Annotated in this window: 55 protein-coding genes and 1 riboswitch (2 of these 56 only partly in view); of the genes, 22 read left to right on the forward strand and 33 right to left on the reverse strand. The window is 71.4% G+C overall.

Annotated elements, in window-relative coordinates; all coding sequences use genetic code 11:
* Positions 1-159: the final stretch of a bifunctional albaflavenone monooxygenase/terpene synthase gene (locus CNQ36_RS23790; protein WP_121547470.1), read on the forward strand. It extends 1,212 nt beyond the left edge of the window; the window shows 159 of its 1,371 coding nt (coding positions 1,213-1,371); its start codon lies beyond the left edge, outside the window; it ends in the stop codon at positions 157-159.
* Between the two features lie 19 nt (positions 160-178).
* Here CNQ36_RS23790 and CNQ36_RS23795 read toward each other — a convergent pair whose 3' ends face one another.
* Positions 179-1,141, reverse strand: a complete 963-nt coding sequence (locus CNQ36_RS23795; RefSeq protein ID WP_121547471.1) for a helix-turn-helix domain-containing protein — start codon at positions 1,139-1,141, stop codon at positions 179-181.
* A gap of 93 nt (positions 1,142-1,234) precedes the next feature.
* On the opposite strand from CNQ36_RS23795, the gene CNQ36_RS23800 reads away from it, so the two are divergent.
* Positions 1,235-1,474 (forward strand): hypothetical protein, encoded by a 240-nt coding sequence (locus CNQ36_RS23800; RefSeq protein WP_121547472.1) that lies wholly within the window; start codon positions 1,235-1,237, stop codon positions 1,472-1,474.
* Positions 1,475-1,504: 30 nt separating this feature from the next.
* On the opposite strand, the gene CNQ36_RS23805 is transcribed toward CNQ36_RS23800, so the two are convergent.
* From CNQ36_RS23805 to nagB, 7 genes are all read right to left on the reverse strand, one after another.
* Positions 1,505-2,461, reverse strand: a complete 957-nt coding sequence (locus CNQ36_RS23805) for a ribonucleotide-diphosphate reductase subunit beta (RefSeq protein WP_228313150.1) — start codon at positions 2,459-2,461, stop codon at positions 1,505-1,507.
* Between the two features lie 50 nt (positions 2,462-2,511).
* Positions 2,512-4,878, reverse strand: coding sequence for a ribonucleoside-diphosphate reductase subunit alpha (locus CNQ36_RS23810; RefSeq protein WP_121547473.1), 2,367 nt, complete (start codon positions 4,876-4,878; stop codon positions 2,512-2,514).
* Positions 4,879-5,000: 122 nt separating this feature from the next.
* Positions 5,001-5,160: riboswitch (cobalamin riboswitch) on the reverse strand.
* Between the two features lie 15 nt (positions 5,161-5,175).
* Positions 5,176-5,682: a GNAT family N-acetyltransferase gene (locus CNQ36_RS23815; RefSeq protein WP_121547474.1), complete on the reverse strand. Its 507-nt coding sequence runs from the start codon at positions 5,680-5,682 to the stop codon at positions 5,176-5,178.
* Between the two features lie 77 nt (positions 5,683-5,759).
* On the reverse strand, positions 5,760-7,388 hold the full coding sequence (mctP, locus tag CNQ36_RS23820; protein ID WP_040906157.1) for a monocarboxylate uptake permease MctP: 1,629 nt from the start codon (positions 7,386-7,388) through the stop codon (positions 5,760-5,762).
* On the reverse strand, positions 7,385-7,651 hold the full coding sequence (locus tag CNQ36_RS23825; RefSeq protein WP_004925869.1) for a DUF3311 domain-containing protein: 267 nt from the start codon (positions 7,649-7,651) through the stop codon (positions 7,385-7,387). The genes mctP and CNQ36_RS23825 overlap by 4 nt, the downstream gene beginning before the upstream one ends.
* A gap of 209 nt (positions 7,652-7,860) precedes the next feature.
* A complete protein-coding gene (locus CNQ36_RS23830) occupies positions 7,861-8,625 on the reverse strand; it encodes a GntR family transcriptional regulator (protein ID WP_004925868.1) in 765 nt (254 codons plus the stop codon).
* A 189-nt stretch (positions 8,626-8,814) separates the two neighbouring features.
* The gene (gene nagB / locus CNQ36_RS23835; RefSeq protein WP_121547475.1) at positions 8,815-9,600 is read right to left on the reverse strand and encodes a glucosamine-6-phosphate deaminase; all 786 of its coding nucleotides are present in this window, start codon (positions 9,598-9,600) and stop codon (positions 8,815-8,817) included.
* Between the two features lie 524 nt (positions 9,601-10,124).
* On the opposite strand from nagB, the gene CNQ36_RS23840 reads away from it, so the two are divergent.
* Positions 10,125-11,600 carry a sensor histidine kinase gene (locus CNQ36_RS23840; protein ID WP_004925859.1) on the forward strand — a complete coding sequence of 492 codons (1,476 nt, stop codon included), beginning with the start codon at positions 10,125-10,127 and terminating at the stop codon, positions 11,598-11,600.
* Positions 11,601-11,803: 203 nt separating this feature from the next.
* Here the strand turns inward: CNQ36_RS23840 and CNQ36_RS23845 are convergent, their stop codons facing one another.
* Entirely contained in the window at positions 11,804-12,061 is a 258-nt protein-coding gene (locus CNQ36_RS23845; RefSeq protein WP_003992873.1) for a WhiB family transcriptional regulator, read from the reverse strand.
* A gap of 318 nt (positions 12,062-12,379) precedes the next feature.
* Complete coding sequence (locus tag CNQ36_RS23850; protein ID WP_040906154.1) at positions 12,380-13,348, reverse strand: diacylglycerol/lipid kinase family protein; 969 nt, start codon at positions 13,346-13,348, stop codon at positions 12,380-12,382.
* A gap of 118 nt (positions 13,349-13,466) precedes the next feature.
* Here CNQ36_RS23850 and CNQ36_RS23855 point away from each other — a divergent pair, with 118 nt between their 5' ends.
* Positions 13,467-13,916, forward strand: coding sequence for a hypothetical protein (locus CNQ36_RS23855; RefSeq protein WP_004925835.1), 450 nt, complete (start codon positions 13,467-13,469; stop codon positions 13,914-13,916).
* 12 nt (positions 13,917-13,928) lie between these two features.
* Here the strand turns inward: CNQ36_RS23855 and CNQ36_RS23860 are convergent, their stop codons facing one another.
* From CNQ36_RS23860 to CNQ36_RS23870, 3 genes are all read right to left on the reverse strand, one after another.
* Positions 13,929-15,068, reverse strand: coding sequence for an RNA polymerase sigma factor SigF (locus CNQ36_RS23860; protein WP_163013434.1), 1,140 nt, complete (start codon positions 15,066-15,068; stop codon positions 13,929-13,931).
* A gap of 17 nt (positions 15,069-15,085) precedes the next feature.
* Positions 15,086-15,499 (reverse strand): ATP-binding protein, encoded by a 414-nt coding sequence (locus CNQ36_RS23865; RefSeq protein WP_004925829.1) that lies wholly within the window; start codon positions 15,497-15,499, stop codon positions 15,086-15,088.
* A 256-nt stretch (positions 15,500-15,755) separates the two neighbouring features.
* Positions 15,756-16,016 carry a UBP-type zinc finger domain-containing protein gene (locus CNQ36_RS23870; protein WP_004925823.1) on the reverse strand — a complete coding sequence of 87 codons (261 nt, stop codon included), beginning with the start codon at positions 16,014-16,016 and terminating at the stop codon, positions 15,756-15,758.
* A gap of 60 nt (positions 16,017-16,076) precedes the next feature.
* Between CNQ36_RS23870 and CNQ36_RS23875 the strand changes: the two genes are divergently transcribed.
* Positions 16,077-17,669, forward strand: coding sequence for a Na+/H+ antiporter (locus CNQ36_RS23875; RefSeq protein WP_121547477.1), 1,593 nt, complete (start codon positions 16,077-16,079; stop codon positions 17,667-17,669).
* 12 nt (positions 17,670-17,681) lie between these two features.
* Here the strand turns inward: CNQ36_RS23875 and CNQ36_RS23880 are convergent, their stop codons facing one another.
* From CNQ36_RS23880 to CNQ36_RS23890, 3 genes are all read right to left on the reverse strand, one after another.
* Positions 17,682-18,599: a 1-aminocyclopropane-1-carboxylate deaminase/D-cysteine desulfhydrase gene (locus tag CNQ36_RS23880; protein ID WP_121547478.1), complete on the reverse strand. Its 918-nt coding sequence runs from the start codon at positions 18,597-18,599 to the stop codon at positions 17,682-17,684.
* Complete coding sequence (locus tag CNQ36_RS23885; protein ID WP_121547479.1) at positions 18,596-19,039, reverse strand: DUF6010 family protein; 444 nt, start codon at positions 19,037-19,039, stop codon at positions 18,596-18,598. Before CNQ36_RS23885 ends, CNQ36_RS23880 begins: the two co-directional genes overlap by 4 nt.
* A 131-nt stretch (positions 19,040-19,170) precedes the next feature.
* Entirely contained in the window at positions 19,171-19,764 is a 594-nt protein-coding gene (locus CNQ36_RS23890) for an N-acetylmuramoyl-L-alanine amidase (protein ID WP_206278498.1), read from the reverse strand.
* 295 nt (positions 19,765-20,059) lie between these two features.
* Between CNQ36_RS23890 and CNQ36_RS23895 the strand changes: the two genes are divergently transcribed.
* The 8 genes from CNQ36_RS23895 (at position 20,060) to CNQ36_RS23930 (ending at position 27,627) form a co-directional block, all read left to right on the forward strand.
* The gene (locus CNQ36_RS23895; RefSeq protein ID WP_121547481.1) at positions 20,060-21,466 is read left to right on the forward strand and encodes a family 2B encapsulin nanocompartment shell protein; all 1,407 of its coding nucleotides are present in this window, start codon (positions 20,060-20,062) and stop codon (positions 21,464-21,466) included.
* Between the two features lie 133 nt (positions 21,467-21,599).
* Entirely contained in the window at positions 21,600-22,715 is a 1,116-nt protein-coding gene (locus tag CNQ36_RS23900; protein ID WP_121547482.1) for a family 2 encapsulin nanocompartment cargo protein polyprenyl transferase, read from the forward strand.
* Between the two features lie 193 nt (positions 22,716-22,908).
* Entirely contained in the window at positions 22,909-23,544 is a 636-nt protein-coding gene (locus CNQ36_RS23905; protein WP_121547483.1) for a GNAT family N-acetyltransferase, read from the forward strand.
* A gap of 185 nt (positions 23,545-23,729) precedes the next feature.
* A complete protein-coding gene (locus CNQ36_RS23910) occupies positions 23,730-24,266 on the forward strand; it encodes a hypothetical protein (protein WP_121547484.1) in 537 nt (178 codons plus the stop codon).
* Positions 24,267-24,389: 123 nt separating this feature from the next.
* Positions 24,390-26,090 (forward strand): aa3-type cytochrome oxidase subunit I, encoded by a 1,701-nt coding sequence (gene ctaD / locus CNQ36_RS23915; RefSeq protein ID WP_040906149.1) that lies wholly within the window; start codon positions 24,390-24,392, stop codon positions 26,088-26,090.
* Between the two features lie 3 nt (positions 26,091-26,093).
* Complete coding sequence (locus CNQ36_RS23920) at positions 26,094-26,621, forward strand: hypothetical protein (protein WP_121547485.1); 528 nt, start codon at positions 26,094-26,096, stop codon at positions 26,619-26,621.
* A gap of 146 nt (positions 26,622-26,767) precedes the next feature.
* The gene (locus tag CNQ36_RS23925; protein WP_121547486.1) at positions 26,768-27,352 is read left to right on the forward strand and encodes a dihydrofolate reductase family protein; all 585 of its coding nucleotides are present in this window, start codon (positions 26,768-26,770) and stop codon (positions 27,350-27,352) included.
* Positions 27,353-27,378: 26 nt separating this feature from the next.
* A complete protein-coding gene (locus CNQ36_RS23930) occupies positions 27,379-27,627 on the forward strand; it encodes a hypothetical protein (protein ID WP_121547487.1) in 249 nt (82 codons plus the stop codon).
* A 62-nt stretch (positions 27,628-27,689) separates the two neighbouring features.
* Here the strand turns inward: CNQ36_RS23930 and CNQ36_RS23935 are convergent, their stop codons facing one another.
* The 4 genes from CNQ36_RS23935 to sodN form a co-directional block, all read right to left on the reverse strand.
* Positions 27,690-28,442 carry a VOC family protein gene (locus tag CNQ36_RS23935; RefSeq protein ID WP_121547488.1) on the reverse strand — a complete coding sequence of 251 codons (753 nt, stop codon included), beginning with the start codon at positions 28,440-28,442 and terminating at the stop codon, positions 27,690-27,692.
* Entirely contained in the window at positions 28,439-28,867 is a 429-nt protein-coding gene (locus CNQ36_RS23940; RefSeq protein WP_004925788.1) for a VOC family protein, read from the reverse strand. The genes CNQ36_RS23935 and CNQ36_RS23940 overlap by 4 nt, the downstream gene beginning before the upstream one ends.
* Positions 28,868-28,876: 9 nt before the next feature.
* The gene (locus CNQ36_RS23945) at positions 28,877-29,299 is read right to left on the reverse strand and encodes a helix-turn-helix domain-containing protein (protein WP_004925786.1); all 423 of its coding nucleotides are present in this window, start codon (positions 29,297-29,299) and stop codon (positions 28,877-28,879) included.
* Between the two features lie 145 nt (positions 29,300-29,444).
* Positions 29,445-29,840 carry a superoxide dismutase, Ni gene (gene sodN / locus CNQ36_RS23950; RefSeq protein WP_121547489.1) on the reverse strand — a complete coding sequence of 132 codons (396 nt, stop codon included), beginning with the start codon at positions 29,838-29,840 and terminating at the stop codon, positions 29,445-29,447.
* 147 nt (positions 29,841-29,987) lie between these two features.
* Here sodN and sodX point away from each other — a divergent pair, with 147 nt between their 5' ends.
* On the forward strand, positions 29,988-30,422 hold the full coding sequence (gene sodX, locus CNQ36_RS23955; RefSeq protein WP_004925778.1) for a nickel-type superoxide dismutase maturation protease: 435 nt from the start codon (positions 29,988-29,990) through the stop codon (positions 30,420-30,422).
* Here the strand turns inward: sodX and CNQ36_RS23960 are convergent.
* Positions 30,305-30,955, reverse strand: coding sequence for a CGNR zinc finger domain-containing protein (locus CNQ36_RS23960; protein ID WP_004925775.1), 651 nt, complete (start codon positions 30,953-30,955; stop codon positions 30,305-30,307). The genes sodX and CNQ36_RS23960 overlap by 118 nt on opposite strands.
* Positions 30,956-31,055: 100 nt before the next feature.
* Between CNQ36_RS23960 and CNQ36_RS23965 the strand changes: the two genes are divergently transcribed.
* Positions 31,056-31,826, forward strand: a complete 771-nt coding sequence (locus tag CNQ36_RS23965) for a class I SAM-dependent methyltransferase (RefSeq protein ID WP_004925773.1) — start codon at positions 31,056-31,058, stop codon at positions 31,824-31,826.
* A 79-nt stretch (positions 31,827-31,905) separates the two neighbouring features.
* Here the strand turns inward: CNQ36_RS23965 and CNQ36_RS23970 are convergent, their stop codons facing one another.
* From CNQ36_RS23970 to CNQ36_RS23980, 3 genes are read right to left on the reverse strand one after another with little or no spacing between them, the layout of a single operon-like run.
* Positions 31,906-32,682 carry an amino acid ABC transporter ATP-binding protein gene (locus CNQ36_RS23970; RefSeq protein WP_040906148.1) on the reverse strand — a complete coding sequence of 259 codons (777 nt, stop codon included), beginning with the start codon at positions 32,680-32,682 and terminating at the stop codon, positions 31,906-31,908.
* Positions 32,679-33,617 carry an amino acid ABC transporter permease gene (locus CNQ36_RS23975; protein ID WP_121547490.1) on the reverse strand — a complete coding sequence of 313 codons (939 nt, stop codon included), beginning with the start codon at positions 33,615-33,617 and terminating at the stop codon, positions 32,679-32,681. The genes CNQ36_RS23970 and CNQ36_RS23975 overlap by 4 nt, the downstream gene beginning before the upstream one ends.
* Positions 33,618-33,655: 38 nt before the next feature.
* On the reverse strand, positions 33,656-34,618 hold the full coding sequence (locus CNQ36_RS23980) for an ABC transporter substrate-binding protein (protein WP_121547491.1): 963 nt from the start codon (positions 34,616-34,618) through the stop codon (positions 33,656-33,658).
* Between the two features lie 584 nt (positions 34,619-35,202).
* Here CNQ36_RS23980 and CNQ36_RS23990 point away from each other — a divergent pair.
* From CNQ36_RS23990 to CNQ36_RS24005, 4 genes are all read left to right on the forward strand, one after another.
* On the forward strand, positions 35,203-36,441 hold the full coding sequence (locus CNQ36_RS23990) for an NAD(P)-dependent malic enzyme (RefSeq protein ID WP_121547492.1): 1,239 nt from the start codon (positions 35,203-35,205) through the stop codon (positions 36,439-36,441).
* A 163-nt stretch (positions 36,442-36,604) separates the two neighbouring features.
* Positions 36,605-37,570, forward strand: coding sequence for a zinc-binding dehydrogenase (locus tag CNQ36_RS23995; RefSeq protein ID WP_121547493.1), 966 nt, complete (start codon positions 36,605-36,607; stop codon positions 37,568-37,570).
* A 103-nt stretch (positions 37,571-37,673) separates the two neighbouring features.
* Positions 37,674-37,883 carry an HTH domain-containing protein gene (locus tag CNQ36_RS24000; RefSeq protein WP_004925761.1) on the forward strand — a complete coding sequence of 70 codons (210 nt, stop codon included), beginning with the start codon at positions 37,674-37,676 and terminating at the stop codon, positions 37,881-37,883.
* Positions 37,883-38,446 carry a Clp protease N-terminal domain-containing protein gene (locus CNQ36_RS24005; protein WP_121547494.1) on the forward strand — a complete coding sequence of 188 codons (564 nt, stop codon included), beginning with the start codon at positions 37,883-37,885 and terminating at the stop codon, positions 38,444-38,446. The genes CNQ36_RS24000 and CNQ36_RS24005 overlap by 1 nt, the downstream gene beginning before the upstream one ends.
* Before the next feature lie 61 nt (positions 38,447-38,507).
* On the opposite strand, the gene CNQ36_RS24010 is transcribed toward CNQ36_RS24005, so the two are convergent.
* The 7 genes from CNQ36_RS24010 to CNQ36_RS24040 all read right to left on the reverse strand — a co-directional run bounded on the left by CNQ36_RS24010 (position 38,508) and on the right by CNQ36_RS24040 (position 47,886).
* On the reverse strand, positions 38,508-39,551 hold the full coding sequence (locus CNQ36_RS24010) for a PadR family transcriptional regulator (protein WP_004925757.1): 1,044 nt from the start codon (positions 39,549-39,551) through the stop codon (positions 38,508-38,510).
* A 1-nt stretch (position 39,552) separates the two neighbouring features.
* Positions 39,553-40,425 carry a DUF4097 family beta strand repeat-containing protein gene (locus CNQ36_RS24015; RefSeq protein ID WP_121547495.1) on the reverse strand — a complete coding sequence of 291 codons (873 nt, stop codon included), beginning with the start codon at positions 40,423-40,425 and terminating at the stop codon, positions 39,553-39,555.
* A gap of 439 nt (positions 40,426-40,864) precedes the next feature.
* Positions 40,865-41,044 (reverse strand): DUF6104 family protein, encoded by a 180-nt coding sequence (locus CNQ36_RS24020; RefSeq protein WP_040906144.1) that lies wholly within the window; start codon positions 41,042-41,044, stop codon positions 40,865-40,867.
* Between the two features lie 80 nt (positions 41,045-41,124).
* Positions 41,125-44,928 (reverse strand): multifunctional oxoglutarate decarboxylase/oxoglutarate dehydrogenase thiamine pyrophosphate-binding subunit/dihydrolipoyllysine-residue succinyltransferase subunit, encoded by a 3,804-nt coding sequence (locus CNQ36_RS24025; protein WP_004925752.1) that lies wholly within the window; start codon positions 44,926-44,928, stop codon positions 41,125-41,127.
* Between the two features lie 291 nt (positions 44,929-45,219).
* Positions 45,220-46,332, reverse strand: a complete 1,113-nt coding sequence (locus CNQ36_RS24030) for a HAMP domain-containing sensor histidine kinase (RefSeq protein WP_004925751.1) — start codon at positions 46,330-46,332, stop codon at positions 45,220-45,222.
* Positions 46,329-47,069, reverse strand: a complete 741-nt coding sequence (locus tag CNQ36_RS24035) for a response regulator transcription factor (RefSeq protein WP_004925748.1) — start codon at positions 47,067-47,069, stop codon at positions 46,329-46,331. The genes CNQ36_RS24030 and CNQ36_RS24035 overlap by 4 nt, the downstream gene beginning before the upstream one ends.
* Positions 47,070-47,193: 124 nt before the next feature.
* Positions 47,194-47,886: a spermidine synthase family protein gene (locus CNQ36_RS24040; protein WP_121547496.1), complete on the reverse strand. Its 693-nt coding sequence runs from the start codon at positions 47,884-47,886 to the stop codon at positions 47,194-47,196.
* Positions 47,887-48,038: 152 nt separating this feature from the next.
* Here CNQ36_RS24040 and lon point away from each other — a divergent pair, with 152 nt between their 5' ends.
* Entirely contained in the window at positions 48,039-50,462 is a 2,424-nt protein-coding gene (gene lon, locus CNQ36_RS24045) for an endopeptidase La (RefSeq protein ID WP_121547497.1), read from the forward strand.
* Positions 50,463-50,545: 83 nt separating this feature from the next.
* Here lon and CNQ36_RS24050 read toward each other — a convergent pair whose 3' ends face one another.
* Positions 50,546-51,370: a lysozyme gene (locus CNQ36_RS24050; RefSeq protein ID WP_121547498.1), complete on the reverse strand. Its 825-nt coding sequence runs from the start codon at positions 51,368-51,370 to the stop codon at positions 50,546-50,548.
* A gap of 228 nt (positions 51,371-51,598) precedes the next feature.
* Between CNQ36_RS24050 and CNQ36_RS24055 the strand changes: the two genes are divergently transcribed.
* Entirely contained in the window at positions 51,599-52,093 is a 495-nt protein-coding gene (locus CNQ36_RS24055; RefSeq protein WP_121547499.1) for a MarR family winged helix-turn-helix transcriptional regulator, read from the forward strand.
* A 10-nt stretch (positions 52,094-52,103) separates the two neighbouring features.
* On the opposite strand, the gene CNQ36_RS24060 is transcribed toward CNQ36_RS24055, so the two are convergent.
* A complete protein-coding gene (locus CNQ36_RS24060) occupies positions 52,104-52,898 on the reverse strand; it encodes a protein phosphatase 2C domain-containing protein (RefSeq protein ID WP_121547500.1) in 795 nt (264 codons plus the stop codon).
* Positions 52,899-53,295: 397 nt separating this feature from the next.
* Between CNQ36_RS24060 and CNQ36_RS24065 the strand changes: the two genes are divergently transcribed.
* On the forward strand, positions 53,296-55,175 hold the 5' portion of the coding sequence (locus CNQ36_RS24065; RefSeq protein ID WP_228313053.1) for a sensor histidine kinase. 1,417 nt of this gene lie beyond the right edge of the window; only the first 1,880 of its 3,297 coding nucleotides appear in the window; the start codon lies at positions 53,296-53,298; its stop codon lies beyond the right edge, outside the window.

Consider the following 55,175-nt stretch of genomic DNA (forward strand, 5'->3'; position numbering starts at 1 on the left):
TGCCCCAGCGACCACTTCTCGATGGCCGAGCTCACCCTGCTCACCGCCGTGGTCGCCTCCGCCTACCGCTTCGAGCAGGTGTCCGGTTCCGATGCCCGCCCCCGGATCGGCATCACGCTCCGGCCGCGCCGGCTGATGCTGCGGGCGCTGCCCCGCTGACCCTCCGCGCGGCGCGCGTTCAGGCGGCCTGGGGGCCCCTGAACGTGCGCCGGTAGGCGTGCGGGGTCGTGCCGACGGCACGCACGAAGTGGTGGCGCAGCGCCGCCGCGTTGCCGAAGCCGGTGCGGCCCGCGACCGCGTCCACCGTCTCGTCCGTCGCCTCCAGCAGGTGCTGGGCCAGCAGCACCCGCTGACGCAGGATCCAGCGGTAGGGAGTGGTGCCGGTCTCCTGCTGGAAGCGGCGGGCGAAGGTGCGCGGGGACATGTGGGCGCGGGCGGCGAGCTGTTCGACGGTGGTCTCCTCGTCGAGGTGCCGCTCCATCCACACCAGCACCCCGGAGACGGTGTCGCCCCCGGACACCGGCAGCGGGCGCTCGATGTACTGGGCCTGCCCGCCGTCGCGGTGCGGGGGCACCACCATGCGGCGGGCGATCCTGTTGGCCACCTCCGGGCCCTGCTCCTTGCGCACCAGGTGCAGACAGGCGTCGATGCCGGCGGCGGTGCCCGCGGAGGTGATCACCGGGTCCTCGTCGACGTACAGCACATCGGGTTCCACGGTCAGATGGGGGTACTGCCTGGTCAGCTCCTCCGCGTGCTTCCAGTGGGCGGCGGCGCGCCGCCCGTCGAGAAGTCCGGCGGCGGCCAGCACGAACACCCCGGAGCAGACGCTGAGCACCCGCGCGCCCCGGTCCACGCCCCGGCGCAGGGCGTCCAGCATCCCGGGCGGGAACTCCCGGGAGGTGTAGGCGGCGCCGGCGGGCACGGCGATGAGGTCCGCCGTCTCCAGACGCTCCAGACCGTGGGCGACCTGGAGGGAGAAGCCGTTGATGGTGCGCACCGCGGGGCCGTCGGCCGAGGCGACGGCGAAGTCGTAGACCGGCAGCCCGTCGTCGCTGCGGTCGACGCCGAACACCTCGCAGACGACGCCGAGTTCGAAGGGGTTCACACCGTCGAGGAGGACGGCGGCCACATTCCGGAGCATGGCCCCAGTCTGCCGTGCGGTTGGCAGTAAGTCGAGGGTGTGCGGCAGTACTGCCACTCCCGGTAAGGGGTGTAGAGCGGGACAGTGGTGTCCATGGATACGACGCAGAGTGAAGCACTGACCGCGATGGTGGCCGTGATCGGCCTGTTCCTGTTCATGACCCTGCCGGCCCTGATCGGCATCGCCCACGAGCGGCGGACCGACCGGCAGATCCGGCGGGCCGAGGCGGCGAACGCCGCCGCCGAACGCGGCGACGCGCCGGCCGCGACGCGTCCGGCCGGCGGCCGTCCGGCGAAGGGGGCCGCCCCGCGTCGCACCGCTCGCGCGGCGTGACGGCGGGGCGGCCCCCGGGACCGTCCCGGCCTAGAAGTCCTCGTCCAGGTCGACCGTGCCCTCCACGGCGACCTGGTACGCGGACGGCCGGCGCTCGAAGAAGTTGGTCAGCTCCTGGACGCCCTGGAGCTCCATGAAGGAGAACGGGTTCTCCGAGCCGTACACCGGAGCGAAGCCCAGCCGCACCAGCCGCTGGTCGGCGACGCACTCCAGGTACTGGCGCATCGACTCGGTGTTCATCCCCGGCAGCCCGTCACCGCACAGGTCCCGCGCGAACTGCAGCTCCGCCTCGACGGCCTCCCGCAGCATGGCGGTGACCTGCTGCCCGAGCTGCTCGTCGAACAGCTCCGGCTCCTCCTTGCGCACGGTGTCGACCACGTCGAAGGCGAAGGACATGTGCATCGTCTCGTCGCGGAACACCCAGTTGGTGCCGGTCGCCAGACCGTGCAGCAGGCCCCGGCCGCGGAACCAGTAGACGTAGGCGAAGGCGCCGTAGAAGAACAGCCCCTCGATGCACGCCGCGAAGCAGATCAGGTTGAGCAGGAAGCGGCGGCGGTCGGCCTGGGTCTCCAGCCGGTCGAGCTTCTCCACCGAGTCCATCCACCGGAAGCAGAACTCGGCCTTCTCCCGGATGGACGGGATGTTCTCCACGGCCGCGAAGGCCGCCGCCCGGTCGTCCGGGTCGGGCAGATAGGTGTCGAGGAGCGTCAGATAGAACTGGACGTGCACGGCCTCCTCGAACAGCTGCCGCGACAGGTACAGCCGCGCCTCGGGGGAGTTGATGTGCTTGTAGAGCGTCAGCACCAGGTTGTTCGCCACGATCGAGTCGCCCGTCGCGAAGAACGCGACCAGCCGCCCGATCAGGTGCTGCTCCTCCGGGCTGAGCTTCGCGAGGTCGGCGACGTCCGAGTGAAGGTCGACCTCCTCCACGTGCCAGGTGTTCTTGATCGCGTCCCGGTAGCGCTCGTAGAAGTCGGGGTAGCGCATGGGGCGGAGAGTCAGCTCGAAGCCGGGGTCGAGCAGGTTCTTCGTGGTCTTCACTGGCAGGCCTCGCAGGACTCGGGGTTTTCCAGGGAGCAGGCGACCGCTTCGGGGTCCGGGCCGGCCTGCACGGGGACGGTGGTGCGGGCCGCGGCCCGGGCGATCCGCGTCGCCGGGCGGGAACGCAGGTAGTACGTGGTCTTCAGGCCCTGCTTCCAGGCATGGACGTACATCGAGGAGAGCTTCCCGATGGTCGGCGTCTCCAGGAACAGGTTCAGCGACTGGGCCTGGTCGAGGAACGGGGTGCGGGCGGCGGCCATGTCGATCAGACCGCGCTGCGGGATCTCCCACGCCGTGCGGTACAGCCGCCGCACGTCCTCGGGGATCCACGCGAAGTCCTGCACCGAGCCGCCCGCCTCGCGCAGCGCCTCACGGGTGCGCGCGTCCCACACGCCCAGCCGCTTCAGGTCCTCCACCAGATACGAGTTGACCTGGAGGAACTCCCCGGACAGCGTCTCGCGCTTGAACAGGTTGGACACCTGCGGCTCGATGCACTCGTACACGCCGGCGATGGACGCGATGGTGGCGGTGGGCGCGATCGCGAGGAGCAGCGAGTTGCGCATCCCGACGGCCGCGATCCGCGCCCGCAGCGCCGCCCAGCGCTCCGGCCAGGTGAGCTCCGTGTCGTAGTGGTCGGGGTGCAGCACGCCCCGGGCCGTACGGGTCTTCTCCCAGGCGGGCAGCGGACCGCTTCGCTCGGCGAGGTCCGCGGAGGTCTCGTACGCGGCGAGCATGATCCGCTCCGCGATCCGGGTGGACAGGGCCTTCGCCTCGGGCGAGTCGAAGGGCAGCCGCAGCCGGAAGAGGACGTCCTGCAGGCCCATCGCGCCCAGACCCACCGGGCGCCAGCGGGCGTTGGAGCGGCCCGCCTGCTCGGTCGGGTAGTAGTTGATGTCCACGACCCGGTCGAGGAAGGTGACGGCCGTGCGGACGGTCTCGTCCAGCCGCTCCCAGTCGAGGTCGCCGGCGGCCTGGTCGACGAACGCGCCGAGGTTGACCGACCCCAGGTTGCAGACCGCGGTCTCCCCGTCGTCGGTGACCTCGAGGATCTCCGTGCACAGGTTGGACGAGTGGACGACGTGGCCCGGCTCGGCGGTCTGGTTGGCGGTGCGGTTGGCGGTGTCCTTGAAGGTCATCCAGCCGTTGCCGGTCTGCGCCAGGGTGCGCATCATCCGGCCGTACAGCTCGCGGGCCGGAAGCGTCCTGCGGGCCAGGCCCTGCGCCTCCGCGGCCCGGTACGCCGCGTCGAACTCCTCGCCCCACAGGTCGACCAGGCCGGGCACGTCGGCCGGGGAGAACAGCGACCACGGCGCGTCGGCGTCCACCCGGCGCATGAACTCGTCCGGCACCCAGTGCGCGAGGTTCAGGTTGTGCGTACGGCGGGCGTCCTCGCCGGTGTTGTCGCGCAGCTCCAGGAACTCCTCGATGTCGGCGTGCCAGGTCTCCAGGTAGACCGCCGCCGCGCCCTTGCGCCGGCCGCCCTGGTTCACGGCGGCGACCGAGGCGTCCAGCGTCTTCAGGAACGGGACGATGCCGTTGGAGTGCCCGTTGGTGCCGCGGATCAGCGAACCCCGGGCGCGGATCCGGGAGTAGGACAGGCCGATGCCGCCGGCGTGCTTCGAGAGGCGGGCGACCTGGTGGTAGCGGTCGTAGATCGAGTCCAGTTCGTCCAGGGGGGAGTCCAGGAGGTAGCAGGACGACATCTGCGGGTGCCGGGTGCCGGAGTTGAACAGGGCGGGGGAGGAGGGCAGGTAGTCCAGGCGGCTCATCAGCCCGTACAGCGCGGCGACCTCGTCCACCGACCGCGCGCCGTCGTCCTCCGCGAGACCGGCGGCGACCCGCAGCAGGAAGTGCTGGGGCGTCTCCACCACCTTGCGGGTGACCGGGTGGCGCAGCAGGTAGCGGCTGTGCAGGGTCCGCAGGCCGAAGTAGCCGAAGCGGTCGTCGGCCCGGGTGTCGACCAGCGCGTCGAGACGCTCGGCGTGCAGCCGGACGAACGCGGCGGTCCGGTCGGCGATCAGACCCTCGCGGTGTCCGGTCGCCACGGAGCCGGTGAACGAGGTGACGCCCTGCGAGGCGGCCTCGGCGCGGATGCCGATGGTCAGCAGCCGGGCGGCGAGCCGGGAGTAGGCCGGGTCCTCGGAGATGAGACCGGCCGCGGCCTCGGTGGCGAGTTCCCGCAGCTCCGCCTCGTCGGCACGGGCCGACCGCCCGCGCAGCGCCGCGGCGGCGACCCGGCCGGGGTCGGCGTCGGGCAGGTCGGCGGTCAGCTCGGTCAGGGTCCGCAGCAGCGCGGCACCGGGGCCGTCGCTCTCCGGGGTCACGTCGACCGCTGAAGCCGGATCGGCTGGCGCGATGGTCACGTGGGGCTCTCCCTCGCTCGGCACGGGGCCTCGAAGAGCGCAGGGGGCAGTACACGAGCGCACACGGCCTCGCGTCCACCGGCCCATTCCGCGAGGCCCGGACGTCAGACACCCGGACCGGACGGCCGGGCGCACTGTCGGCAGGTCCTCGGACTGACGCCCATGCACGCGGGCATGGGTACACCGTTGCGGGACAGTTCCGGACTCACACCGGATTCCCCTGCGGCGACAGCGAGCATGAGCATACATCTTGTGCCGGGTGCCGCCAGCAACCCCATATGTTGTGTCGCGGACGTGTCAGAGCGTCAACTCATAAGTGAGCAGAGTGATGTCGTCCAGCTCCGGCAGGGGGTTCCAGTCGCGCTCCGGGCTGCGGGTGAAACCCAGCCGTTCGTAGAGGCGGTGGGCCGAGCGCATGGTGCGCTGCGTCGACAGCACGACCCGGACACAGCCCTCGACGGACCGCGCCCGGCCGAGGCAGGCGCGCACCAGGGCCTCCCCGGCACCGCGGCCCCGGGCCGCGCGGGCCACCGCGAGCATCCGGATCTCCGCCTCACCCGGCCCCGCTATGTCGGCCATCGGCCCGCCGGCCGGCACGAAGGTGACGCCGCCCAGCAGCGCGCCGTTCTCCACGGCGACCAGCACCTCGGCGGCGGCCGCCCGTTTCGCCACGTCCCTCAGCTCACCGAGGTACGCGTCGCTCTCCCCGAAGTCGAGGAGGCCGTCCCGCAGGTAGGCCCCCGCGGTGATCTCACCGAGTTCCCCGTGCTCGCCGGGTTCCACCGGCCGGATGACGATGTCCATGAGGGGGAGTGTGCCGGACGGGGACGGCAGCGGGCCGCCGGATTTCTCCGGCGGCCCGCTGCTTGGTGCGTACGGCGTCAGTGCGAGCTGCCCGCCGTGGCCGGCGGGAGCTCCACCTGGACACCGGGGTCGCCCGCGTCCGCCGTGTAGTCCTGCGGCTTGGTCTCGTCGACGCCGTCGGGCGCCTTCACGGCCCGCATCACGAAGGTCAGCACGACCGTGACCAGGACGTTGATCACGAAGGCGGTGAGACCGATGTAGCCGATCTCGCCGATGCCCGGGATCTCCTTCGACGACCCGCCGAAGTGCTTCTGGGTGGGCGAGGCCACCCCGTACGCGGCGACCGTGCCGTAGACCATGCCGACCGCCCAGCCGCCGATCAGCGCCCAGCGGTGGAACCAGCGGGTGAACAGGCCGCCCACCAGCGCCGGGAACGTCTGCAGGATCCAGATGCCGCCCAGCAGCTGGAAGTTGATCGCGACCGTCTTGTCCATGGTCAGGACGAAGACCAGCGCGCCCACCTTCACCAGCAGGGACACGATCTTGGAGACCTGGGTCTCCTGCTTCGGTGTCGCGTCCGGCTTGAGGAAGTCCTTGTAGATGTTGCGGGTGAACAGGTTCGCCGCCGCGATCGACATGATCGCCGCCGGCACCAGCGCGCCGATGCCGATCGCCGCGAAGGCCACGCCCGCGAACCAGTCGGGGAACATGTTCTCGAACAGCTGGGGGATCGCCAGCTGACCGTTGCTGACCTTGACCCCGGCCGCGATCGCCATGAAGCCGAGCAGCGCCAGCAGGCCCAGCATCAGCGAGTACAGCGGCAGGATCGTGGTGTTGCGGCGGATCACCTCACGGCTGCGCGAGGACAGCGTCGCGGTGATCGAGTGCGGGTACATGAACAGCGCGAGCGCCGAGCCGAGCGCCAGCGTGGCGTACGTCCACTGGCCAGCCTCGCCCGGCACCGTCGCGCCGCGCGGCGCGCCCGTGGCCGGGTTGGTCTCGCTGTACGCCTCGCTCGCCCTGGCGAAGATCTCGTCGAAGCCGCCCAGCTTGATCGGGATGTAGATGATCGCCACCGCGATCACCAGGTAGATCAGCGTGTCCTTGACGAATGCGATCAGCGCGGGGGCCCGCAGACCGGACGAGTACGTGTACGCCGCCAGCACACCGAAGGCGATCAGCAGCGGCAGGTCCTTGATGAACCAGTTGGTGTCCTCGCCGCCGCCGACGCCCATCACGTCCAGCACCGCCTGGATGCCGACCAGCTGGAGCGCGATGTACGGCATCGTAGCCAGGATGCCGGTGACCGCGACGGCCAGCGACAGCCCCTTCGAGCCGAACCGGCCGCGCACGAAGTCCGACGTCGTCACATAGCCGTGCTTGTGCGACACCGACCAGAGCCGGGGCAGGAAGGTGAAGATCAGCGGGTACACCAGGATCGTGTACGGCACCGCGAAGAAGCCCGCCGCGCCCGCCGCGTAGATCGCCGCCGGCACGGCCACGAAGGTGTACGCGGTGTACAGGTCGCCGCCCAGCAGGAACCAGGTGACCCAGGTCCCGAAGGACCGCCCGCCCAGACCCCACTCGTCGAGGCTGTGCTCGTTCTCGGCCTTGCGCCACCGCGAGGCCATGAAGCCCATCGCCGTGACCAGCAGGAAGAAGAAGATGAAGACGGCGAGTGCCACGCCGTTCACGCCGTCGTTCACTGCGACGCACCGCCCTTCGCGGCGGAGCGGGCGCGCTGGTCACGCTGCCACAGCTTGTACGCGATCATGGTCAGCGCGGTGGACAGCAGCACCCACAGCATCTGGTACCAGTAGAAGAACGGGATGCCGATGAACACCGGGTCGGTCTTGGCGTAGGACCCGACCCACAGCATGGCCACGAACGGTGCGACGAGACAGAGGGCGATGACGACGCGCACGGGCGTCACCACCGGCCCTTCTCTGGTTTCTGGGGCTTGTGACATCTGACGGCTCCCGTCCCCTCACTGATCACCGGCGGTAATGCGCAGGAAATCTAGGTCAGGGCGCGGCGCGGTCGTAACCCCTCGTCCGGACAGCGGTACCCAGGCGCCGCCCAACCGAGAGGCAACAGCAACGAAATTCCTGTCAACCGCCCGCTTCGTCGGGTTTTGCGGGCCGGGTCCGGGCGCGGACCGGCCGTGCCGGGCCCGGTTCAGTCCTGGGGGCGCTTCAGACGCGCGACGAACTTGTACCGGTCACCGCGGTACACCGACCGCACCCACTCCACCGGCTGTCCGTCACGGTCCCGCGAGTGCCGGGACAGCATCAGCATCGGCAGACCGACGTCGGTGCCGAGCAGGCCGGCCTCGCGCGGGGTCGCCAGGGACGTCTCGATGGTCTCCTCGGCCTCCGCGAGACGGACGTCGTACACCTCGGCGAGGGCGGTGTAGAGGGAGGTGTACTTCGTCAGGCTGCGGCGCAGCGCGGGGAAGCGCTTCGCGCTCAGATGGGTGGTCTCGATGGCCATCGGCTCACCGTTGGCCATGCGGAGCCGCTCGATGCGCAGCACCCGTCCGCCGGGGGTGATGTCCAGCAGCCCGGCGAGCCGGTCGTCGGCGGTGATGTACCCGAGGTCCAGCAGCTGGGAGGTCGGCTCCAGCCCCTGGGCGCGCATGTCCTCGGTGTACGAGGTGAGCTGGAGCGCCTGGGACACCTTGGGCTTGGCGACGAAGGTGCCCTTGCCCTGGATGCGCTCCAGACGCCCCTCGACCACCAGCTCCTGGAGCGCCTGGCGCACGGTGGTGCGCGAGGTGTCGAACTCGGCGGCCAGGGTGCGTTCGGGCGGGACCGGGGTGCCGGGCGGCGCCGTCTCGGTCATGTCGAGCAGGTGCTTCTTCAGCCGGTAGTACTTGGGCACACGCGCCGTACGGACCGCGGTACCGCCCTCGTTCGCCGCACTGCTGACGTCGGTGCTCATGCTCTGCCTTCCCGGCTCCGGGTGACGAACGACCGACATCCCCATCGGCCACGGCTGACATCGTGGCACGGCTCGGGGCGGGGGTGTGCCCCGCACGCTCCGTGATCCCCTTTGTATACCCCTGCGACCGAGGCTGGTCTAGTCCACGGCAGGTCGGCCGTCACCGCCGCCCGCCCCCGGAACGCGTGCTCAGATGCCCTGCCAGTCCGGCTTGTTCGCGTAGGTGTGCCGGAAGTAGTCGGCGAGCTTCAGCTTGGAGGCGGCGGCCTCGTCGACGACCACCGTGGCGTGCGGGTGCAGCTGGAGCGCGGAGGCCGGGCACACCGCCGCCACCGGTCCCTCGACGGTCGCGGCGACCGCGTCCGCCTTGCCCTCGCCGGTGGCGAGCAGCACCAGGTGGCGTGCCTCCAGGATGGTGCCGATGCCCTGGGTGATGACGTGGTGCGGGACCTGGCCGATGTCGCCGTCGAAGAAGCGCGCGTTGTCCACCCGGGTCTGCTCGGTCAGGGTCTTGATGCGGGTGCGCGAGGCGAGCGAGGAGCACGGCTCGTTGAACCCGATGTGCCCGTCCGTGCCGATGCCGAGCAGCTGGAGGTCCACGCCGCCGGCCTCGGCGAGCTCCCGGTCGTACGCCTCGCAGGCGCCCTGCACGTCCTCGGCGGTGCCGTCCGGGCCCATGAAGGCGTCCATCCCGATGCCGAGCGGCTCCAGCACCTCGCGCCGGAGCACGGAACTGTAGGACTCGGGGTGGTCGGCGGGCAGTCCCACGTACTCGTCGAGCTGGGCGATCCGGGCCTTGGAGGCGTCCACCGCTCCGGAGCTCACCCCGGCCGCCAGTGCCTGGTAGACGGGCAGCGGGGTCGAACCGGTCGCCACCCCCAGCAGCGCGTCGGGCTTGCGCCGCAGGAGCGCGGCCATGGCATCGGCGATGAGCTCGCCGCCCGCCTTGGCGTCCGCAACGATGACAACTTCCACGGTGGGCCTGCCGATCTTCAGGGAACTCGACTGGGACGGGGACCCGAGGGACGCGGGTCCGGGTGTGGCGCAATGTGGTTTAGACCAATCTCAATCTAACAGAGCGGGCGCCGGGGCCGCTCCCCGAAATTGCCGCGCACGACCGGCCCCGCACGGGAAGCGGGCGGGTTAGGCTGCCTGACGGAACGCCCGCGCGCGCCCGCACGGGCGGCGGTGCGACGGCGGACCGCGAAGCGACAGAAACCAACGGTGTTCCACGCATTTACACGGACAGTGGTCTAGTCCACAATGGCGTAGCAGGACACGACACAAGCCTGCCTTCCCCGCACAGGAAGGCGGAACCGAGGAACCGGAGCTCTCTGCCCTGACTGCCCCGGCTCCTCGTCCCTCGGCCGACCGGGACCGCACACCCCACGGCCGATATTGCTCCGGGCTGCGGTGCCGGGAGGGTTGAGGGTCCCTCTCAGGCGCCGCGGCCCGCGGGTGTTTCGGGGCCCCGCGGACCGCCGGGTACGCTCGCTGACGTGCCCTCCATGAACGAACTCGTACGCCAGCACACCGCCCTCGACGACACCGATCTCGAGTGGCTCCACCTGCTGGTCTCGGAGTGGCAGCTGCTCTCCGACCTGTCCTTCGCCGACCTGGTCCTGTGGGTCCCCACCCGTGACGGCACCCGCTATGTCTCCGTCGCCCAGATGCGGCCGAACACCGGCCCGACCTCGTACCAGGACGACATGGTCGGCCACCTCGTCCCGCGCGGGCGCCGGCCCATGCTCGACGCCGCCCTGGACGAGGGCCGGATCGTGCGCGAGGGGGACCCGGAGTGGCGCGAGGAGGTCCCCGTCCGGGTGGAGTCCATCCCCGTGCGGCGCGAGGGGCGCGTCCTCGGGGTGATCGCGCGCAACACCAACCTCCTTACCGTGCGCACCCCGAGCAGGCTGGAGCTCACCTACCTCCAGAGCGCCTCCGACCTGGCGCAGATGATCGCGGCCGGATCCTTCCCGTTCGCGAACCAGCAGCTCGAGATGGACGCCTCGCCGCGCGCCGGCGACGGGCTGATCCGGGTCGACGCCGACGGCATCGTGCAGTACGCCTCCCCGAACGCCCTGTCGGCGTACCACCGCATGGGGCTCGCCGCCGACCTGGTGGGACATCACCTCGGCCGGACCACCGCCGAACTTGCCCCCTCCCGTGGGCCGGTGGACGAGGCGCTGGCCAAGGTGGCCAGCGGCTGGGCGCCGCGCGAGTTCGAGATCGAGGCGAACGACGGGGTGATCCAGTTCCGGGCGATCCCGCTCAAGCCCAAGGGCACCCGTATCGGCTCCCTGGTCCTGCTCCGCGACGTCACCGAACTCCGCCGCCGCGAACGCGAGTTGATCACCAAGGACGCCACCATCCGGGAGATCCACCACCGGGTGAAGAACAACCTCCAGACGGTGGCGGCGCTGCTGCGGCTCCAGGCCCGCCGTATCGGGTCCGAGCGCGGCCGTGCGGCGCTGGAGGAGGCGGTGCGCCGGGTCGGCTCCATCGCGATCGTGCACGAGACGCTGTCTCAGAACCTGGACGAGCGGGTGGAGTTCGACGAGATCGCCGACCGCGTCCTCGCGATGGTCGCCGAGATCTCCCCGGGCAAGGTGACCGGCCACCGCTCCGGCCGCTTCGGGATACTCGACGCCGAGGTCGCCACTCCGCTGTCGATGGTGCTGACCGAAGTGCTGCAGAACGCCCTGGAACACGGCTTTCGCGAGGGCGAGACCGGCACGGTCGAGGTCTCCGCGGTCCGGGGCGGCAGTACCAAGGAGACCCGTCTGCTGGTCACCGTGCAGGACGACGGCGTGGGTCTGCCCGCCGGCTTCGACCCGCACACCGCGGGCAACCTCGGGCTGCAGATCGTGCGGACCCTGGTGGAGGGCGAGTTGGGCGGCACCTTCGACATGGTGCCGGCCCCGGAGCGGGGGACCAGGGTGATCCTGGACATCCCGGTGCAGTCGGACAGTTAGCCGGACGCGCGGAACGGCGGAAGCGCAGCGGGACAGCAAAAGGCCCCGGACCGGGATGCGGTCCGGGGCTGATGCTCGTTGCTTCGGTTCCTCCGCGCGAGCGAGTGTGCTCGGGGGGAATCGCGCGCTGCGGCTCGGGGCGGGAGATGCGTGCGCGGTGCACGCGCCGCCAAGCTCAGGCTGTCAGCAGCAGGGGCAGGGTGTCAGGCGGAGGCCTGACGGGCCCGGTTGCGGGCGGCGCGGCGCTTCATCGCGCGACGCTCGTCCTCGCTGAGACCACCCCAGACGCCGGAGTCCTGACCGGACTCGAGCGCCCACTGCAGGCACTGCTCGATCACCGGGCAGCGACGGCAGACGGCCTTGGCTTCCTCGATCTGCAGCAGCGCGGGACCGGTGTTGCCGATGGGGAAGAAGAGCTCGGGGTCTTCCTCGCGGCAAACGGCGTTGTGACGCCAGTCCATGGCTGCTACCTCTCCTTGGTATGACTTGCATGTGCTTGTGAATGTGAACGCTTTCACGAATCCCTCAACAAGGGAAGGGCCGACTGCCAGGTTCCCTGGTGTGGTCCTTGGGTTTGAAGAGGGGTTCCGGTGATCTGTTGAGGCCGGTGTTGCGGGCCGTCCCGATCGCCATGTAGAGACTCGCAAACCTCGGCGGCGGATACAACCCCTTCCGAAAAGTTTTTTTTGATTCTTCGGTGTCGACTAGGTCACAGCCGTACTTCCATGGGGTGGACCCTGGCCTAAACGTTCGAGTGAAAGGACTTTGGCCCTTTCTGCTCACACAATCACACGCAGTGCACGGCGTACGCCTGTGAACGTCACGCTGGTTCGCAGCCCCAGGTGGTCACCGTCCATCTGGAGGGGGAGCGGCACCTTCGAATGCAAGGTGAAGCGGGTCAGATCGTGCCGGGAGACGGCATGCCTGCCACGGGGTCCGCGCTCCGGGGACGAAGTGAGCAACTGGGTGCCATACCGGGCAACCGCGGCGGTCGACATCCGGCTCAGACCGAAGAGATCGAGGCCCGTATCGAACGAGGCCTTAGGTGACGCGTAGATCGGGCGATTGCCGAGAAACGTCCACGGTGAGGTGTTCGACACTATGGAGAGCACCAGATCCCTGACCGGCTCCTCGTCCGGGTGTTCCAGGGTGATCATCCCGCGCCTGCGGTGCGGCTCCCCGAGCAGTTGACGGACGACCTGTCGCATGTACAGCGCGTGGGTGGACTTCCTGCCGCGCTCCCGGTGCTGCTCCACCCGGCCGACCACTCCGGCGTCGAAGCCCAGTCCGGCGTTGAAGGTGAACCAGCGGGCCGGCACGGCCTCGTCCTCCGAACCCGGCGTGCCCGAGGTCAGCCCCAGGCCGACGGTGCGCTCGCGGCCCTCGCGCAGCGCGTCCAGCAGGACGCCGGTTGCCTCCACGGGCTGGTTGGGAAGACCCAGCGCGCGGGCGAAGACGTTGGTGGAGCCGCCGGGGACCACGGCGAGGCCGGGCAGGTGCTCCGGGTCGGGGCCCGCGTGCAGCAGCCCGTTGACCACCTCGTTGACCGTGCCGTCGCCGCCGAGGGCCACCACCAGGTCTATGTCCTCGCTCTCCGCGGCCTGCCGGCCGAGGTCGCGCGCGTGCCCGCGGTACTCGGTGGTGACCGCCTCCAGCTTCATCTCGCTGGCGAGGGCGTGGATCAGCACATCGCGCGTGCGCGCACTGGTGGTGGTGGCCGCCGGGTTGATCACGAGAAGTGCGCGCATGACGTGCAGGGTACCTACTGAGCGGTACCTGTCCAGACCGGGACGGTGGCGGAGGGCGGGGCCCGGGGGCGTGAACCTCGGCACGGGAGGCGCGCACGACGAGGGCTACCCTTCTGGGGTGAGCAGTGAGCAGACCTCCACGACCGCCCCGGACGCCACGACCACCGGCCCCCGCCCACGCCGGCTGAGCTACGCCGCGGCGCTGGCCGCCCTGGAGGGGCTGGCGCTGGTGGCCGGCGGGGTGTGGATGCTGGTTCTCGGCATCACGGGCGAACCGGACGACCGGCAGCAGGCCGTCACCGGCGGGGTGACGCTGATCGCGCTCGCGCTGCTGCCGCTGCTCGCCGCGCGGGGACTGTTCGCCCGGCGGAGCTGGAGCCGCGGTCCCGCCGTGATCACACAGCTCATGGCGCTGCCGGTGGCCTACAACATGCTGCGGTCCGACGGCGTGGCCATCCCGGCCGGCATCGTGCTCGCCGTCGTGGCCGTCACGGCGCTCGTCCTGCTGATCAATCCCGAGACGACCCGGGCCCTCGGAATCCGGGGACCCGGGAACGCCGGGAAGTAGCGCCGCTCCGGGTCACTCCTCCACGAGCAGCTTCTCCCGCAGCTGGGCCAGGGTGCGGGCCAGCAGCCGGGAGACGTGCATCTGCGAGATGCCGACCTCCTGCGCGATCTGCGACTGGGTCATGTTGCCGAAGAAGCGCAGCAGCAGGATCCGCTTCTCGCGCGGCGGCAGGTCCTCCAGCAGCGGCTTGAGCGACTCCCGGTACTCCACGCCCTCCAGCGCCTCGTCCTCGGCGCCGAGGGTGTCGGCGACCGCCGGGGACTCGTCGTCGGTGTCGGGGACGTCCAGGGACAGCGTCGAGTACGCGTTCGCGGACTCGAGGCCCTCCAGGACCTCCTCCTCCGAGATGGCCAGCTTCTCGGCCAGCTCGTGCACCGTGGGGGAGCGGCCGTGCAGCTGGGAGAGCTCCGCCGTGGCCGTGGTGAGCGCCAGCCGCAGCTCCTGGAGCCGGCGCGGCACCCGCACCGCCCAGCCCTTGTCGCGGAAGTGCCGCTTGATCTCACCGACGACCGTCGGGGTGGCGTAGGTCGAGAACTCCACGCCCCGGTCCGGGTCGAAGCGGTCGACCGACTTGATCAGCCCGATGGTGGCGACCTGGGTGAGGTCGTCCAGCGGCTCGCCGCGGTTGCGGAAGCGGCGCGCGAGATGCTCGACGAGCGGGAGGTGCATGCGCACCAGGCGGTTGCGCAGCTCCGCGTACTCGGGAGTGCCGTCCTGCAGCGTGCGCAGCTCGAGGAACAGGGCGCGTGCCCCACTGCGGTCCCGCGGGTCGTGGTGCGCGTGCCCGCCCTGGCCGGCCGGTGCGCCGGGGGTGCTCCGCGCGCCCCGGGCGGCGGGCGCCCGCGGCGTCTCGTCCTCGGCGTGTCGCTCGTGCTCGCTCATCGTCCCGCCCGTCGCCCTTCCCCGAGCGCTCGCCTCGTCCCCGGTCGCCGGCTTCGCCGGGGCGGGGGCGCCCCCATGGCCCGGAGCGCCCCCGGCCGGTCCGGCCGGGGGCGCGCTCCGCACGGCGCCGCCGGGCTGCCCGCCGCCCGGCGGGCCCGCCTCCGCGGAGTCGTCCTCCGGATGCGGCCGGGCCTGCTCGGGGATGCCGTCGATGCCGTCCGGCACGCGCTCGGCCGGCATCTCCCGTGTGCCGCGTTCGTCGTCCCGCACCGGCCCGTCCTCGCTCCTCACGCCGGCCCGGGTCCCGCGCCGCGCTGTTTGTAGAGGCTGATCGACACGGTCTTGTCCTCGTCCACGGCGGAGGAGACCTTGCCCGCGAGCGCGGACAGGACGGTCCAGGCGAAGGTGTCCCGCGAAGGGGCGTGACCGTCCGTGGTCGGCGCCGAGACGGTGACCTCCAGCGAGTCGTCGACGAGCCGGAACACACAGCTGAGCACCGATCCCGGCACGGCCTGCTGAAGCAGGATCGCGCAGGCCTCGTCGACCGCGATGCGCAGGTCCTCGATCTCGTCGAGGGTGAAGTCCAAACGGGCCGCGAGGCCGGCCGTGGCCGTACGCAGCACCGACAGGTAGGCCCCCGCGGCCGGCAGCCGGACTTCGACGAAGTCCTGGGTCGCGGGCTCGCCTGCGATCTGGGACACCCTCACCTCCAAGGTGGTACAAGCGTTTCAGGGCCCGGGTCGCTCCCGGGTAACGCGCTACGTGGTTCAGCGGTGACGCTATCGCGCTCCCGGCGGTCCTGTCCCGGGACCCCGACCACATGGTGTCACTCATAGTAAAACTATGAATACGCTCCGTGGCTAGGGGTCTGCGGCTCCCAAATGGGAAGAGCGCGCGCCGGATTGACGTACCCAGACGTCAGACGGTCGAACCGTCCGGCACCGGGGTCGCTCCGGGTCACACGAGTACGTGATCGACGAAGCACCAGCGCCAGTCCTCGCCCGGCTCGTGGGTCCGCATCACGGGGTGGCCGGTTTCCCGGTGGTGCTCCGTGGCGTGCCGTTTCGGCGAGGAGTCGCAGCACCCGACGTGCCCGCAGGTGAGGCAGAGGCGCAGCTGCACCGGATCGGTGCCGTCCCGCAGACACTCCGGACACGTCTCACCGAGCGGGACGGGTTCCGGGTGCGGCAGCGCGGCGGCGTGCGTGCACTGTTTCATGATTGCCAGATTACGACGCCCGAGCGGGAGACCGCGCGGAAAAACGAGGGTGGGCCGGACATGGATGTGATGCCCCTGCTGTTGCTGGTGGCGGGCAGCGCGGCGATCGCCGCGGCGGCCCGGCGCACGCCGGTGCCGCCCCCGCTGCTGCTGGTCGCGGCCGGCCTCGCGGTCAGCTACGTCCCCGGGGTGCCCGAGTACACGCTCGACCCGCACATCGTCCTGCCGCTGATCCTGCCCCCGCTGCTGTACACGGCGGCCACCGACAGCTCCTACCTCGACCTGCGGGCGCAACTGCGGCCGGTGGCGCTGCTGTCGGTGGGGTACGTGCTGTTCGCGACGTTCGCCGTCGGCTGGGTGCTGTACCTGATGGTGCCGGGCCTGCCGCTGACCGCGGCGCTGGTGTTCGGCGCGGTGGTCGCCCCGCCGGACGCGGTGGCGGCGACGGCGGTGGCGCGCCGGGTCGGTCTGCCGTCCCGGATCACCACCATCCTCCAGGGCGAGTCCCTGCTGAACGACGCCACCGCGATCACCGCGTTCCGGGTGGCCGTGGCGGCCGCCGTCGGGGAGGGCGCGACCTGGGCCGGGGGAGTCGGGGAGTTCCTGGTCGCGGCGGTCGGCGGGTTGGCGGTCGGCCTGGTGCTGATGGCGCCGCTGCACTGGCTGCGCACCCATGTGAAGGAGGCGCTGCCGCAGAACACCCTCTCCCTGCTGATCCCGTTCGTCGCCTACGCCGTCGCCGAGCAGGTGCACGCCTCCGGCGTCATCGCCGTCGTGGTCGTCGCCCTCTACCTGGGCCACCGCGCCTGGGAGGTCGACTTCGCCACCCGGCTCCAGGAGGAGGCGGTGTGGAAGATGGTCGCGTTCGTCCTGGAGTCCGCGGTGTTCGCGCTGATCGGCCTTCAGCTGCCCGTGGTCCTGAGGGGACTCGGCGAGTACCAGGGGATCGAGGCCGCCTGGTACGCGCTCGCCGTGTTCGCGGTGGTCGTCGTCATGCGGTTCCTCTGGGTGTACCCGGCGACCTGGCTGCCCCCGATGCTGTCGGCGAGGATCCGGGAGCGCGAGGGGAGACCCGGCTGGAAGGCGCCGTTAGTCATCGCCTGGGCCGGGATGCGCGGCGTGGTCTCGCTCGCCATCGCCTTCTCGATCCCGGTCACCGCCGAGGGCGAGGACTTCCCGCAGCGCAACCTGCTGCTCTTCCTGACCTTCACCACCGTCATCGGCACCCTGGTCGTGCAGGGGCTGACGCTGCCCCCGCTGATCCGGGTGCTGAAGCTCCCCGGCCGCGACGCGCGGGCCGAGACGCTGGCCGAGGCCAACGCCCAGGCGCAGGCGTCCCGGGTCGCCGAGCAGCGCCTCGACGAGCTGCTGGCGGACGAGCGCAACGCCCTGCCCGCACCGCTCGCGGAACGCCTGCGCACCGTCCTGGAGCGCCGCCGCAACGCCGTCTGGGAGCGGCTCGGGCAGGTCAACGCGGTCACGGGGGAGTCGGTGGACGACACCTACCGGCGGCTGTCGCGGGAGATGATCGGCGCGGAGCGCGAGGTGTTCGTCCGGCTGCGCGACGGCCGCTACATCGACGACGAGATGCTGCGCACGCTGCTGCGCCGGCTGGACCTGGAGGAGGCGGCGGCGTACCGGGAAGCGACGTGAGGTCGGCCCCGCTCAGGGGAAGGGGCGTCCGGTGATCACGGCGGCGACCGTGCTCCCGCGCGGGAACGCGTCCTCACCGGCCAGGACGACAAGGGCGTAAAGCAACTTGGCGACATAGAGACGCTCCACGGGCAGGCCGTGGCGGTGTTCGAAGTCCTCGGCGAACGCCTCGAGCTCCGGGGTGATCCGCGCGTATCCGCCGAAGTGGAAGCGGTCGTCGAGGCTCCAGTCGCCGCGCGGACCGCCGAACGCGCCGTGCTGCAGCGCCCGTACCGCGTCCGGCAGGAAACCGCCCTTGAGGACGGGTATGCCCAGCGCGCGCGTGCCGTCGCCGAGCCCGGCGGCCAGCCCCGCGAGGGTGCCGCCGGTCCCGCAGGCCACCGCGGCCACGTCCGCCCGCCCGGCCAGTTCCTCGCCGAGCGCCCGGCAGCCGCACACGGCGGCGGAGTTGCTGCCGCCCTCGGGCACGACGAGGGCGTCCTCGGCGTCCGCCGCGCGGAGCACGGCCGCCAGGGTCCGCGGATCGGTCTTGCGGCGGTACGTCGACCGGTCGACGAAGTGCAGCCGCATGCCGTCGGCCGCGCACCGGCCCAGGGAGGGGTTGAGCGGGCGGCCGGCGAGTTCCTGCCCGCGCACCACCCCGACCGTGCGCAGCCCGAGCAGCCGTCCGGCGGCGGCGGTGGCCCGCAGATGGTTGGAGTACGCGCCGCCGAAGGTGAGCACGGGCCGCCCGGCCGCCCCGGCGAGGTTCGGCGCGAGCTTGCGCCACTTGTTGCCGATCAGCTCCGGGTGGATCAGGTCGTCCCGCTTCAGCAGGAGCCGCACGCCCCGCCGCTCGAACCGCTCGTCCACGACCTCCCGCAGCGGAGAGGGCAGCCGCGGGCGCAGGCCCGCGGGTCCGCCGGGGCCGGGAGGGCCGGAACTGGTCACGGGGTCATTGTCGCCCGCGACCGCTCGGGCCCGCGGCCGGGCCCCCGCCTCCGGCCGCGGCCGCGGACCAGGGCGATCAGGGAGGGGCCGCCCCGCAGGCACCACAGGGCGATCACCGGGTCGCAGATCGCGCAGCCCAGGGACGAGGTGTGCGCGAACGGGATGATCGGGTTGCCCTTGAGGTGGTGGACGACGTCCCACACGGTGTGCAGCAGCCAGCCGACGCCGATGAAGGTCCACGACTCCAGACCGCGGAACGCCACGTAGGCGAGCAGCGCCGTGAAGGCGAACTCCCAGCCGCCCAGCCCTCCGCCGCTGAGGTAGGCGGCGCCCGCACCGGCGACCATGACGGCGTTCAGGCGCCGCCGGTGCGGCTCGTGGACGAGGGACATCAGCAGGGCGTAGAGGACACCGATGCCGATCGGGGCGACGTACTGCATGGCGAGGCCTTTTCCTGGGGCGGCGAGGACGGTTCACCACGCTAGGAGCGGTTCCTTTCGGGCCCCAGGGGAGTGAGCGACAGGTTCCGACGGGTTGTCGCCAGTGGGGGGTGCCTCGCGATGCCGCCGGGTCACCCCAGCCGGTCGCCGATCCGCTTCCTCATCGACGTCATCGTGTACCCGCGCGGGTCCACCTTCCCCGGCTGCCACTCCTTGTGCCCGATCACCGACCGCTCGTTCCAGCCGTGGTGGCGGCAGACGGCCGCCGCGGCTCTCTCGATGGCCTCCAGCTGCGCCGCCGGCCAGGGGTCCTCGCCGTCGCCCAGGTTCTCGCACTCGAAACCGTAGAAGTGCCGGTTGCCGTCGGTGTTGAGCTCGTTGTCCGCGGGCAGCCGCTGCTGCTCGGCGATCACCGCGCGGAGCACGTCGTCGTCGCCGAGCCCCGCGTGGTTGGCCCGGCCGTAGCCGACGAGGTGCACCCGGCCGTCCTTGGTGATGACGCCGTGGCACAGGGGCCCGGGCAGACTCGCGTAGCCCTTGCGGCAGATGTCGACCGTGCGGGCGCTGCCCTTGGTGACCGTGTGGTGGATCATCACGCCGTGGACCGGGCCCCAGGGGCCCTTGTGGTTGCGGTTGTGGTCGCGCCAGTCGCCGACCTCGACGACCGTGAGACCCTCCGCCTTCAGAGCGCGCAGGAACGCGCTCGCGGACATGGGTGGGGCCATGACCGTCCTCCTACGTGCAGGCCGGCGGCCGCCTTTCGCAGCCACCTGGTACAGGGCCTATTACCTGAAAGGAGCGAGTTCAACTACCCGTTCGGGGCTGTGCGAGCCGATCCGGACAATTTCCTTCCGGTAGGCCGCCGCCGGACACGGCGCCCCATGTGTGCCCATCCCTCCCAAGATCCAACCCCGCTCGATCGGGTAATGGCGCGGGCACGTTGCGTGAGGAACGCTTGGTCACGCACAGCGATGCCCGGCGAGGCCGGGTGCCGGTCACCATTGGGGAGGGCAATTCTCTATGTCGGTAGGCGAAGAGGTCCGCACGGAGCAGGCCAGGCAGCAGCAGAGCCTCGGCACGGCGGCGGCGCGGAACCTGGCCACCACGACCAAGTCCGTGCCGCAGATGCAGGAGATCAGCTCGCGCTGGCTGCTGCTCATGCTGCCCTGGGTCGACGTGCAGGGCGGTACGTACCGCGTGAACCGGCGGCTGACGTACGCCGTGGGTGATGGCCGGATGACGTTCGTGAAGACCGGCGACCGGGTCGAGATCATCCCGGCGGAGCTCGGTGAGCTGCCGCTGCTGCGGTCGTACGAGGACGAGGAGGTGCTGACCGAGCTGGCCTCCCGCTGCCGGCAGCGGGAGATCGAGGCCGGCCAGGTGATCGCCTCCTTCGGCAGCCCGGCGGACGAGGTGTACCTGCTGGCGCACGGCAGGGTGGAGCGCATCGGCACCGGCCCCTACGGCCAGGACGAGTCGCTCGGAGTTCTGGCCGACGGCGCCTACTTCGGTGAGCAGGCCCTGCTCGACGAGGACGCCATCTGGGAGTACACCGCCCGCACCCTCACCGCGTGCACCGTACTGGTGCTGCCCCGTGAGGCCGTCCAGCAGGTCGCCGAGCGGTCGGAGACCCTGCGCGACCACATCCGCCGGCGGACCACGGTCCCCGGCCAGCGCACCAACAAGTACGGCGAGAAGGAGATCGACCTCGCGGCCGGTCACAGCGGGGAACCGGACATCCCGCACACCTTCGTCGACTACGAGGCGAGGCCGCGCGAGTACGAACTCAGCGTCGCGCAGACCGTGCTGCGCATCCACTCCCGCGTCGCCGACCTCTACAACCAGCCCATGAACCAGACGGAACAGCAGATCCGGCTGACCGTCGAGGCGCTGAAGGAGCGCCAGGAGCACGAACTCGTCAACAACCGCGACTTCGGACTGCTCCACAACTGCGAGTACGACCAGCGGATCCAGCCGCACGACGGCGTACCCGGCCCCGACGACCTGGACGAACTCCTCAGCAGGCGGCGCGGGACCAAACTGCTGCTCGCCCACCCGCGCGCCATCGCCGCGTTCGGCCGTGAGCTCAACAAGCGGGGGCTCGTCCCGGAGACCATCGACATGGCCGGCAACCGCATCCCCACCTGGCGGGGGGTGCCGATCTACCCGTGCAACAAGATCCCGGTGACCGAGGCGCGTACGACCTCGATCATCGCCCTGCGTACCGGAGAGGAGGACCAGGGCGTCATCGGACTGCGGGCCGCCGGCATCCCCGACGAGATCGAGCCGAGTCTGTCCGTGCGGTTCATGGGCATCAACGAACAGGCCATCATCAAGTACCTGGTCACGGCCTACTACTCGGCCGCGGTCCTGGTGCCGGACGCGCTCGGCGTCCTGGAGAACGTCGAGATCGGCCGTTGGCGGTGACCCTCCGCAGGCTCCCGTCCCGCACGCCGTGTCCCCGCCCGCCCGGGCGGGTACACCTCGGGGGTACGCGCTCGGCGGGTGCGCAGACGCCGCCCCTGCGCTCCCTCACCGAGCCGGCCCCAGGGGGAAACCGATGACGGAGTCCGTGACGGAGCCCACGGCAGGGCTCGCGCCGGGCAGCCCGCCCGGTACCCCGGCCGTGCCGCAGCAGCGGCCCGGCGGCGACGGGCACGAGGCGACGGCGCTGCTGGAGCGGGCGCGGGCCGCGGTCGACCCGGTGATGCGGGCCGCCATCGGCTCGCTGCCCGGCCCGATGCGCCGCGTCGCGCTCTACCACTTCGGCTGGGAGCGGGCCGACGGCACACCGGCCGCCGGCGGTGCGGGCAAGGCGATCCGTCCCGCCCTGGTGCTCGCCGCGGCGTCCGCCCTGGGCGGGCCGGCGGCCCGGGCGGCGGCCGCGCGGGCGGCGGTCGCCGTGGAACTGGTCCACAACTTCACGCTGCTGCACGACGACGTGATGGACCGGGACACCACCCGCCGGCACCGGCCCACCGCCTGGACGGTGTTCGGGGACGCCGACGCGATCCTCGCGGGGGACGCCCTCCAGGCGCTCGCCCTGCGGCTGCTCGCGGAGGACACACATCCGGCGGCCCCGGCCGCGGCGGCACGGCTCGCGGACTGCGTGATCGAGCTGTGCGCGGGACAGCACTCCGACACGGCCATGGAGCGGCGGGCCCCCGACGAGGTCACCCTCGCCGAGACGCTCGCCATGGCCGAGGCCAAGACCGGGGCGCTGCTGGGCTGCGCCTGCGCGATCGGGGCGCTGTACGCGGACGCCGGGGACGCGGACGTGGAGGCGCTGGACGCGTTCGGCAGGGAGGCGGGCCTGGCCTTCCAGCTGATCGACGACGTGATCGGCATATGGGGCGACCCGCGGCGCACCGGCAAGCCGGCCGGCGCGGATCTGGCCGCCCGCAAGAAGTCACTGCCGGTGGTCGCCGCGCTCACCTCCGGCACGCCGGAGGCGGCGGAGCTCGCCGTCCTCTACGCGGCCCCGCACCGTGAGGAGGACGACCTGCAGCAGATCACCCTGGCCGTGGAACGGGCGGGCGGCCGTGACTGGGCCCAGGCCCAGGCGGCCGACCGGATGGCGCGGGCGATGCAGGAAGTGGCCCGGGCGGTGCCCGACCCGGAGAGGGCGGGCGGGCTGCTGGCCCTGGCCGAGTTCGTGACACGGCGCAGTACCTGACGGCCCGCCGGCCGTCACCCCGGTCCCGGAACCACCGGGTGCCGTGCGGCTCCTGACCCCGCACGGCACGGTGGCTCCGGCCCGGCGGGTCCCGCACTTCCCCACGATGTGCGGGGCCCGCCTCCTCCCGCGACCGTCCCCCGTTAGGCTCAACGCCCGTATGTACAGGCACGGTTGGAGCGAAGGGGCGGACATGGGTGTGGCGATCCGTACGGCTGGGGACGAGGACCGGGAGCTGATCGTCCGGCTTCTGGACGGGGCGTTCCAGGACGACCCGGTCAGCGGCTGGGTGTTCCCCGGCGACGAGTACCGCCGCACGACGCACCACAGGCTCATGGCCGCCTTCACCGACGTGGTACTCGCCGAGGGACGCGTCGACATCACCGAGGACGGCTCGGCGTGCGCCCTGTGGATGTCGGTACCGGCGGACGACCCCGGGCACGGCGAGGAGCAGCCGGAGGACGACGGCTTCGCGCGGATGCGCCGGGCGGTCGACCCGGAGAACGAGCGCGTGGAGCTGATCGGCCGGCTCACCGCGGGCATCCACCCCGCGGGGCGGTCCCACGAGTACCTGTGGATGATCGGCGTGGCGCCCGGCCGCCAGGGGGAGGGGCTCGGCACCGCGCTGATCGGGTCGGTCCTCGACCGCTGCGACCGGGAGGGCCGGGCGGCGTATCTCGAGGCGAGCAGCGAGCGCAGCGTCCGGCTGTACCGGCGGCTGGGTTTCGAGACGTCCGGGGAGCCCCTCGCCCTCCCGGACGGCCCGCACATGTGGCCCATGTGGCGCGAGCCCCGGCCCAGCGGCTCGGGGGCCGGCCTGGAGGGGTGAGTTCCGTGCCCTGAGCCGTCTCCCCACGGCCCACGGCCGCCACCCCCGACGACACTCCGGGGCCCCGGACAGGGACGTTCGGCCCTGGCCGCCGATGCCTCCGCGGGCTTCACTGGCTCGCGGGTGGCGCCCGCCGGCCGGTGCGAGGGCCCGGCGGCGCCGGACGACGAGGCGGCGGGGGCGGGATGAGCACAGCGGCGGACGACGGCAGGCCGGGCCGGGACATCATGGTGGTCGGGCACGCCGACCTGACCCCGGAGGCACTGCCGCTGGTGGAGTCCGCGCTGCGGGCCCGCCTGGCGCGGCGGCCCGCCCCCGCCATGGCGATGGTGCGGACCGGCGCGGGCACCCCGCTGGCGTCCGGCCGGGCGGCGCGTGCGTCGGGATGCCCGCTGGTCGTGGCGATCCCCACGCGGGTCGGGATGCCCGCGATGCCGCCCCGGCGCGACCGGATGGCGACCGGCGAGCTGCTGACCCTCGCCGACCGGGTGCGTCTGCTGACCTACGACCCGACGGACCGTGACTCCTGCATCGGCGCGGACGAGCGGCTCGTCGCCGCCGGCGGTCTCGTGCTGGCCGTCTGGGACGGCTCCCCCTCCGACGGCCGTGACGCCACGGCCCATCTGGTGACGTACGCCCGCGCACGAGGCGTCCCCGTGGAGATCGTCTGGCCCGAGGGCGCCGCCCGGGAAGCGGCGACCGCGGCCGGCGCCACGGGCTGACGGGACGACAGGGACCATCGGCCCCTGCCCGGAGCCCGTCGCAGGGCCCCTTCGACCCATGTGGAGCCCTCTCCCCGCCGTCGATCATGGGCGCGCGAAACAGCTTGGGGAGGAAGACGTCCGGTGGACGAGATACGCATGGAGCACGTGAGGACCGCGGTGGACGAGGGGCCACGTCCGGTGCCGCGCGAGGCGGCCGCCGAGCGGGCGCCCGCGGTACGGCGGGCCGCCTGGGTGGACTGGCTGACGACCACCGACCACAAGAAGATCGGCACGCTGTACCTGGTCAGCGCGTTCGTGTTCTTCGTCGTCGGCGGGGTCATGGCGCTGATGATGCGCGCGGAGCTGGCCCGGCCGGGTCTGCAGATCATGTCGAACGAGCAGTTCAACCAGGCGTTCACGATGCACGGCTCGATCATGCTGCTGATGTTCGCGATGCCGCTGTTCACCGGCTTCGCCAACTGGATCATGCCGCTGCAGATCGGCGCGCCCGACGTGGCGTTCCCCCGGCTGAACATGCTGGCGTTCTGGCTGTTCCTGTTCGGCTCCTCGATCGCGGCCGCCGGATTCCTCACGCCGGGCGGAGCCGCCGACTTCGGCTGGTTCCTGTACGCCCCGCTGTCGAACGCGGTCTACTCGCCGGGCATCGGCGCCGACCTGTGGATCATGGGCGTGGCGCTGTCGGGCTTCGGTTCGATCCTGGGCGCGGTCAACTTCATCACCACCATCATCTGCATGCGCGCCCCCGGTATGACCATGTTCCGGATGCCGATCTTCACCTGGAACGTGCTGCTGACGGCGCTGCTGGTGCTGATCGTGTTCCCGGTGCTGGCGGCGGCGCTGTTCGCGCTGGAGTGCGACCGGAAGTTCGGCAGTCACGTCTTCGACTCGGCCAACGGCGGGGCGCTGCTGTGGCAGCACCTGTTCTGGTTCTTCGGGCATCCAGAGGTGTACATCCTGGCACTGCCGTTCTTCGGCATCGTCTCCGAGGTGATCCCGGTCTTCTCGCGGAAGCCGATGTTCGGCTACATGGGCCTGATCGGCGCGACCATCGCGATCGCCGGCCTCTCGGTGACCGTGTGGGCGCACCACATGTACGTCACCGGCGGGGTGCTGCTGCCGTTCTTCTCCTTCATGACCTTCCTGATCGCGGTCCCGACGGGAGTGAAGTTCTTCAACTGGATCGGCACCATGTGGAAGGGATCGCTGAGTTTCGAGACCCCGATGCTGTGGACGACAGGCTTCCTGATCACCTTCGTCTTCGGCGGTCTGACCGGCGTCATCCTGGCCTCGCCCCCGCTGGACTTCCACGTCTCGGACACGTACTTCGTCGTGGCGCACTTCCACTACACCGTCTTCGGCACGGTGGTGTACGCGATGTTCGCCGGATTCCACTTCTGGTGGCCGAAGTTCACCGGCAAGATGCTCGACGAACGCCTCGGGAAGATCACCTTCTGGACCCTCACCGCCGGGTTCCACCTGACCTTCCTGGTCCAGCACTGGCTGGGCGCGGAGGGCATGCCGCGCCGCTACGCCGACTACCTCGCGGCCGACGGCTTCACCGCCCTGAACACCCTGTCCTCGATCGGCTCGTTCCTGCTCGGCCTGGCGATCCTGCCGTTCTTCTACAACGTCTGGAAGACCGCCAGGTACGGCGAGCCGGTCGGTGTCGACGACCCCTGGGGCTACGGCCGTTCCCTGGAGTGGGCGACCTCCTGCCCGCCGCCGCGGCACAACTTCCTCACCCTGCCCAGGGTCCGCAGCGAGTCCCCGGCGTTCGACCTGCACCACCCCGAGATCGCCGCGCTCGAATCGGGGAGGTGAGCCGTGCCGCAGCCCGTTCTGGCACTGGGATGCGCGGTGGTGACGGCCGCCGGGTCCGTCTGGTACCTGCCGGCCGTCACGGATCTGCGTGCCGGCCCCGACCGTCCGCTGTCCCGCCGCACCGCGGCGCTCGCCTGCCTGACCGGCTGGGGCACGCTCGGGGCGGTCGCCCTGGTGCTGCTCGTGGCCACGGCGTGGTGGGTGCCGGCGACGGTGGTGGCCGTGGGCGGCACGGCCGCCGGCGCGCTGTGGGCGGGTGCCGCGCTGCGGCACGCCGGTGAGCGGCGGGAGACGGCCCGGCAGTGGGCGCAGCTGCCGCACGGACCGCTGCCCGCGGGCGCCCCTCGCCCCCGTGCGGCGGTCGCCGCCTTGGCCGTCGCCGGACCGGTCGCGGGAGTGGCGGCCACCGCCGTCCCCGCGGTGATCGTCACGGTCCCGGCGCTGGTCGTGGGGGTGTTCCTGGTGATCGCCGTACGGCACACCCGTACGGTCCGGCGTGCCGCACCGGCCCGCGGTCACCACCCACACTGACCGGCTGACCCTTCACAAACGGGCACCGCTGGATGCGGAACCCGCTTCTTCTACTTGTCCTCGATCCCCTTAATCCGCTTGCACCACTACAACTGGAGTACTACAACTGGAGTTGTTCAGAAGGCAGCCCACGGAAAGAGGCCGAGTTGCGCAAGCTCACCTACTACATCGCCTGCTCCATCGACGGCTTCATCGGGGACCCGGAGGGCGACGCGACGGCGATGTACGCCTTCGTCGACGAGGAGTTCTTCGGCTTCCTCGCGGCGGAGTACCCCGAGACCATCTCGACCCCCGGCCGCAGGCAGATGAAGATCGACGACCTGCCGAACAAGCGGTTCGACACGGTCGTCCAGGGCCGGGCCAGCTACGAGCTGGCGCTGAAGGAGGGCATCACCAGCCCCTACGCCCATCTGCGCCAGTACGTCGCCTCCCGCACGCTGGGGGAGTCGCCCGACCCCGACGTCGAGATCATCGCGGACGACCTCGTCGGCCGGGTGCGCGCGCTGAAGGCCGAGGACAGCGAGCTCGACATCTACCTCTGCGGTGGAGCCGATCTCGCCGGGCAGCTGGTCGACGAGATCGACGAGCTGGTCATCAAGACGTACCCCATCGTGCAGGGCTCCGGCATGCCCATGTTCGCCTCCGGCTTCTCGATCACGGAGTTCACCCTGGAGTCGACGCGGACCTTCGGCAACGGCGCGCTGGTGCGGAACTACAGCAGTAAGCGCTGAACCGGCCACGGGCCTACCCTGGGTGCATGGACAGCGAACAACCCGTCTGTCCCGCCTGCGGACAGCCTGTGGAGACGGTGGTCCGGCGCCACAAGACGCTGGGCGCGTGGGTTCCGGTGTGGGTGCACGGCCCGTGCCGCAACCCCGAGTGCGAGGAGTTCCCCTCCCGCGAGAGCGCGGAGACCACGAGGCCCCGGCGGACCGGGGAGCCCGGTCACGCCGAGCCGGCCCTGGTGCACAAGGACGCGGCGGGCCCCGATACCGGCGACCGCTAGGTCCCCGGGCCCACGCCGCCGCCGGACGACGAGGGCGGTGTGGTGGCCGCCGCCTGCCTTCGTCACCCCCGTCGATCCGAAGGGCGGGGCAGCCCGCCCGTCTCCGGGTCCCGGCCGGTCAGGCAGTAGGTGCCGCCCGCCGGGTCCCGCATCACCGTCCAGTGGTCGAACGCGGCGGTGACCACGGCGCCGAGCCGCTCGTGCCGCGCCCTGGCCGCGGCGATGTCGGCGCAGGCGAGGTCCGGATGGGCGGAGACCGGACGGTCCTCCTCCAGCCGCTGGAGCAGGATGCGCACGGGCAGCCCCGCCGGCGGCGCCAGCACATGGAACTCCGGCCGCGAGCCGGGCGTGGAGCCCCAGTCGGGCAACAGCGCGCTCCAGAAGGCGACTTCGGCATCGAATCCGGAGGGCGGGAGATCGAGGCACACCTGGTCGAAACGGCTGCCGTGCACGACCGGCGGCCGCGCCGACTCCCCGTGCCAGGGCACCGCGCAGAACAACTGGCCCGCGGACGACCGCAGTACGGTCCACCCCTCGTGTTCGGCGACCGTCTCCGCACCCACCCGGGAGGCGTGCGCGGCGAACGCCGGCACGTCGTCCACGGAGAAGTCGAGATGCGCGCCGCCCGGGCCCGAACCGACCCGCTGCAGGCCCACGCAGGCGTCGGCGCCGTCCGCCGACAGGGTCACGAACTCCCCGTGTTCGCCGCTCGGTTCGGACAGCCGGGTCCCCGTGACGGCGGTCCAGAACTCACCCGTCCGGCCGACCGCGGACGCCGGCAGGTCGAGGAAGGCGTACGTCCAGCGCACGCTCACCGGCCGGGACGTTCCATGAACCGCAGCATGTTCCCCGCCGGATCACGGAACGCGCAGTCACGCACCCCGTACGGCTGGTCCACCGGCTCCTGGAGCACGTCCACCCCGGCGGCCCGGACGCGCTCGAAGAGGGCGTCGCAGTCGGTGGTGGTGAAATTGACGCCCCGCAGCATGCCCTTGGCCAGCAGCTCCGCCATCGCCCGCTTGTCGGCGGGGGAGGCGTCCGGGCTCGCGGCGGGCGGCTCCAGCACGATCTCCACGTCGGGCTGCTCCGGCGAGGCGACCGTCACCCAGCGCATGCCCTCGAACCCCACGTCGTTGCGGACCTCCAGGCCCAGCACGTCACGGTAGAAGGCCAGCGCCTTGTCGTGGTCGTCGACGGCGATGAAGCACTGGGCGAGTTTCACGTCCGATCCTGTGTCCATGCGCCCACGTTAGAAGGTTTCGCTCGGATCGACCCGGGGCCGGCCGCGCACCGGACGGGTGTACATCCGGGCCACGCACGGCGGGATCACCGCGCTCTCCTCGTGCGACCGGGCGCGGTACGCGCTCGGCGTCTCCCCGACCAGCTCGGTGAACCGGGCGCTGAACGAGCCGAGCGAGGTGCAGCCGACGGCGATGCACACCTCCGTCACCGTGAGGTCGCCCCGCCGCAGCAGCGCCTTGGCGCGCTCGATGCGCCGGGTCATGAGATAGGCGTACGGCGTCTGCCCGTACGCCGTGCGGAAGCTGCGCTGGAAGTGGCCGGGCGACATCAACGCGGTCCGCGCCAGCTGCGCGACGTCGAGGGGTTCGGCGTACTCGCGGTCCATCCGGTCCCGGGCCCGCCGCAGCCGCACCAGATCCTCCAGCTCCATCCGCCCAGCATCCCACGCCCCGGTGCGGCCGTCCCGGGCATGCCGAAGGGCCCCGGCCGCGATGGAGACGGCACGGGACCCCTCGGAGGTGTCCGCGAACCCGCGATGGTGCACCGATCGCCGGTCGTCGCGGGGGCAGGCCGGTTCAGGCCTTCTTGGTCTCCCAGAAGATCTTGTCGATCTGGGCGATGTAGTCCAGGGCCTTCTGGCCGGTGGCCGGGTCGGTCGAGCCCTTGGCGGCCGACAGGGCCTTCAGGGTGTCGTTGACCAGCTGGTGCAGCTCCGGGTACTTCTCGAAGTGCGGGGGCTTGAAGTAGTCGCTCCACAGCACGGAGACGTGGTGCTTCGCCAGCTCGGCGCGCTGCTCCTTGATGATGGTGGCACGCGCCTGGAAGTGCGGGTCGTCGTTGCCGGCCATCTTCTCCTGGACGGCCTTCACCGACTCCGCCTCGATGCGGGCCTGGGCAGGGTCGTACACGCCGCAGGGCAGGTCGCAGTGGGCGCTGACCTTGACCTTGGGGGCAAACAGGCGGGAAAGCATGAAGCGTTTCCTTCCTCGTGATCGTCTTCTCACAGGGGACATTACTCCGTGGCGGAGTGCTTTTCGCGCCTGCCCCCGTGGGCTTAGGACAAAAGTCCGGGGTCAGACTGAGACTGGTGGAGGAAGAAGCCGGGGAGGTGCCGGGAGATGCCGGAGCTGTCGCAGGACGCCGAGCGGGCGAGGGCGCCGCTGCCCTTCGGGGTGGCCGAGGTGACCGGGCCGTCCATGGTGCCCACGCTGCACCACGGGGACCGGCTCCTGGTCCACTACGGCGCCCGGGTCAAACGGGGTGACGTGATCGTGCTGCGGCATCCGTTCCAGCAGGACCTGCTGGTCGTGAAACGGGCCGCCGAGCGGCGCGACGGCGGCTGGTGGGTGCTCGGGGACAACGCGTACGCGGGCGGCGACAGCACCGACTACGGGGTGGTGCCCGACGAGCTGGTGCTGGGCCGGGTCCGCTTCCGCTACCGGCCGCGCGGCTCCGGGCGGCGCTCGCCGCTGGCGGTGGTCGGCTGGGCGCTGTCGTCGGCCCGGCCCGTGCTCTCCGGCCGGTCGGCCTCCAGACGCTTGCGGGCGCGGTAGGCGGCCACGTTCGCGCGGGTGGCGCAGCGGTCGGAGCAGTAGCGCCGGGAGCGGTTGGTGGAGGTGTCCAGGTAGGCGTTGCGGCAGGGCGACGCCTCGCACAGCCCGAGGCGGTCCACGCCGTACTCGGTGAGGTGGAAGGCCAGGCCCATCGCCGCGATGGCGGCGTACCCGGCGGTCGCGTTGGACGGGTGGTCGGCCAGGTGCATGTGCCACAGCGGGCGGCCGTCGTCGTCGCGGAAGTCGTGCCCGGAGATCTGTGGGCTCACCGGGAACTCCAGCAGCAGCGAGTTCAGCAGGTCGACCGCGAGGGTCTCGTCGCCGCCGTCCGCCGCCTCGAAGACCGAGCGCAGCCGGGCCCGCACCGAGCGGAACCGCGTCACGTCCGCGTCGGCGGTGCGCCGGGCGGCCGACTGGTTCGCGCCGAACAGATCGCGGACCGCCTCGACCGACGTGAGCGTGTCCTTCCCCCGGACCGGCTCCTCGGTGTTGACGAGGCGTACGGCGTAATCCGAGTAATAGGCCAGTTCCACTTGTAGTCCTTACGCAGGGGCTCTAGGGTCGTGCGTGCGGTCAAGTAACAGACGATCGTGCATCCAGGGTATTACGTGACGTACGCGAGGGAGGCGCTCGATGACGGACGCGGACACCACCACGGCCACCACCGACTGGGGGGCCTGGCAGCAGAGCTGGGACCGGCAGCAGGAGTGGTACATGCCGGACCGCGAGGAACGCTTCCGGATCATGCTCGACATGGTCGAGGCCCTCGTCGGCACCGCGCCCCGGGTACTCGACCTGGCCTGCGGCACCGGCAGCATCACCGCCCGGCTGCTCGACCGGTTCCCGGACGCCACCAGCACCGGCGTCGACCTGGACCCGGCGCTGCTCGCCATCGCCGAGGGCACCTTCGCGGGTGACGGGCGGGTCACCTTCGTGACCGCCGACCTCAAGGACCCCGACTGGCCCGCGGCACTGCCGCACGACTCCTACGACGCCGTGCTGACCGCGACCGCCCTCCACTGGCTGCACCGGGAACCTCTCGCGGATCTCTACGGGCACGTCGCGGGCCTGGTCCGCGACGGCGGTGTCTTCATGAACGCGGACCACATGATCGACGAGACGACGCCCGGGATCAACGCGGCCGAGCGCGCGCTGCGCCACGCGCGCATGGACCGGGCCCGGCGGGACGGCGCCCTCGACTGGGCCGAGTGGTGGCAGCTCGCCGCGAAGGACCCGGTCCTCGCCGGACCGACGGCCCGCCGCTTCGCGATCTACGGCGAGCACGCCGACGGCGACATGCCGGGGGCCGGCTGGCACGCCGCCGTGCTGCGCGAGAAGGGATTCGCCGAGGCGCGCCCGGTGTGGTGCTCGCCGTCGGACACCCTGCTGCTGGCGCTGAAGTAGCCGCGGGCGCACGCGAAGGGGCGGTACGGAAAGTCCGTACCGCCCCTTCGCGTGTCCGCCCGGCGCGCCTCAGCGCACCTCAGAGGACCTTGGACAGGAACGCCTTCGTGCGCTCGTGCTGCGGGTCGGTCAGGACGTCGCGCGGGTTGCCCGACTCGACCACCACACCGCCGTCCATGAAGACCAGGCTGTCGCCCACCTCGCGGGCGAAGCCCATCTCGTGGGTGACGACGACCATCGTCATCCCCGACTCGGCGAGGTCGCGCATGACGTCGAGGACGTCACCTACCAGCTCCGGGTCGAGCGCCGAGGTCGGCTCGTCGAACAGCATCAGCTTGGGCTCCATGGCGAGCGCCCGCGCGATCGCCACGCGCTGTTGCTGGCCGCCGGAGAGCTGCGAGGGGTAGTTCCCGGTCTTGTCCCCGAGGCCCACGCGGTCCAGGAGCTGCATCGCGCGCTCCCTGGCCTGTGCCTTGCTCACGCCCTTGACCTGGACCGGCGCCTCCATGACGTTCTCGACGGCCGTCATGTGCGGGAACAGGTTGAAGCGCTGGAAGACCATGCCGATGTCCCGGCGCTTGAGGGCGACCTCGCTGTCCTTCAGCTCGTAGAGCTTGTCGCCCTTCTGGCGGTAGCCGACCAGCTCGCCGTCGACGTACAGACGTCCGGCGTTGATCTTCTCGAGGTGGTTGATGCACCTCAGGAAGGTGGACTTGCCGGAGCCGGAGGGGCCGATGAGGCAGAACACCTCGCCGGACTGCACCTCGAGGTCGATGCCCTTGAGGACCTCCACGGCACCGAACGACTTGTGGACGCCCTCGGACTTGACCATGGGCGTGGCGGCCGTCTTCGTCATGCCGGGACTCCCTTCGTGCGGCGCGTGGGGAGGACCGCGGCCCTGAAACGCTGAAGGGGCGTCGGCGGCAGGGAGCGGACCGAGCCGCGGGCGTAGTGGCGCTCGATGTAGTACTGGCCGACGCTGAGGATCGAGGTCATGATCAGGTACCAGGCGGCGGCGAGGAAGTACATCTCCACCGGGGAGCCCGAGTTCTGGCCGATGTCCTTGGCCTCCTGGAAGAGGTCGGCGAACTGCACCGCCGAGACCAGCGAGGTCGTCTTCAGCATGTTGATGACCTCGTTGCCGGTGGGCGGCACGATCACTCGCATCGCCTGCGGCACGACGATCCGGCGCAGCGTCTTGGTGTGGCTCATGCCGAGCGCGTGCGACGCCTCGGTCTGGCCCTCGTCGACCGAGAGCAGCCCCGCCCGGCAGATCTCGGACATGTAGGCGGCCTCGTTGAGACCCAGACCGAGCAGCGCCGTCAGCAGCGGCGTCATGAACGACGCCCAGTAGTCCTTGTAGATCGGACCGAGGTTGATGTACTCGAAGACCAGGCCGAGGTTGAACCAGACGAAGAGCTGGACCAGGACCGGGGTGCCACGGAAGAACCAGATGTAGAACCAGGCGAGGGACGAGGTCACCGGGTTCTTGGACAGGCGCATCACGGCGAGCAGGATGCCGCCGGCGATGCCGATCACCATCGACAGCACGGTCAGGAGCAGGGTGTTCCCCACACCGTGCAGGATCCGGTCGTCGAAGAAGTAGTCGGGGATCGCGCCCCAGTTGATCTTGCCTTGGGCGAAGGCGTAGACGACCGCGCCCAGCAGGGCGAGCGCGACGACCGCGGACACGTACCGCCCGGGGTGCCGGACCGGAATGGCCTTGATGGCCTCCGGCCCGGCGGAGGGCGTTGCGCCGGGACCGTCCGTCTTGTTGACGTCAGCAGTCACGGGTGGAGCCTTTCGGAGCCGAATCGAACGGGGCTGGTTCAGGAACCGCCGTTGATCTTGGCCTCGGTGATCGCGCCGTCCGCGACACCCCACTTGTCGACGATCTTCTGGTACTCGCCGCTGTCGATGACGGCCTGGACGGCGGCCTGGAGGGCGTCACGCAGCTCGGTGTTGTCCTTGGCCACGGCTATGCCGTAGGGGCCCGCCTCGACCTGGTCACCGACGATCTCGAAGTACTTGCCGCCGCCGGAGTTCTTCACGGAGTACGCGGCGATCGGGAAGTCGGCGGAGACGACGTCCGCGCCCTTGGAACGCATCCGGGTCTCGGCCTCGGGGTTGGTGTCGAAGGGCTCGATCTTCAGCGTCTTCTCGCCGGCGTCCGTGCACTTCTTCGCCTGGTCCTTGGCGAGGTCGTGGGAGAAGGTGTTGCGCTGGACGGCCATGGTCTTGCCGCAGAGGTCGTCCCAGGTCTTGATGCCCTGGTCGGCGCCCTTGTTGGTGTAGAGCGAGACGCCCGCGGTGAAGTAGTCGACGAAGTCGACGCCCGCGCCGACCTTCTTGCCGGTGTCGGCGTCGACGCCCTCCTGGCGGTCCTTGGTGTCGGTCATGGCCGACATGGCCATGTCGTAGCGCTTGGAGGCGAGACCGCCGATGAGCGTGTCGAAGGTGGCGTTCTCGAACTCGAAGGTGACACCGAGCTGCTTGCCCATCGCCGCGGCGAGGTCGGGGTCGATGCCGACCACCTTGCCGGAGTCGTCCTTGAACTCGACCGGGGCGTAGGCGATGTCCGAACCGACCTTGACGACGCCCTTGTCGCGGATCGACTGGGGGAGCTTGTCGGCAAGCGGGGCCTTGCTCTCGGACTTGCTCTCACCGGAGCCCTTGTCCTTGGTCTGGTCACCGCAGCCGGTGAGAAGCAGTGCGCCTGCGACCGCGATCGCGCCGGCCGCCGCAAGACGGGAGCGCGCGGCGGTGGTACGACGGGTGGTGCTTGCGGTCATGGTGGGTTCCTCCGGCGGATGGGTGGAGATGCCGATGGGTGGGCCGCCGCCGATGGCATCGGCAGCGCCGCAGGTCGCCGAAGAACACACGCCTTCGGGTGTCGCGACCTCGTGCGATTACGGCATCTTGCCATTCGGACTGAGCCGTTCAGGGGGCTCCCTATGTCAAAATCGGATAACGGGTGACACCCGAACCGCATCACTCCGGGACATCTGGCCGGACAGTCTGCGGGAATCTGCCGTTCCGGCAGGAAGATCTTCGGCATATCCCAGGATGTGGACGCGTACCGCGAGGATTTTGCCGCGGTTGTGGGCTTGCTCCTACTTCCCCGCGGCCTTGTCCTGATATCGAGCGACAATTCAAGGTCCCGGCATGTGACCTTCGCGTTATGGACTCGTCGCCGACGGCGTCCGTCCGGTAAGAAGGTTCTTTACACCCCTCATCCGGGGCTCAAGGGCGCGTGTGCGGCGCGCCCGTCGTGTTTGGCCCGTACGCATCAACCCTCCGGGCCTTGCGCGGTCCCGCCCACCCCTCACCAGGAGTGGCAACCCTCAAACCATGAACAATTAAGGGGTAAAACCAAGTGGCAGCGGAGATTGTCAATCCTCGCAGCGACAGCGAAAGCCGGAACGGTCCCACGGAGCGGGAGAACGGGGCCGAGCCCCTCGATTCCTTCGACCCGGCGTTCGCGCTGCACCGCGGCGGCAAGATGGCTGTGCAGGCCACCGTGCCGATCCGCGACAAGGACGATCTGTCCCTGGCTTACACGCCCGGCGTCGCGAAGGTGTGCAGCGCGATCGCCGAGCAGCCGGACCTCGTCCACGACTACACCTGGAAGTCGTCGGTCGTCGCCGTCGTGACCGACGGCACGGCCGTGCTGGGACTCGGTGACATCGGGCCCGAGGCCTCCCTCCCGGTGATGGAGGGCAAGGCCATCCTCTTCAAGCAGTTCGGCGGGGTGGACGCCGTCCCGCTCGCCCTGAACTGCACCGACGTCGACGAGATCGTCGAGACCGTGGTCCGGCTCGCCCCGTCCTTCGGCGGCGTGAACCTGGAGGACATCTCGGCGCCGCGGTGCTTCGAGATCGAGCGCCGGCTGCAGGAGCGGCTGGACATCCCGGTCTTCCACGACGACCAGCACGGCACGGCGGTCGTGTCGCTGGCGGCGCTGCGCAACGCGGCGCGGCTCAGCGGACGCACGCTGGGCGAGCTGCGCGCCGTCATCTCGGGCGCCGGCGCGGCGGGTGTCGCGATCGCCAGGATGCTGGTCGAGGCCGGCATCGGCGATGTCGCCGTGGCCGACCGCAAGGGCGTCGTGTCGCGCGACCGCGACGACCTCACGCCGATCAAGGCGGAGCTGGCGTCGTTCACCAACAAGGCCGGGATCTCCGGCTCCCTGGAGGCCGCGCTGGCCGGCGCCGACGTCTTCATCGGCGTCTCCGGCGGCACGGTGCCGGAGCCGGCGGTGGCGTCGATGGCCGAGGGCGCGTTCGTCTTCGCCATGGCCAACCCGGACCCGGAGGTGCACCCGGAGGTCGCGCACAAGTACGCGGCGGTCGTGGCCACCGGACGGTCGGACTTCCCGAACCAGATCAACAACGTGCTGGCGTTCCCGGGGATCTTCGCGGGGGCGCTGCAGGTGCGCGCCTCCCGGATCACCGAGGGGATGAAGCTGGCCGCGGCCGAGGCGCTGGCCTCGGTGGTCGGTGACGACCTCGCCGCCGACTACGTCATCCCGTCCCCGTTCGACGAGCGGGTCGCCCCCGCGGTGACCGCGGCCGTGGCCGCCGCCGCCCGGGCGGAGGGCGTCGCCCGCCGCTGAGGCGTGCCGTGCCGTCGGCCTCGTCCCCGGATGCGGGGGCGGGGCCGTTTTCTTTGCCGGGGACCCGTCCGGCGGTGCGGCCGCCGCGGCCGGGTGGCAAGAGGGCGTGTCTCACAGCGGGGCCTGGTTCCTTCGGCGGGGCCGGGAACCTATCGTCAAGGTCATGTTCGCCGTCTACGCCGCCCGAATCGACCGCGACCAGCCGCTGACGGGTCTGGAGTTGGGAGAGCGCCCCGCTCCCGAGTCCCGTCCCGGCTGGAGCACCGTCACGGTCAAGGCCGCCTCCCTCAACCACCACGACCTCTGGTCCCTGCGGGGCGTCGGCCTCGCGGAGGACAAGCTGCCGATGATCCTCGGCTGCGACGCCGCCGGCATCGACGAGGACGGCAACGAGGTCGTCCTGCACTCGGTGATCGGACAGAGCGGTCACGGGGTGGGGCCCAAGGAGCCCCGCTCCATCCTGACCGAGCGCTACCAGGGCACCTTCGCGGAGCAGGTCGCCGTGCCCACCTGGAACATCCTGCCCAAGCCGAAGGAGCTCTCCTTCGAGGAGGCCGCCTGTCTGCCGACGGCCTGGCTGACCGCGTACCGGATGCTGTTCACCAACGCCGGGGTGCGGCCCGGGGACTCGGTGCTGGTGCAGGGCGCCGGGGGCGGCGTCGCCACCGCCGCGATCGTGCTCGGCAGGGCCGCGGGGCTGCGGGTCTTCGCCACCAGCCGGGACGAGGCGAAGCGCAAGCGGGCGCTGGAACTCGGCGCCGTGGAGGCGGTGGAGCCCGGGGCGCGGCTGCCGCAGCGGGTCGACGCGGTGATCGAGACCGTGGGCGCCGCCACCTGGTCCCACTCGGTGAAGTCGCTGCGTCCCGGCGGCACGCTGGTGATCTCCGGCGCCACCAGCGGCGACCGGCCGTCGCATGCCGAGCTGACCCGGATCTTCTTCCTTGAGCTCAAGATCGTCGGCTCGACGATGGGCACCAAGGACGAGCTGGAGGACCTGCTCTCCTTCTGCGCCGCCGCGGGCGTACGGCCCGTCATCGACGAGGCGCTGCCCATGGACCGGGCGCGGGAGGGCTTCGAACGGATGGAGTCCGGCGGGCAGTTCGGCAAGATCGTGCTCACCAACCCCTGACGTCTCTTTTCTTCTTCCGCCACGGCCGGCCCGGTCACCCGGGTCGGCCGTCTGCATGTCAACCGTGGTTGACATCCCGTGGCTGTCAATCTAAGTTGACATCATGACTGAGGCAACCGACCTCGCCGAGCGGGCGGGCGACCGCGACCCACGGGTCGGCCTGCGGGCTGTCGCCGCCCTGCGCCGGCTGCTGGAGCAACTGGAGGCCGTGCAGGTGCGCAACGCGCGCAACCAGGGCTGGTCGTGGCAGGAGATCGCGGCCGAGCTCGGGGTCAGCAGGCAGGCCGTGCACAAGAAGTACGGGAGGCATTGATGTTCGAGCGATTCACGAAGGACGCCCGTGACGTGGTGAAGGGGGCGGTCGAACAGGCGGAGGGCGCGGGGGCCGGGCGGGTGGGGGCCGAGCATCTGCTGCTGGCCCTGCTCGACCGGGAAGGCAGCCGGGCCTCCTTCGCGCTGTCCGCCCTCGGCGCCGGTGAGCGGCGCGAGTCGGTGCGGACGGCGCTGGGGGAGGCCCGGCGGCGGGCCGGGCTGACGCAGGCCGAGACCGACGCGCTCGCCGGGATCGGGATCGATGTCTCGGAGATCGTGGCCCGGGTGGAGGAGGTGCACGGGACGGGGGCGATGTCCGGCGACCGGAAGGGCCCCGGCCGGAGGTCGGGACACCGGCCGTTCGACCGCGCGGCCAAGGACGTGCTCACGGGCGCCCTGCGTGCCGCCACCGCCCTGCGCGACCGCCGTATCGGTGACGAGCACCTCCTGCTGGCCCTGACCACCCGCCCCGGCGTCCCCGCCGAGGTCCTCGCCGACCACGGCGTCACCTACGAGTCCGTGACCCGGGTGCTGTACGGAGAGGGCGAGGCCAAGGCCGGCTGACGGCGGCTCCGCAGGGCCCGGCCGGCCTCGGTCCCGCCGGTCGGGACCGAGCCCGGGCGGCTCAGGACTTCGGTGCGCGCAGTATCGCGCCGATGTGGGCCGCCGCCGTGGACAGGTGGCGGCGGGCGTCGCGGTACTGGTCGGCGGTGACGCCGTGGTCGCGGGCCGCGTCACGGACGTCGTCCCGGAAGCGGTCCAGGAGGCGCTCCAGGTCCCGGGCGGGATCGCCGGTGGAGTCCGAGGGGTCACCGTGACCCCAGGCCGGGACGTATTCGGCGGGGAAGTCCTCGGAGGTCCGGGAGTACGACGGCTCGGAGGTCTTGCCGGGGCCGCCCGCGCCGGGGCGGCCGAAGGCGAAGTCCTTGCCGAACTCGCTCATCTCCTTGACCACTTCGCCGAGGCCCTCGCGCAGACCCGTCGGCCAGTCGCCCCGGGCGAAGTGGCCCTGCACCTGCTCCTGGACCTGCCGCGCGATGCGCTGCACCTGCTCCTGCGCCCTGTCCTGGGCCTCCTTGGCCTGGCGGCGGGCGCGCTGCGCCTCCTCGCGGGAGCGGCGGCTCTCGTCCTTGGCGCGCCGGGCCTGTTCCTTCCACTCCTGCTTGGCGCGGCGCATCTCCTCCTTGGCGGCGCGCCAGGCATCGCTGTCGCCGAAGACCCCGAAGTCGAAGTCGCCGAAACCGCCGCCCTCTTCGGAGGACGCCCCGCCCTTACGGCTCTGGCGGGCCTGGCCGGCCGCCGCCCGCATCTCGCGGCGCAGGTCGCCCGCGGCGCCGCTGACGTCGGCGCGGATCTCGGCGGCCAGCTCCGCGACCGACTCGCGGATCTCCAGTTCCAGATCGGCCAGTTCGCCGCTGCGGTCGGCCAGTTCGGCCCGGCCGGCGTCCGTGATCGAGTACACCTTGCGGCCGCCCTCGGTGGTGTGGGTGACCAGGCCTTCCGCCTCCAGCTTGGCGAGCCGCGGGTAGACGGTGCCCGCCGACGGGGCGTACAGCCCCTGGAAGCGCTCCTCGAGGAGGCGGATCACCTCGTAGCCGTGGCGGGGGGCCTCGTCGAGCAGCTTCAGCAGGTAGAGGCGGAGGCGTCCGTGGGCGAAGACGGGGGGCATGTCAGAGCACCTTCTTGTCGGTCGTGCCGGCGGTCTCTCCCGAGCCGTCCCGCGGGCCGGGCTCGTCCTCCCCGGCCGGGCGGCGCAGCAGGGCGATGGACCCGGAGACGGTGGTGGCGCGCAGCTTGCCGCTGCCCGCGCCCAGGCGGCCGGTGAGCTTGTGGGCGCCCCACTGGCCCTCTATCCGGAGGTCGTCGAAGGCGTTGGAGATGGCGCCGCTCGCGGTGTTGGCCTCGACGTCGGCGTCCGCCGGTTCCGGCAGCCGGATGGCGATCTCTCCCGAGACGCTGGTCAGCCGGACGTCGGTGGGGCCGTCGGGGTCGAGGTCCACGATCATGGATCCGCTGACCGAGTCCGCCCGGACGGAGGATCCGGAGCCGTCGACGACGGTGAGGTCTCCGGAGACGGAGGCGAAGCGGAGGTCGCCGGTGACGGACTGTGCCTCCACGTTCCCCGTCACGGTGTCGGCGCGGACGGGGCCGGAGAGGGCGACGAGGGTGGTGTCGCCCGCGACACCCTTGACGGCGGCGGGTCCGCGGATGCCGGAGACCATGGCGCCGGCGCCTACTACGCCGACCTCCACGCGGGTCCGGGCGGGGACGGCGAGGGAGACGACCGCGCTGCGGCGCCAGCCCTTGCGGTCGAGCCACTTGAGGAAGCCCTTCCAGGGAAGGTCGTCGTAGGCCACCGTGAGGGTGCCGTTCTTCTCGGTCACCCGCAGGGGCGGGCCCTCGATCTCGGAGACCTCCAGGCGGGCGGGGCCCTCGTCGGTGCCCACCACGTTGACCGTGCCGTTGACGATGCGTACGTGGAGCTCGGTCACGGGGGCGTCGAAGGTGAGCTTTGTGGGCTCCGCTACGGACGACTCGGGCATGGTGACGACCTCCTGGGGTGGCGATGGCCCGGTGGCGCGTGGACGCGCCATATCGCGTCTTGCGTGAATCACGATATATCGCGGAGGTCGAAAGTCAAGACACTCGTCTTGGTGAGCGGTCTGTTCGGTGGGCCTTTCGTGCGCGGTGGGCGGGCGCTGCGTGGGGGTGGCCGGGGGTGGGATTACGCAGCCCGGCGTTTGCGGGGTGCCGTCGCGCCCACCCGTGCCGCCCCAGCGGCACGACTGCCCGCGGAGTGCGGCTGCGGCGGCGCGGCTGCCCGCAGGGACGCGGGTCGCTGCGGGGACGCGGGTGGGGCGGCGCGGCGGCCCGCGGGAGTGCGGCTGCGGCGGTGGGGTCGAGGCGGCGCGCCGGCGTCACACCCGGCTGAGGGCGCTGCACGCCTGGCGCACGCCCGAGCGCGGCCGGGGGAGGAGGGGGTTAGTCGTCTTCCTCGTCGTCCAGGCGGGCCAGCCAGGTGGCCAGGCGTTCCACCGGGACCTCGAAGTCGGGGTTGAGGTCGACGAACGTGCGCAGCTGCTCGGCCAGCCACTCGAAGGTGACCTCCTCCTCCCCGCGCCGCTTCTCCAGTTCCTCGATGCCACGGTCCGTGAAGTACATGAGGACAAGGATATGTGCCGGAAAACGGCCGGGCCGCACCCCCGGGAAGGGGGTGCGGCCCGTACGCGTACTGCCGCCGGTTACGCCTCGAAGACCTCGCGCACCAGCTGCTCCTGCTCGGCCTGGTGGCGCTTGGCGGAGCCGACCGCCGGGGACGAGCTGTGCGGCCGCGAGATGCGGCGCAGACGCTCGTCGTGCGGCACGTCGGCGCCGACCGCCAGGTCGAGGTGGTCGATCAGGTTGAGCGCGATGAACGGCCAGGCACCCTGGTTCGCCGGCTCCTCCTGGGCCCACAGGTACTTCTCGGCGTTCGGGTACTTCTTGATCTCCGCCTGGAGCTCCGCACCCGGCAGGGGGTACAGGCGCTCGATGCGGATGATCGCGATGTCCGTCGCGCCGCGCTTCTGCCGCTCGGCCTCGAGGTCGTAGTAGACCTTGCCCGCCGTGAAGACGACCTTCTTCACCGCGGCCGGGTCGACCGAGGCGTCACCGATGACCGGGCGGAACTGGCCCGTGGTGAACTCCTCCGCCTTCGCCGCCGCGGCCTTCAGACGCAGCATCGACTTCGGGGTGAAGACGACCAGCGGCTTGTGGTGCGGGTTGTGCGCCTGCCAGCGCAGCAGGTGGAAGTAGTTCGACGGCGACGTCGGCATGGCGACCGTCATGTTGTTCTGGGCGCAGAGCTGCAGGAACCGCTCCGGACGGGCCGAGGAGTGGTCCGGGCCCTGGCCCTCGTAGCCGTGCGGGAGGAGCAGGACCACACCGGAGGTCTGGGCCCACTTCTGCTCCGCCGACGAGATGAACTCGTCCACGACCGTCTGCGCGCCGTTGACGAAGTCGCCGAACTGCGCCTCCCACAGCACGAGCGCGTCGGGGCGGGCCAGCGAGTAGCCGTACTCGAAGCCCATCGCCGCGTACTCGGACAGCAGGGAGTTGTAGACGTTCAGCCGGCCCTGGTCCTCGGAGAGGTACTGCAGCGGCGTGTACTCCTCGCCCGTGCTGCGGTCGATGATGACCGCGTGGCGCTGGCCGAAGGTGCCGCGCTGGGAGTCCTGGCCGGCGAGCCGGACCGGGACGCCCTCCAGCAGCAGCGAGCCGAGGGCGAGGGTCTCGCCCATGCCCCAGTCGATCGTGCCGTCCTCGACCATCGACGCCCGGCGCTGCAGCTGAGGCAGCAGACGCGGGTGGACGGTGATGTGGTCGGGGATGTTGACCTGGGACTCGGCGATCCGCTTGACGGTCTCCGTGGTCACCGCGGTGTTCACGGCGACCGGGAACTCGGCCTGCGGGTCCGACGGCTCGACCGCCGCCGGCTGCGAGGTGGCCTCGCGGACCTCCGTGAAGACCTTCTCCAGCTGGCCCTGGTAGTCCTGCAGCGCCTGCTCGGCCTCTTCCAGGGTGATGTCGCCGCGACCGATCAGGGACTCGGTGTAGAGCTTGCGCACCGAGCGCTTCTTGTCGATCAGGTCGTACATCAGCGGCTGGGTGAAGGCCGGGTTGTCGGACTCGTTGTGACCGCGGCGGCGGTAGCAGATGAGGTCGATCACCACGTCCTTGTTGAACGCCTGGCGGAACTCGAAGGCGAGCCGCGCGACGCGCACGACGGCCTCCGGGTCGTCGCCGTTCACGTGGAAGATCGGGGCCTCGATCATGCGGGCCACGTCCGTCGCGTACATGGAGGAACGCGAGGACTCGGGGGCCGCGGTGAAGCCGACCTGGTTGTTGATGACGACGTGGACCGTGCCGCCGGTGCGGTAGCCGCGCAGCTGCGACATGTTCAGGGTCTCGGCCACCACGCCCTGGCCCGCGAAGGCCGCGTCGCCGTGGATCGCCACCGGCAGGACGGTGAAGTCCGTGCCGCCCTTGCCGATGATGTCCTGCTTGGCGCGGGAGACGCCCTCCAGGACCGGGTCGACCGCCTCGAGGTGCGAGGGGTTGGCGACCAGCGAGACCTTGATCTGCTCGCCGTCCAGGCCGGTGAAGGTGCCCTCGGCGCCCAGGTGGTACTTCACGTCGCCGGAGCCGTGCATCGACTTCGGGTCGAGGTTGCCCTCGAACTCGCGGAAGATCTGCGCGTACGACTTGCCGACGATGTTCGCCAGCACGTTCAGCCGGCCGCGGTGGGCCATGCCGATGACGACCTCGTCCAGGCGGGACTCGGCGGCCGAGTCCAGCACCGCGTCGAGCAGCGGGATGACGGACTCGCCGCCCTCCAGGGAGAAGCGCTTCTGGCCGACGTACTTGGTCTGCAGGAAGGTCTCGAAGGCCTCCGCCGCGTTCAGCCGGCGCAGGATGCGCAGCTGCTCCTCGCGCTCCGGCTTGGTGTGCGAGCGCTCGATGCGGTCCTGGATCCACTTGCGCTGCTTGGGGTCCTGGATGTGCATGAACTCGACGCCGGTGGTGCGGCAGTACGAGTCGCGCAGCACGCCCAGGATGTCGCGCAGCTTCATCAGGGACTTGCCGGCGAAGCCGCCGACGGCGAACTCGCGCTCCAGGTCCCACAGGGTGAGGCCGTGCTCGACGATGTCCAGGTCGGGGTGCTTGCGCTGGCGGTACTCCAGCGGGTCGGTGTCGGCCATGACGTGGCCGCGGACCCGGTAGGAGTGGATCAGCTCGAAGACCCGGGCGGCCTTGGTGACGTCGTCGTCGTGCGAGGCGTCGATGTCCTTGAGCCAGCGGACCGGCTCGTAGGGGATGCGCAGCGCCTCGAAGATCTCGTCGTAGAAGCCCTTCTCGCCGAGGAGGAGGTTCGCGACCGCGCGCAGGAACTCGCCGGAGGCGGCGCCCTGGATCACCCGGTGGTCGTAGGTCGACGTGAGCGTCATGACCTTCGAGATGCCGAGCTTGTTCAGGGTGTCCTGGGAGGTGCCCTGGAACTCCGCCGGGTAGTCCATGGAGCCGACGCCCATGATGACCGCCTGGCCGGGCATCAGCCGCGGCACGGAGTGGACGGTGCCGAGGCCGCCGGGGTTGGTCAGGGAGACCGTGACACCGGTGAAGTCGTCCATCGTCAGCTTGTTGTCGCGGGCGCGACGGACGATGTCCTCGTAGGCCTGCCAGAACTCGAAGAAGTTCAGCGTCTCGGCCTTCTTGATGGCCGCGACGACCAGCTGGCGGTCGCCGTTGGGCTTCACCAGGTCGATGGCCAGACCGAGGTTGACGTGCTCCGGCTTCACCAGGGTCGGCTTGCCGTCCACCCGGGCGAACGAGTGGTTCATCGTCGGCATGGCCTTGATGGCCTGCACCATCGCGTAGCCGATCAGGTGCGTGAAGGAGATCTTCCCGCCCCGGGCCCGCTTGAGGTGGTTGTTGATGACGATGCGGTTGTCGAACAGCAGCTTCACCGGGACCGCGCGCACGGACGTGGCCGTGGGCAGTTCCAGGGAGGCGTCCATGTTCTTCGCCACGGCGGCGGACGGGCCGCGCAGGGTCACCTGCTCGGGGCCGGTCTTCGCCTCGGCGGCGGGCTCGGCCTTGGCGGCGGCCGGCTTCGCGGCGGGCGCGGCGGCCTTCGCCGGGGCGGGAGCCTGCGCCGGGGCCTTGGCGGCCGGCGCGGCGGCGGGTGCGGCCTGGGCGGGCTGCGCGGCCGCCGGAGCGGGCGCGGGCGCCGCGGGGCGGGCCGGAGCGGCCGGCTGCGCCGTACCGGTGGTGCCCGTGGCCCCCGCGGCCGCGGTACCCGCCGGAGCCGAGGTCGCAGGCGCGCCCGGCTTGTAGTCGGCGAAGAAGTCCCACCAGGCTCGGTCCACCGAGTTCGGGTCCTGGAGGTACTGCTGGTAGATCTCGTCGACGAGCCATTCGTTGGCACCGAAGGCCGCAGCGGGGTTCTTGCCCGCTTGGTCGGTGTCGGTCGAGATGCTCGAGTTACTGGGGGACTGTGGCGACACGGCGTCAACCGCCCTCTTCCGCTTCGCAAGATGATGGACAGCGGAAATAAAGGCTACGCCCCCGAGAGCGAGAAGGTCAGGCCGGGCCCGTCCATCGTCGTGTAAGTCACATTGCGGAGCGTGTTTCGGCGCGGGAAATGGCGGGAAACAACCGTGGTTTTGATTCTTCGGAGGGCTTCAGGCATCGCTCGGCCGGGCCTCGGCGCGCAGCTCGCGCGGGCCTGTGCCTGATCACACGTGTCCGTCAGCGCGAACACGGATGGATCTTGCGGCTCCGCTTCGAACTTTACGTCAACTTGGTACGGAAGACGCTCCCGGAAGAGTGACAAGGATCCGGCAGCCCCGCTCGGATTCGGCCACGCCGATCCGGCCGCCGTGCAGATCCACGGCCCAGCGGGCGATCGCCAGGCCGAGACCGGTGCCGCCGTCGCTGCCCGGGCCGTGCGGCCGGTTGACGTTGCCCCGGTTGAACCGCTCGAAGACCCGGTGCCACTCGGTCCGCGGAATGCCGGGCCCTTCGTCCAGCACCTCCAGCTCCAGCGACTCCGGCCGCTCCCCGCGCCGCGCCCGGACCGTCACCCGGCCGTGCGGCGGGCTGTGCTTGACCGCGTTGTCGATGAGGTTGGCGACCACCTGGTGGATGCGCTCGGGGTCGGCGTGCGCGACCAGCTCCGGCGGGGACACGTCGAGGTGCAGATGGACGTCCGTACGGGTGTGGCTGCCCGAGCCGGAGGCCATGCCCGCGCGGGCCGAGGCGACCATGTTGGCCTCCTTCAGCACCCCGGACAGGTACGGCCACACCTCGAAGCGCCGCTTCTTCAGCGGGACCACGCCGTTGTCCAGGCGGGACAGGTCGAGGAGCGTCTCCACGAGACGGCCCAGGCGCTCGGTCTGCTTCAGGGCCGTGCGCATCGTCTCGGGATCGGCCCGCGTGACGCCGTCGACGATGTTCTCCAGCACCGCGCGCAGGCCCGCGATGGGGGTGCGCAGCTCGTGCGAGACGTTGGCCACCAGCTCCTTGCGCTGGCGGTCCTGGGCCTCCAGCTCGTCCGCCATGGCGTTGATCGTCTGGGCCAGGCCGCCCAGCTCGTCCCGCCGGTTCTCGCGCACCCGGCGGGTGTAGTCGCCGTGCGAGATGGAGCGGGCGACGGCGTTCATGTCGTCCAGCGGAGCGGTGAGCGAGTGCGCCACGAACTGCGTGATCAGGAGGGTGGCGATCATCGAGAAGATCGTGATGAAGCGCAGCTCCGTCTTGGTGTGCACGGCGATCACCGAGAGCCCGGTGGTGATCAGGACCGAGACGACGACCAGCGCGCCCAGCTTGGTCTGGATCGAGAACGGGCGTACACCGCCCCAGGGCGGCTGCGCCCCGGGGCCTCTGCGTCCGGCCGGACCGTCGCTCATGGCGTCGGCGTCTCCAGGGCGTAGCCGACGCCGTGCACGGTGCGGATGCGCTCGGCGCCGATCTTCCGGCGCAGCGCCTTGATGTGGCTGTCGACCGTGCGGGTGCCGGAGGCGTCCGCCCAGTCCCAGACCTCGGCCAGCAGTTGCTCGCGGGAGAGCACCGCGCGGGGCGTGTTCGCCAGGCAGACCAGCAGGTCGAACTCGGTGGGCGTGAGATGCACGTCCTCGCTGCGCACCCGCACCCGGCGCTGCGCGTGGTCGATCTCCAGTTCGCCCAGGCGCAGTATTCCGCTGCGCGGGGTCGTCGCCGCGAGGGCGGCGCGCTCCATGCGGCGCAGCAGCACGTGCACGCGTGCCGCCAGCTCCCGCATGGAGAAGGGCTTCGTCATGTAGTCGTCGGCGCCGACGCCCAGACCGACCAGCATGTCGGTCTCGTCGTCACGCGCGGTGAGCATCAGCACCGGCAGCGGCCGCTGGGCCTGCACGCGCCGGCAGACCTCCAGGCCGTCGAAGCCCGGCAGCATGATGTCGAGGATCAGCAAATCGGGCTGCCAGGCCTCCGCCGTGTCCACCGCGGACGGGCCGTCGCCCGCCGTTTGCACCAGGAATCCCTCGGCGCGGAGGCGAGTCGCGATGGCGTCCACGATCGTCGCGTCGTCCTCGACCACCAGGACCCTGCGCTGTGCGCCGGGGGTGGTCGTGGCCGTGCCGTTGTGGGAGGTCTGTGTCTGCTCCATCGCCCGCCCCTGAGGTGTGCTTTTTCGGAATCAGTGGGGTGATCCGTCGTCTGCGCATGACTGCGATTGACTCTTGAATGATCTGCGTCAGGGCAGCAGCGTACGGGGAGTCACCGCGCCTTTGCTATCCAGGGCGGACGCCGATGTGCACGACGTCCGGAACGCCCCGGGCAACGGGGACCTCTTCGGTACGCACCTGACGGAACCCGGCATTCCGCAAGGTTCCTTCAAATTCCGGGGACGGTTGCGCCGACCACACCGCGAGTACGCCGCCCGGCCTCAACACCCTTTCACAGGCCGCCAGTCCGCTGAGCGAGTAGAGGGTGCCGTTGTCCTCGGTGACGGTCCAGTCGGGCCCGTTGTCGATGTCGAGGCAGAGCGCGTCGAACGTGTCGGACGTCTCATGGACGTAGCGGACCAGGTCCGTCTCGATGATCTCCGTGCGCGGGTCGGCGAGGGCCCGCGCGGAGAGCGCGGCCAGCGGCCCCCCGCGGTGCCACTCGATGATCGCCGGCTCGCGTTCCACCACGGCCACGCGCCCCCACTCGGGCTGTCCGGCGGCGTGTGCGAGCGAGAAGCCGACCCCGAGGCCGCCGATCAGGACGTGCGGCCGGTGCGCCGTGCGCCCGTCGAGCGCGGCCAGGGCGGCGTCGACCAGCCGCCGTTCCGAGCGGCCGTCGGAGGTGTCCATCAGGAAGCAGCCGTTGGCGATGATCTGCAGCAGGTCGCCGTGCCTGCGCAGCACGACCTCGCCGTACGGGCCCTCGCGGCGGTCCAGGATCTCGGGGGCTTCGGGAATGTCGTACGGGGTGGACATGCGTTCATCCTGACAGCTCCCCTTCCCGCGGCGGCCGGCACCTCAGGGACCCCGGAACGATGATCGCTCAGAGCGAACGCGCCCCCGGGAACATTCGGCGGCTCAGGAGCATTGAGTCGGCATAGCTCAACTTGACTGCCGAAGGGGAGATCATGGCTGCTGAGTCCACACCGCTCGCCCTGCCCGTGCTGCCGCTCGACGACGAGGTCGTGCTGCCGGGGATGGTGGTTCCGCTGGACCTGAGCGATTCCGAGGTGCGCGCCGCGGTGGAGGCCGCCCAGGCCGCCGCCCGGTCAGCCCCGGGCAAGCCCAGGGTGCTGCTGGTGCCACGCGTCGACGGGACCTACGCCGGCATGGGCGTGCTGGGCACGGTCGAGCAGGTCGGCAGACTGGCCGACGGCGATCCGGGCGCCCTGATCCGAGGGCGGGGCCGCGTGCGCATCGGCGCCGGGACGACCGGGCCCGGCGCGGCGCTCTGGGTGGAGGGCACCCGGACGGACGACTCCGTGCCGGAGCCGCTGCCCGGACACGTGTCCGAACTCGTCAAGGAGTACAAGGCGCTCGCCACCGCCTGGCTGCGCAAGCGCGGCGCCTGGCAGGTCGTCGACCGGGTCCAGGCCATCGACGACGTCTCCGCGCTCGCCGACAACTCCGGCTACTCGCCGTTCCTGACCACCGAGCAGAAGGTCGCCCTGCTGGAGACCACCGACCCGGTGGCCCGGCTGAAGCTCGCCACCCAGCAGCTGCGCGACCACCTCGCCGAGCAGGACGTCGCCGAGACCATCGCCAAGGACGTCCAGGAGGGCGTCGACAAGCAGCAGCGCGAGTTCCTGCTGCGCCGCCAGCTGGAGGCCGTCCGCAAGGAGCTGCGCGAGCTGAACGGCGAGGGGGGCAAGGACTCCGCGGAGGAGTCCGACGACTACCGCGCCCGGGTCGAGGCCGCCGACCTGCCGGAGAAGGTCCGCGAGGCCGCGCTCAAGGAGGTCGACAAGCTGGAGCGGTCCTCCGACCAGTCGCCCGAGGGTTCCTGGATCCGTACCTGGCTCGACACGGTCCTGGAGATGCCGTGGAACGAGCGCACCGAGGACGCGTACGACATCCGGGGCGCCCGGGCCGTGCTGGACGCGGAGCACGCGGGCCTGGAAGACGTGAAGGAGCGGATCACCGAGTACCTGGCGGTGCGCAAGCGGCGCAGCGACCGGGGTCTCGGCGTGGTCGGCGGGCGGCGCGGCGGCGCCGTGCTCGCCCTGGTCGGCCCGCCCGGCGTGGGCAAGACCTCGCTCGGCGAGTCCGTGGCCCACGCGATGGGCCGCAAGTTCGTCCGCGTCGCCCTCGGCGGCGTCCGCGACGAGGCCGAGATCCGCGGCCACCGCCGCACCTACGTCGGCGCGCTGCCCGGCCGGATCGTGCGGGCGGTGAAGGAGGCCGGCTCGATGAACCCGGTCGTCCTGCTGGACGAGATCGACAAGGTCGGCTCCGACTTCCGCGGCGACCCCGCGGCCGCCCTGCTGGAGGTCCTCGACCCGGCGCAGAACCACACCTTCCGGGACCACTACCTGGAGGTCGAGCTCGATCTGTCCGACGTCGTGTTCCTGGCGACGGCCAACGTCCTCGAAGCCATCCCGGAGGCCCTGCTCGACCGTATGGAGCTGGTCCGCCTCGACGGCTACACCGAGGACGAGAAGGTCGTCATCGCCCGCGACCACCTGCTCCCGCGCCAGCTGGAGCGGGCCGGACTGGCCGCGGAGGAGGTGACGGTCGACGAGGGCGCGCTGCGCAAGCTGGCCGGCGAGTACACCCGCGAGGCCGGGGTGCGCACCCTGGAGCGGTCCCTCGCGCGGCTGCTGCGCAAGGTCGCGGCCCGGCACGAACTGGGCGAGCGCGAGCTGCCCTTCACCGTGACCGCGGCGGACCTGCGGGACCTGATCGGCCGGCCGCACCACGTGCCCGAGTCCGCGCAGGACCCGGCCGAGCGCCGCACCGCCGTCCCCGGTGTCGCCACCGGACTCGCGGTGACCGGCGCCGGCGGGGACGTCCTCTACGTGGAGGCGTCCCTGGCCGACCCGGAGACGGGCGCGGCGGGACTGACCCTGACCGGCCAGCTGGGTGACGTGATGAAGGAGTCCGCGCAGATCGCGCTGAGCTTCCTGCGCAGTCACGGCGCCGAACTGGAACTGCCGGTGGGCGACCTGAAGGACCGTGGCGCGCACATCCACTTCCCGGCCGGCGCGGTCCCCAAGGACGGCCCCAGCGCGGGCGTCACGATGACCACCGCCCTGGCCTCGCTGCTCTCCGGCCGGCTGGTCCGCACCGATGTGGCGATGACCGGTGAGGTCTCGCTGACCGGGCGGGTGCTGCCGATCGGCGGGGTGAAGCAGAAGCTGCTCGCCGCGCACCGCGCGGGGATCACCACCGTGATCATCCCCAAGCGCAACGAGCCCGACCTGGACGACGTCCCGGCGGAGGTGCTGGACGGGCTCGACGTCCACGCCGTCACCGACGTCCGCCAGGTGCTCGAACTGGCGCTGTCGCCGGCCACCAGCGGCGCTGCCCCCGAGGTTCCGGTCGCGGCGTGACGGACGCGACCGGATGAGGGAAGGCCCGGGTCCCGTGAGGGAGGCCCGGGCCTTTCACCGTCTCCGGCGGGAAGCCCGCCGGTTCAGCCGAGCGCGAGGGCGCGTACCCGGTCGAGGGTGCCGTTGAAGCGGTCGTGGTCACCGACGGTCGGTCCGGTCGAGGTGTACTGCCACATCGTGTACGTGCTCCAGCCGGCGGGCAGTTCGCCCGCGGTGGAGGCGTACCGGGCGATCCACAGGGGAGTGGTGGCGGCGAAGCCGGAGTAGTTGCCGGTGCACTGCTTCCACCAGCTGGTGGCCGTGTAGATGACGGCGTTCCGGCCGGTGCGGGCCTTGTACTGATCCAGGAAGTCGCGGATCCAGCTCACCATCCCGCTCGCGGACTTGCCGTAGCAGGCGTCACCGTACGGGTTCCACTCGATGTCGAGCACGCCCGGCAGGGTGCGTCCGTCCGCGGTCCAGCCGCCGCCGCGGTTGACGAAGTAGTCGGCCTGCGCGGCGCCGCTCGCGGTGTCGGGCGTGCCGAAGTGGTAGGCGCCGCGGATCATGCCGACGTCGTAGGAGCCGTCGTACTGCTGGGAGTGGTACGGGTTGCTGTAGTAGGTGCCCTCCGTGGCCTTGGCGTAGGCCCATCTGACCCCGCTGTTCCACAGGGTGTTCCAGGCGACGTTCCCCTGGTGGCTGGAGACGTCGACACCCTCCGTCTGGGTGGAGCGGGCGGTGGGGAGGCCGTCCTGGCCGTCGTGGCCGACCACGCCCATGCCCATGTGGGCGGAGCCGCGAGGGGGAGTGGTGGGGGCGGATTCGGCGGCCACGGCCGCCGGGGGAAGGGAGAGGACCGCGAGCAGGACCGCGCCGGCGGTCCCGAGCGCGCGTATACGGGTGAGGCGGGAGCTGTGCACAGGCATGACGCATCTCCGAACGGTCGGTGGGGCGAACCCGGAATGTGACCCACATCGCATGTAGTGGGCATGCCACGTAGTCGCCTGGTGGGGGAACTGCCCGCGTGGACCGCGACGGGGCGGAGCGGCCGCTCACCGCGATCGGTCCACGCCTGCGAAATACTGGTGGAGCTGCGGAGGCGTCGCCACTTGGCGGGACACCCTCCGCACCGGAGAACCGAAGCAGGGACAGACGTGCACGAAGACGGAAACGGCGGCGCGGAACACGCCGCCACCCCGGAGCCCGCGAGGGGTGTCAACCAGCCCGGATTCCTCGCGCTGGAACGCGAGTTGACGGTGCTGCTGCGGCGCGCCCGGGCCAGCCAGGGAGAGATGGCCCGGGCGGTCCATCCCGACCTGGAGCCGTCCGCGTACGGGCTGCTGGTCCGTCTGGATGAGTGCGGCGGGCAGCGGGCCACCGAGCTCGCCGCCTACATCGGCGTCGGCAAGGCGACGATGTCGCGCCAGCTGCGCGCGCTGGAGGAGCTCGGGCTCGTCGCCCGCGAGCCGGACCCCGCCGACGGCCGCGCCTGGCTGGTCGCCGTCACACGGGAGGGACGCGAACGGGTGAGCAGGGTCCGCGAGGCCCGCCGCGCCCGCTACGCCGGACGGCTCGCCGACTGGGACCCCGCCGAGGTCACGGAACTCGCCCGGCTGCTGAACCAGCTGAACCGGGGGACGGAGAAGTGACGGGGCTGCGCTAACGGGGTGAGAGCTCCACGTGGACCACGGTCGCGTCGTCGTGCGTCTTTCCCGCGCGCGGCTGCACCAGGCCGGAGTCCGCCCGCTCCAGGTCCCGTACGCGGTCCACCAGGGACCGCGCCCCCTCCTCGCGGACCAGGGCGAGACAGTCCGCCCAGTCGCCCTGGTGGAACCGTTCCACCCAGCGCGCCGCCCCGTCCGTCAGCGCGGTCAGCGTGCGCACCTCCTCGCGGGGCAGCGACCCGGCGACCGCGCGGGACGCCACCGAGGGATCGGCGGCCGCCGTGAAGAAACCGCCCTCCTTGTTGCGCAGCGTGGTGTCCACCAGGGCGTGCGTGGCCAGGGCGGAGCGGGGCAGCCGGTCCAGCCGGTCGTCCAGCAGCGCGGTGACCGAGCCGTCCGGGGACCCGGCGAGCAGCGCCGAGTCGGACAGCACCAGGTACTCGACCGACGCCGGTGACCAGCGCGCCAGCACCACCGTCGCCTGAGGTGTGCGGGGGTGAGAAAGGTCACAGGTTGCCGCGTGGCTGTCGGCGGTACGGATCAAAGCCCGGGACAGCAGCTCGGGCAGCGGAACATCCGGGAGGGAAACGGTCAGTTCGGTCAGCGCGCCGCCGAGCCGCGCGGTGAACCAGGGAACGGAATGCAGACAGCCGCCCCCGTCCCGCGGCGGCGTGACCCCGTCCAGCACCACGAGCGAGCCGCCCAGCCCGGAAGCGGGAAGCCCGACGCTCGCGAAGTCCTCGTTGGGACGGCCGGGCCCACCGGGCTCCGAAACAAGCTCCGTACGCATCCGGCCAGTCTGCACGAGCCCTCCACAAGGGTCGCGAAAGGCCCCACCCCGTCGCCGGATCCACCCAGCCGCGCAGGTCAGCCGCCTGGTTTGGGGGCAATTACGATGCTCCGGGAAGGCGTGGCGGCGAATATTGCCACTCGCCCGCCGGGGACGTCCAACCGGCGTGCCGCGCCCGGCCGCTGCCCGGTGCAACGGAACTTGCCCACCAACTCACGTCCGGGGTTCACTCCTTCGAGTGGCGGGTCAGGTGATGCGCATCCACTGTCCACGCCCACTGGGAGGGTCGGGGAGCGATGGGGGCGCCTCGCTGTCCGAGCACGGCCAAGAGCTCGGCGTGGACGCCCGCACCCGTTGACGGAGCGTCACCCGGGCCAAACGGGTACACGAGTCAGGAATGCGAGCACCGGTGCAGAAGTCGCGGCCTCGTCGCACAGGCAAGCAGACGGCCCCCGCGGGGGACGCTGAGCAGGCGCCCACGGTCGGCAGGGGTCGCCCCACCCATGTGCGCAACCGGCTCATCGTCGCCGTGGCGGTGGTGGCCGCAGCGATAGCCGCCGCCGGCGCCCCCTCCGTACTCGCGGCCTCCGGGGACCTCAGCGACTCGCAGGAACTGGTGACGCTCGCGGAGCAGACCCAGGACGCCGTCACCCTGGCGCACTCCCTCGCCGACGAGCGCGACGAGGTCGTCCCCTACATCGCGGCGGGACGCTCCAAGTCCAAGGCGCCCACCGAGGAGCACAGCGCCCGCGTCGACCGGCAGGTCGAGGAGCTGCGCACGGACACCGACCTCCCCGAGGAACTGCGCGACGGCCTCGACGCCGTCGCGGCCGTGCGCCGTGCGGCGCTCACCGGCAAGAGCAGCGCCCTCGAGGCCCACCAGGCGTACTCCACCGCCATCACCCGGCTGCACCGGCTCGCCGACCAGCTGGCGGAGCTGACACCGCCGCGCGCGGGCTCCGGCGCCCACGCGCTGACCGAGCTGGACTCCGCCGTCCAGCAGGCCGCCGCCACCCGCGGACTGCTGCTCGCCGCGCTGAACGTGCCGAGCAACACCCAGACCGTGATCGACCCGATCACCGGCCTGCCTTCCACCACCACCGGCTCCTCGGACGCCGACACCAAGCGGCGCGACGCGCTGACCGCCGCCGCGCTCCAGGCCCGGCTGCGCTCCGACGCGGCCCTCGCCGACTTCCGCGACACCGCGCCCAAGGACGCCCGCGCCTCCTACGACTCCACGGTCACCGGCCCCGAGGTCGACACCGCCGAGAAGTACCTCGCGGCCCTCACCGACGAGCCGGCCCTCGCCGACGACGAACTCGACACCGACGTCAAGAAGCTGCGGGCCGCGCTCACCGCGCGGGTCGAGACGATGCGCGGCGTCGAGTCCGCGCTCTTCGACAAGCGCACCAAGGACCTGGCCCAGCTGCGTGACGACGACGTCACCGCGCTGGAGATCCGGGTCGCCGCGCTCGGCGCGCTGATGCTGCTCGCGATCGGCGTCGCCACCGCGATGGCCCGCACGCTCACCCGCCCGCTGTCGGTGCTGCGCCGGGGCTCCGCCCGCCTCGCCGAGGCGGAGGACCCCACCACCCAGGAGCCGGTCGCCTTCACCGGACGCAACGACGAGTTCGCGCAGGTCGTCCGCTCCGTCAACGCCCTGCACGCGCACGCCGCCGCGCTCACCGCGCGGATCGGCACGCTGGAGGCCGACCGCAAGCACCTCGTCGGCCAGCGGCAGAAGATGGCCGACGCCCGCGAGGAGCTGCGCACCGAACTCGCCGAGTCCGCCGCCCATCTGGAGCGGCTGCGCTCCGGCATCGGCGGTACGTTCGTCAACCTCGCCCTGCGCACCCTCGGACTGGTCGAGCGTCAGCTCGGCGTCATCGAGGGGCTGGAGGAGCGCGAGGACGACCCGGACCGGCTGGCCACCCTGTTCAAGCTCGACCACTTCGCCACGGTGATGCGCCGGCACAGCGAGAACCTCCTGGTCCTCGCCGGCACCGAGCACGGCCGGAACACGGCGGGCCCGGTCCCGCTGGTGGACGTCGTACGGGCCGCGGTCAGCGAGATCGAGCGGTACGAGCGGGTCCGGATCGCCGCGCTGCCCCCGCACGCGCACATCGCCGGCTTCGCGGCGGACGACCTGTCCCACCTGCTGGCCGAGCTCATGGAGAACGCCACCGCGTCCTCCCCGCCCGACGTGCCCGTCGAGGTCTCCGGCTGGCTGCTGGAGAACGGCGAGGTCATGCTCTCCGTCCAGGACGAGGGCATCGG

Source organism: Streptomyces fungicidicus (assembly GCF_003665435.1).
Classification (GTDB): Bacteria; Actinomycetota; Actinomycetes; order Streptomycetales; family Streptomycetaceae; genus Streptomyces; species Streptomyces fungicidicus.

What these genes read in the sequence shown, in the direction of transcription:
- CNQ36_RS24000 (WP_004925761.1), top strand. Translation starts at nt 37,674, where the DNA reads ATGACTGAGGCAACCGACCTCGCCGAGCGGGCGGGCGACCGCGACCCA.
- CNQ36_RS23930 (WP_121547487.1), top strand. Translation starts at nt 27,379, where the DNA reads ATGGACAGCGAACAACCCGTCTGTCCCGCCTGCGGACAGCCTGTGGAG.
- CNQ36_RS23940 (WP_004925788.1), bottom strand. Translation starts at nt 28,867, where the DNA reads ATGGACACAGGATCGGACGTGAAACTCGCCCAGTGCTTCATCGCCGTC.
- CNQ36_RS23825 (WP_004925869.1), bottom strand. Translation starts at nt 7,651, where the DNA reads ATGTCACAAGCCCCAGAAACCAGAGAAGGGCCGGTGGTGACGCCCGTG.
- CNQ36_RS23890 (WP_206278498.1), bottom strand. Translation starts at nt 19,764, where the DNA reads ATGGCCCCACCCATGTCCGCGAGCGCGTTCCTGCGCGCTCTGAAGGCG.
- CNQ36_RS24035 (WP_004925748.1), bottom strand. Translation starts at nt 47,069, where the DNA reads ATGGAGCAGACACAGACCTCCCACAACGGCACGGCCACGACCACCCCC.
- CNQ36_RS23965 (WP_004925773.1), top strand. Translation starts at nt 31,056, where the DNA reads ATGACGGACGCGGACACCACCACGGCCACCACCGACTGGGGGGCCTGG.
- CNQ36_RS23875 (WP_121547477.1), top strand. Translation starts at nt 16,077, where the DNA reads ATGGATGTGATGCCCCTGCTGTTGCTGGTGGCGGGCAGCGCGGCGATC.
- CNQ36_RS24005 (WP_121547494.1), top strand. Translation starts at nt 37,883, where the DNA reads ATGTTCGAGCGATTCACGAAGGACGCCCGTGACGTGGTGAAGGGGGCG.
- CNQ36_RS24030 (WP_004925751.1), bottom strand. Translation starts at nt 46,332, where the DNA reads ATGAGCGACGGTCCGGCCGGACGCAGAGGCCCCGGGGCGCAGCCGCCC.
- sodX (WP_004925778.1), top strand. Translation starts at nt 29,988, where the DNA reads ATGCCGGAGCTGTCGCAGGACGCCGAGCGGGCGAGGGCGCCGCTGCCC.
- lon (WP_121547497.1), top strand. Translation starts at nt 48,039, where the DNA reads ATGGCTGCTGAGTCCACACCGCTCGCCCTGCCCGTGCTGCCGCTCGAC.
- CNQ36_RS23805 (WP_228313150.1), bottom strand. Translation starts at nt 2,461, where the DNA reads ATGCGCTACCCCGACTTCTACGAGCGCTACCGGGACGCGATCAAGAAC.
- CNQ36_RS24015 (WP_121547495.1), bottom strand. Translation starts at nt 40,425, where the DNA reads ATGCCCGAGTCGTCCGTAGCGGAGCCCACAAAGCTCACCTTCGACGCC.
- CNQ36_RS23795 (WP_121547471.1), bottom strand. Translation starts at nt 1,141, where the DNA reads ATGCTCCGGAATGTGGCCGCCGTCCTCCTCGACGGTGTGAACCCCTTC.
- CNQ36_RS23800 (WP_121547472.1), top strand. Translation starts at nt 1,235, where the DNA reads ATGGATACGACGCAGAGTGAAGCACTGACCGCGATGGTGGCCGTGATC.
- CNQ36_RS23980 (WP_121547491.1), bottom strand. Translation starts at nt 34,618, where the DNA reads ATGACCGCAAGCACCACCCGTCGTACCACCGCCGCGCGCTCCCGTCTT.
- CNQ36_RS23845 (WP_003992873.1), bottom strand. Translation starts at nt 12,061, where the DNA reads ATGGACTGGCGTCACAACGCCGTTTGCCGCGAGGAAGACCCCGAGCTC.
- CNQ36_RS23870 (WP_004925823.1), bottom strand. Translation starts at nt 16,016, where the DNA reads ATGAAACAGTGCACGCACGCCGCCGCGCTGCCGCACCCGGAACCCGTC.
- CNQ36_RS23900 (WP_121547482.1), top strand. Translation starts at nt 21,600, where the DNA reads ATGACGGAGTCCGTGACGGAGCCCACGGCAGGGCTCGCGCCGGGCAGC.
- CNQ36_RS23995 (WP_121547493.1), top strand. Translation starts at nt 36,605, where the DNA reads ATGTTCGCCGTCTACGCCGCCCGAATCGACCGCGACCAGCCGCTGACG.
- CNQ36_RS23970 (WP_040906148.1), bottom strand. Translation starts at nt 32,682, where the DNA reads ATGACGAAGACGGCCGCCACGCCCATGGTCAAGTCCGAGGGCGTCCAC.
- CNQ36_RS23910 (WP_121547484.1), top strand. Translation starts at nt 23,730, where the DNA reads ATGAGCACAGCGGCGGACGACGGCAGGCCGGGCCGGGACATCATGGTG.
- CNQ36_RS24020 (WP_040906144.1), bottom strand. Translation starts at nt 41,044, where the DNA reads ATGTACTTCACGGACCGTGGCATCGAGGAACTGGAGAAGCGGCGCGGG.
- CNQ36_RS24010 (WP_004925757.1), bottom strand. Translation starts at nt 39,551, where the DNA reads ATGCCCCCCGTCTTCGCCCACGGACGCCTCCGCCTCTACCTGCTGAAG.
- CNQ36_RS23905 (WP_121547483.1), top strand. Translation starts at nt 22,909, where the DNA reads ATGGGTGTGGCGATCCGTACGGCTGGGGACGAGGACCGGGAGCTGATC.
- CNQ36_RS23850 (WP_040906154.1), bottom strand. Translation starts at nt 13,348, where the DNA reads ATGCGCGCACTTCTCGTGATCAACCCGGCGGCCACCACCACCAGTGCG.
- CNQ36_RS23830 (WP_004925868.1), bottom strand. Translation starts at nt 8,625, where the DNA reads ATGAGCACCGACGTCAGCAGTGCGGCGAACGAGGGCGGTACCGCGGTC.
- sodN (WP_121547489.1), bottom strand. Translation starts at nt 29,840, where the DNA reads ATGCTTTCCCGCCTGTTTGCCCCCAAGGTCAAGGTCAGCGCCCACTGC.
- CNQ36_RS24040 (WP_121547496.1), bottom strand. Translation starts at nt 47,886, where the DNA reads ATGTCCACCCCGTACGACATTCCCGAAGCCCCCGAGATCCTGGACCGC.
- CNQ36_RS24050 (WP_121547498.1), bottom strand. Translation starts at nt 51,370, where the DNA reads ATGCCTGTGCACAGCTCCCGCCTCACCCGTATACGCGCGCTCGGGACC.
- CNQ36_RS23945 (WP_004925786.1), bottom strand. Translation starts at nt 29,299, where the DNA reads ATGGAGCTGGAGGATCTGGTGCGGCTGCGGCGGGCCCGGGACCGGATG.
- CNQ36_RS23815 (WP_121547474.1), bottom strand. Translation starts at nt 5,682, where the DNA reads ATGGACATCGTCATCCGGCCGGTGGAACCCGGCGAGCACGGGGAACTC.
- CNQ36_RS23895 (WP_121547481.1), top strand. Translation starts at nt 20,060, where the DNA reads ATGTCGGTAGGCGAAGAGGTCCGCACGGAGCAGGCCAGGCAGCAGCAG.
- CNQ36_RS23885 (WP_121547479.1), bottom strand. Translation starts at nt 19,039, where the DNA reads ATGCAGTACGTCGCCCCGATCGGCATCGGTGTCCTCTACGCCCTGCTG.
- CNQ36_RS24060 (WP_121547500.1), bottom strand. Translation starts at nt 52,898, where the DNA reads ATGCGTACGGAGCTTGTTTCGGAGCCCGGTGGGCCCGGCCGTCCCAAC.